Annotated in this window: 53 protein-coding genes (2 of these 53 cut by a window edge); 29 read left to right on the top strand and 24 right to left on the bottom strand. The window is 73.5% G+C overall.

Features of this window, described 5'->3' with window-relative positions:
- Positions 1-489, top strand: the 3' end of a protein-coding gene (gene uvrB, locus AB2L28_RS12425) for an excinuclease ABC subunit UvrB (RefSeq protein ID WP_370719224.1). It extends 1,659 nt beyond the left edge of the window; 489 of the gene's 2,148 nt are visible here — the last part of the coding sequence; its start codon lies beyond the left edge, outside the window; it ends in the stop codon at positions 487-489.
- Positions 490-578: 89 nt separating this feature from the next.
- Here the strand turns inward: uvrB and AB2L28_RS12430 are convergent, their stop codons facing one another.
- Positions 579-1,157, bottom strand: a complete 579-nt coding sequence (locus AB2L28_RS12430; RefSeq protein ID WP_370719226.1) for a MarR family winged helix-turn-helix transcriptional regulator — start codon at positions 1,155-1,157, stop codon at positions 579-581.
- A gap of 293 nt (positions 1,158-1,450) precedes the next feature.
- Between AB2L28_RS12430 and uvrA the strand changes: the two genes are divergently transcribed.
- Entirely contained in the window at positions 1,451-4,345 is a 2,895-nt protein-coding gene (gene uvrA, locus AB2L28_RS12435; RefSeq protein WP_370719446.1) for an excinuclease ABC subunit UvrA, read from the top strand.
- A gap of 28 nt (positions 4,346-4,373) precedes the next feature.
- Here uvrA and AB2L28_RS12440 read toward each other — a convergent pair whose 3' ends face one another.
- Positions 4,374-5,540 carry a UDP-N-acetylglucosamine 2-epimerase gene (locus AB2L28_RS12440; protein ID WP_370719228.1) on the bottom strand — a complete coding sequence of 389 codons (1,167 nt, stop codon included), beginning with the start codon at positions 5,538-5,540 and terminating at the stop codon, positions 4,374-4,376.
- Positions 5,541-5,721: 181 nt separating this feature from the next.
- Here AB2L28_RS12440 and uvrC point away from each other — a divergent pair, with 181 nt between their 5' ends.
- The 9 genes from uvrC (at position 5,722) to AB2L28_RS12485 (ending at position 14,875) form a co-directional block, all read left to right on the top strand.
- On the top strand, positions 5,722-7,740 hold the full coding sequence (gene uvrC / locus AB2L28_RS12445; protein WP_370719230.1) for an excinuclease ABC subunit UvrC: 2,019 nt from the start codon (positions 5,722-5,724) through the stop codon (positions 7,738-7,740).
- A gap of 97 nt (positions 7,741-7,837) precedes the next feature.
- Positions 7,838-8,743 carry an RNase adapter RapZ gene (gene rapZ / locus AB2L28_RS12450; protein ID WP_370719232.1) on the top strand — a complete coding sequence of 302 codons (906 nt, stop codon included), beginning with the start codon at positions 7,838-7,840 and terminating at the stop codon, positions 8,741-8,743.
- Positions 8,740-9,780, top strand: a complete 1,041-nt coding sequence (locus AB2L28_RS12455) for a gluconeogenesis factor YvcK family protein (RefSeq protein WP_370719234.1) — start codon at positions 8,740-8,742, stop codon at positions 9,778-9,780. Before rapZ ends, AB2L28_RS12455 begins: the two co-directional genes overlap by 4 nt.
- A gap of 85 nt (positions 9,781-9,865) precedes the next feature.
- Positions 9,866-10,846 carry a DNA-binding protein WhiA gene (gene whiA, locus AB2L28_RS12460; RefSeq protein ID WP_370719236.1) on the top strand — a complete coding sequence of 327 codons (981 nt, stop codon included), beginning with the start codon at positions 9,866-9,868 and terminating at the stop codon, positions 10,844-10,846.
- Positions 10,847-11,046: 200 nt separating this feature from the next.
- Positions 11,047-12,051, top strand: a complete 1,005-nt coding sequence (gap, locus tag AB2L28_RS12465) for a type I glyceraldehyde-3-phosphate dehydrogenase (RefSeq protein WP_370719238.1) — start codon at positions 11,047-11,049, stop codon at positions 12,049-12,051.
- A gap of 111 nt (positions 12,052-12,162) precedes the next feature.
- Positions 12,163-13,401 (top strand): phosphoglycerate kinase, encoded by a 1,239-nt coding sequence (locus AB2L28_RS12470; protein WP_370719240.1) that lies wholly within the window; start codon positions 12,163-12,165, stop codon positions 13,399-13,401.
- A 41-nt stretch (positions 13,402-13,442) separates the two neighbouring features.
- A complete protein-coding gene (tpiA, locus tag AB2L28_RS12475) occupies positions 13,443-14,228 on the top strand; it encodes a triose-phosphate isomerase (RefSeq protein WP_370719242.1) in 786 nt (261 codons plus the stop codon).
- 31 nt (positions 14,229-14,259) lie between these two features.
- The gene (gene secG / locus AB2L28_RS12480; protein ID WP_370719244.1) at positions 14,260-14,511 is read left to right on the top strand and encodes a preprotein translocase subunit SecG; all 252 of its coding nucleotides are present in this window, start codon (positions 14,260-14,262) and stop codon (positions 14,509-14,511) included.
- Positions 14,512-14,524: 13 nt separating this feature from the next.
- Complete coding sequence (locus AB2L28_RS12485; protein WP_366173646.1) at positions 14,525-14,875, top strand: RNA polymerase-binding protein RbpA; 351 nt, start codon at positions 14,525-14,527, stop codon at positions 14,873-14,875.
- Between the two features lie 73 nt (positions 14,876-14,948).
- Here AB2L28_RS12485 and pgl read toward each other — a convergent pair whose 3' ends face one another.
- The 5 genes from pgl to tkt form a co-directional block, all read right to left on the bottom strand.
- Entirely contained in the window at positions 14,949-15,698 is a 750-nt protein-coding gene (pgl, locus tag AB2L28_RS12490; RefSeq protein WP_370719246.1) for a 6-phosphogluconolactonase, read from the bottom strand.
- The gene (opcA, locus tag AB2L28_RS12495; RefSeq protein ID WP_370719248.1) at positions 15,695-16,972 is read right to left on the bottom strand and encodes a glucose-6-phosphate dehydrogenase assembly protein OpcA; all 1,278 of its coding nucleotides are present in this window, start codon (positions 16,970-16,972) and stop codon (positions 15,695-15,697) included. The genes pgl and opcA overlap by 4 nt, the downstream gene beginning before the upstream one ends.
- A gap of 22 nt (positions 16,973-16,994) precedes the next feature.
- On the bottom strand, positions 16,995-18,536 hold the full coding sequence (gene zwf / locus AB2L28_RS12500; RefSeq protein WP_370719250.1) for a glucose-6-phosphate dehydrogenase: 1,542 nt from the start codon (positions 18,534-18,536) through the stop codon (positions 16,995-16,997).
- Entirely contained in the window at positions 18,533-19,684 is a 1,152-nt protein-coding gene (gene tal, locus AB2L28_RS12505) for a transaldolase (RefSeq protein WP_370719252.1), read from the bottom strand. Before tal ends, zwf begins: the two co-directional genes overlap by 4 nt.
- Positions 19,685-19,782: 98 nt before the next feature.
- Positions 19,783-21,873: a transketolase gene (gene tkt / locus AB2L28_RS12510; RefSeq protein ID WP_370719254.1), complete on the bottom strand. Its 2,091-nt coding sequence runs from the start codon at positions 21,871-21,873 to the stop codon at positions 19,783-19,785.
- Between the two features lie 352 nt (positions 21,874-22,225).
- On the opposite strand from tkt, the gene AB2L28_RS12515 reads away from it, so the two are divergent.
- Complete coding sequence (locus tag AB2L28_RS12515; RefSeq protein ID WP_370719256.1) at positions 22,226-23,245, top strand: heme o synthase; 1,020 nt, start codon at positions 22,226-22,228, stop codon at positions 23,243-23,245.
- A 271-nt stretch (positions 23,246-23,516) separates the two neighbouring features.
- Here AB2L28_RS12515 and AB2L28_RS12520 read toward each other — a convergent pair whose 3' ends face one another.
- Both AB2L28_RS12520 and AB2L28_RS12525 read right to left on the bottom strand, forming a co-directional pair.
- The gene (locus AB2L28_RS12520; protein ID WP_370719258.1) at positions 23,517-24,290 is read right to left on the bottom strand and encodes an ABC transporter permease; all 774 of its coding nucleotides are present in this window, start codon (positions 24,288-24,290) and stop codon (positions 23,517-23,519) included.
- Positions 24,287-25,246, bottom strand: a complete 960-nt coding sequence (locus AB2L28_RS12525; RefSeq protein ID WP_370719447.1) for an ABC transporter ATP-binding protein — start codon at positions 25,244-25,246, stop codon at positions 24,287-24,289. Before AB2L28_RS12525 ends, AB2L28_RS12520 begins: the two co-directional genes overlap by 4 nt.
- 141 nt (positions 25,247-25,387) lie before the next feature.
- Between AB2L28_RS12525 and AB2L28_RS12530 the strand changes: the two genes are divergently transcribed.
- The 7 genes from AB2L28_RS12530 (at position 25,388) to AB2L28_RS12560 (ending at position 32,071) form a co-directional block, all read left to right on the top strand.
- Positions 25,388-26,119 (top strand): helix-turn-helix transcriptional regulator, encoded by a 732-nt coding sequence (locus AB2L28_RS12530; protein WP_370719260.1) that lies wholly within the window; start codon positions 25,388-25,390, stop codon positions 26,117-26,119.
- Positions 26,116-27,552 carry a Fe-S cluster assembly protein SufB gene (sufB, locus tag AB2L28_RS12535; protein ID WP_370719262.1) on the top strand — a complete coding sequence of 479 codons (1,437 nt, stop codon included), beginning with the start codon at positions 26,116-26,118 and terminating at the stop codon, positions 27,550-27,552. Before AB2L28_RS12530 ends, sufB begins: the two co-directional genes overlap by 4 nt.
- Positions 27,552-28,805 (top strand): Fe-S cluster assembly protein SufD, encoded by a 1,254-nt coding sequence (sufD, locus tag AB2L28_RS12540; RefSeq protein WP_370719264.1) that lies wholly within the window; start codon positions 27,552-27,554, stop codon positions 28,803-28,805. The genes sufB and sufD overlap by 1 nt, the downstream gene beginning before the upstream one ends.
- Positions 28,806-29,564, top strand: coding sequence for a Fe-S cluster assembly ATPase SufC (gene sufC / locus AB2L28_RS12545; RefSeq protein ID WP_370719266.1), 759 nt, complete (start codon positions 28,806-28,808; stop codon positions 29,562-29,564). It abuts the gene before it with no gap.
- 25 nt (positions 29,565-29,589) lie between these two features.
- Positions 29,590-29,943: a metal-sulfur cluster assembly factor gene (locus AB2L28_RS12550; protein ID WP_370719268.1), complete on the top strand. Its 354-nt coding sequence runs from the start codon at positions 29,590-29,592 to the stop codon at positions 29,941-29,943.
- A gap of 130 nt (positions 29,944-30,073) precedes the next feature.
- On the top strand, positions 30,074-31,672 hold the full coding sequence (gene abc-f, locus AB2L28_RS12555) for a ribosomal protection-like ABC-F family protein (RefSeq protein WP_370719270.1): 1,599 nt from the start codon (positions 30,074-30,076) through the stop codon (positions 31,670-31,672).
- A gap of 177 nt (positions 31,673-31,849) precedes the next feature.
- Positions 31,850-32,071: a helix-turn-helix domain-containing protein gene (locus AB2L28_RS12560; RefSeq protein WP_370719272.1), complete on the top strand. Its 222-nt coding sequence runs from the start codon at positions 31,850-31,852 to the stop codon at positions 32,069-32,071.
- A gap of 63 nt (positions 32,072-32,134) precedes the next feature.
- On the opposite strand, the gene AB2L28_RS12565 is transcribed toward AB2L28_RS12560, so the two are convergent.
- The 4 genes from AB2L28_RS12565 to AB2L28_RS12580 all read right to left on the bottom strand — a co-directional run bounded on the left by AB2L28_RS12565 (position 32,135) and on the right by AB2L28_RS12580 (position 34,795).
- Positions 32,135-32,887, bottom strand: coding sequence for an SDR family oxidoreductase (locus AB2L28_RS12565; protein ID WP_370719274.1), 753 nt, complete (start codon positions 32,885-32,887; stop codon positions 32,135-32,137).
- Positions 32,888-33,016: 129 nt separating this feature from the next.
- Positions 33,017-34,006, bottom strand: a complete 990-nt coding sequence (locus tag AB2L28_RS12570; protein WP_370719275.1) for an SURF1 family cytochrome oxidase biogenesis protein — start codon at positions 34,004-34,006, stop codon at positions 33,017-33,019.
- A complete protein-coding gene (locus tag AB2L28_RS12575; protein ID WP_370719277.1) occupies positions 34,003-34,272 on the bottom strand; it encodes a hypothetical protein in 270 nt (89 codons plus the stop codon). The genes AB2L28_RS12570 and AB2L28_RS12575 overlap by 4 nt, the downstream gene beginning before the upstream one ends.
- Before the next feature lie 85 nt (positions 34,273-34,357).
- On the bottom strand, positions 34,358-34,795 hold the full coding sequence (locus AB2L28_RS12580; protein WP_370719279.1) for a DUF3099 domain-containing protein: 438 nt from the start codon (positions 34,793-34,795) through the stop codon (positions 34,358-34,360).
- Between the two features lie 100 nt (positions 34,796-34,895).
- Here AB2L28_RS12580 and fabG point away from each other — a divergent pair, with 100 nt between their 5' ends.
- On the top strand, positions 34,896-35,618 hold the full coding sequence (gene fabG, locus AB2L28_RS12585; protein ID WP_370719448.1) for a 3-oxoacyl-ACP reductase FabG: 723 nt from the start codon (positions 34,896-34,898) through the stop codon (positions 35,616-35,618).
- A gap of 124 nt (positions 35,619-35,742) precedes the next feature.
- Here fabG and serB read toward each other — a convergent pair whose 3' ends face one another.
- The 3 genes from serB to glgC all read right to left on the bottom strand — a co-directional run bounded on the left by serB (position 35,743) and on the right by glgC (position 39,130).
- Positions 35,743-36,990, bottom strand: a complete 1,248-nt coding sequence (gene serB, locus AB2L28_RS12590; RefSeq protein WP_370719280.1) for a phosphoserine phosphatase SerB — start codon at positions 36,988-36,990, stop codon at positions 35,743-35,745.
- 50 nt (positions 36,991-37,040) lie between these two features.
- Complete coding sequence (locus AB2L28_RS12595; RefSeq protein ID WP_370719449.1) at positions 37,041-37,820, bottom strand: LLM class F420-dependent oxidoreductase; 780 nt, start codon at positions 37,818-37,820, stop codon at positions 37,041-37,043.
- A 74-nt stretch (positions 37,821-37,894) separates the two neighbouring features.
- Positions 37,895-39,130 (bottom strand): glucose-1-phosphate adenylyltransferase, encoded by a 1,236-nt coding sequence (gene glgC, locus AB2L28_RS12600; protein WP_370719282.1) that lies wholly within the window; start codon positions 39,128-39,130, stop codon positions 37,895-37,897.
- Positions 39,131-39,231: 101 nt separating this feature from the next.
- On the opposite strand from glgC, the gene glgA reads away from it, so the two are divergent.
- Entirely contained in the window at positions 39,232-40,422 is a 1,191-nt protein-coding gene (glgA, locus tag AB2L28_RS12605; protein ID WP_370719284.1) for a glycogen synthase, read from the top strand.
- Here glgA and AB2L28_RS12610 read toward each other — a convergent pair.
- A complete protein-coding gene (locus AB2L28_RS12610) occupies positions 40,419-41,387 on the bottom strand; it encodes an epimerase (protein ID WP_370719286.1) in 969 nt (322 codons plus the stop codon). The genes glgA and AB2L28_RS12610 overlap by 4 nt on opposite strands.
- A gap of 60 nt (positions 41,388-41,447) precedes the next feature.
- Between AB2L28_RS12610 and AB2L28_RS12615 the strand changes: the two genes are divergently transcribed.
- Positions 41,448-42,509, top strand: a complete 1,062-nt coding sequence (locus AB2L28_RS12615; protein WP_370719288.1) for a type III polyketide synthase — start codon at positions 41,448-41,450, stop codon at positions 42,507-42,509.
- A gap of 28 nt (positions 42,510-42,537) precedes the next feature.
- Positions 42,538-43,062: an isoprenylcysteine carboxyl methyltransferase family protein gene (locus AB2L28_RS12620; protein ID WP_370719289.1), complete on the top strand. Its 525-nt coding sequence runs from the start codon at positions 42,538-42,540 to the stop codon at positions 43,060-43,062.
- A gap of 57 nt (positions 43,063-43,119) precedes the next feature.
- On the opposite strand, the gene AB2L28_RS12625 is transcribed toward AB2L28_RS12620, so the two are convergent.
- The 3 genes from AB2L28_RS12625 to AB2L28_RS12635 are packed head-to-tail and all read right to left on the bottom strand — an operon-like array spanning position 43,120 to position 46,046.
- Entirely contained in the window at positions 43,120-43,947 is an 828-nt protein-coding gene (locus tag AB2L28_RS12625) for a formate/nitrite transporter family protein (RefSeq protein ID WP_370719291.1), read from the bottom strand.
- Complete coding sequence (locus AB2L28_RS12630) at positions 43,928-45,058, bottom strand: Brp/Blh family beta-carotene 15,15'-dioxygenase (protein WP_370719293.1); 1,131 nt, start codon at positions 45,056-45,058, stop codon at positions 43,928-43,930. The genes AB2L28_RS12625 and AB2L28_RS12630 overlap by 20 nt, the downstream gene beginning before the upstream one ends.
- 4 nt (positions 45,059-45,062) lie before the next feature.
- On the bottom strand, positions 45,063-46,046 hold the full coding sequence (locus AB2L28_RS12635) for a bacteriorhodopsin (protein ID WP_370719295.1): 984 nt from the start codon (positions 46,044-46,046) through the stop codon (positions 45,063-45,065).
- Between the two features lie 210 nt (positions 46,047-46,256).
- Between AB2L28_RS12635 and AB2L28_RS12640 the strand changes: the two genes are divergently transcribed.
- Entirely contained in the window at positions 46,257-48,014 is a 1,758-nt protein-coding gene (locus AB2L28_RS12640; RefSeq protein WP_370719297.1) for a SpoIIE family protein phosphatase, read from the top strand.
- Between the two features lie 31 nt (positions 48,015-48,045).
- Here the strand turns inward: AB2L28_RS12640 and AB2L28_RS12645 are convergent, their stop codons facing one another.
- Positions 48,046-48,873 carry an Rv1486c family protein gene (locus AB2L28_RS12645; RefSeq protein ID WP_370719298.1) on the bottom strand — a complete coding sequence of 276 codons (828 nt, stop codon included), beginning with the start codon at positions 48,871-48,873 and terminating at the stop codon, positions 48,046-48,048.
- A 34-nt stretch (positions 48,874-48,907) separates the two neighbouring features.
- On the opposite strand from AB2L28_RS12645, the gene AB2L28_RS12650 reads away from it, so the two are divergent.
- Complete coding sequence (locus AB2L28_RS12650; protein ID WP_370719300.1) at positions 48,908-49,690, top strand: ABC transporter ATP-binding protein; 783 nt, start codon at positions 48,908-48,910, stop codon at positions 49,688-49,690.
- A gap of 453 nt (positions 49,691-50,143) precedes the next feature.
- Here AB2L28_RS12650 and AB2L28_RS12655 read toward each other — a convergent pair whose 3' ends face one another.
- Positions 50,144-50,800: a hypothetical protein gene (locus AB2L28_RS12655; protein WP_370719302.1), complete on the bottom strand. Its 657-nt coding sequence runs from the start codon at positions 50,798-50,800 to the stop codon at positions 50,144-50,146.
- Between the two features lie 467 nt (positions 50,801-51,267).
- On the opposite strand from AB2L28_RS12655, the gene AB2L28_RS12660 reads away from it, so the two are divergent.
- Positions 51,268-51,669 carry a hypothetical protein gene (locus AB2L28_RS12660; RefSeq protein ID WP_370719304.1) on the top strand — a complete coding sequence of 134 codons (402 nt, stop codon included), beginning with the start codon at positions 51,268-51,270 and terminating at the stop codon, positions 51,667-51,669.
- Between the two features lie 287 nt (positions 51,670-51,956).
- Here AB2L28_RS12660 and AB2L28_RS12665 read toward each other — a convergent pair whose 3' ends face one another.
- Entirely contained in the window at positions 51,957-53,249 is a 1,293-nt protein-coding gene (locus AB2L28_RS12665; protein ID WP_370719306.1) for an IS256 family transposase, read from the bottom strand.
- 418 nt (positions 53,250-53,667) lie between these two features.
- Between AB2L28_RS12665 and AB2L28_RS12670 the strand changes: the two genes are divergently transcribed.
- The 3 genes from AB2L28_RS12670 to AB2L28_RS12680 all read left to right on the top strand — a co-directional run bounded on the left by AB2L28_RS12670 (position 53,668) and on the right by AB2L28_RS12680 (position 57,061).
- Positions 53,668-54,966 carry a serine hydrolase domain-containing protein gene (locus tag AB2L28_RS12670; protein WP_370719308.1) on the top strand — a complete coding sequence of 433 codons (1,299 nt, stop codon included), beginning with the start codon at positions 53,668-53,670 and terminating at the stop codon, positions 54,964-54,966.
- A gap of 126 nt (positions 54,967-55,092) precedes the next feature.
- Entirely contained in the window at positions 55,093-55,686 is a 594-nt protein-coding gene (locus tag AB2L28_RS12675) for a hypothetical protein (protein ID WP_370719310.1), read from the top strand.
- Between the two features lie 148 nt (positions 55,687-55,834).
- Complete coding sequence (locus AB2L28_RS12680) at positions 55,835-57,061, top strand: MFS transporter (RefSeq protein WP_370719311.1); 1,227 nt, start codon at positions 55,835-55,837, stop codon at positions 57,059-57,061.
- 95 nt (positions 57,062-57,156) lie between these two features.
- Here AB2L28_RS12680 and AB2L28_RS12685 read toward each other — a convergent pair whose 3' ends face one another.
- A protein-coding gene (locus tag AB2L28_RS12685; RefSeq protein ID WP_370719313.1) for a pyridoxine/pyridoxamine 5'-phosphate oxidase crosses the window boundary here: on the bottom strand, positions 57,157-57,671 show its 3' portion. 151 nt of this gene lie beyond the right edge of the window; 515 of the gene's 666 nt are visible here — the last part of the coding sequence; the start codon falls outside the window, past its right edge; it ends in the stop codon at positions 57,157-57,159.

Genomic DNA, 57,671 nt, shown 5'->3' on the forward strand with positions numbered 1-57,671 from the left:
TCCGGTCAGGTCCACATGTACGCGGACACGGTCACCCCGTCCATGGCCGAGGCCATCGAGGAGACGAACCGCCGCCGCGAGAAGCAGATCGCCTACAACACCGAACGCGGCGTCGACCCGATGCCGCTGCGCAAGCGGATCGCCGACATCACCGACCTCATCGCCCGCGAGGACGCCGACACCGCCGAGCTGCTCGCCGCGGCCAAGGGCGGGCCCGGGGGCAGCGGGCGGTCGCAGTCGCGCGGCAAGGCCCCCACGCCCGCCAAGGGCGCCAAGGGCGCCAAGGGGAAGAACGTCGGCCGCGAGGTGGGTCCCGAACCGCGGGCCGGGATGCCGCAGGCCGACCTCGCCGACCTCATCCAGGAGCTCACCGACCAGATGCACTCGGCGGCCGCCGAGCTGCAGTTCGAGCTGGCGGCGCGGTTGCGCGACGAGGTCGGGGACCTGAAGAAGGAGCTGCGGGGGATGCGCGCGGCGCAGGGGGCCTGATCACCGACGGCACGAACGGGGGCCGGCCGTCCCCTCCTGACCGGCCGGCACCCGACGGCGTGACGGCGTGGCCGCCATCCCCCGCCGCGTCAGGCGCGGTCGGGGGCGGGCGGGACGGAGGACACGCTCCCGGTCGCCTGCAGGTGGTCCAGCAGCACGGTGCTGATCTCCCGCAGCTGCCGCAGCTGCTCGGCGGAGAGCTGGTCGAACAGCGTGCCGCGCACCGTGTCCACGTGCCCGGGGGCGGCCGAGGCCAGCGCGGCCGAGCCCTCGTCGGTGAGCACGGCGAGGAACCCGCGACCGTCGGTGGGGCAGGCCTCGCGGCGGATCCAGCCGCGCTCCTCCATGCGGGCCACCGCGTGCGAGACGCGGCTGCGGGAGGAGGAGGAGGACTCGGCGAGCTCGCTCATGCGCAGCGAGCGGCCCGGGGCCTCCGAGAGCCGGACGAGCATCTCGTAGTACGTCAGGAGGATGCCGGAGTCCCGCTGCAGCTGACGGTCGAACCGGTCGAGCAGCAGCTGGGTGGCGGACAGGAAGGTCCGCCAGGTCACCTGCTCGTCGTCGTCCAGCCACCGGGCCGGCACCGGGTCCGCGGGGCCGGCGCCTCCCGCGGTCTCGTCGGGGGCGGCGGGGCGCGCTTCCTGCAGAGCCGATCCGGGTGGAGCCATGAACCGAGGGTAAGCAGAACGCTCAACTACCTGCGTCCTCCGAACGGTGGACGTCGACCCGTGCAGTCCTCACGCCCCGCCCGTGCGCAGGTCCCTCCGCCCGGACCGGGACCGTGGCCAGGAGCTGCCCGCGGGCTCGTGTCGGAGGTGACGCCTAGGGTTGCCCCGTGGCATCCCGGACCCCCTCGAAGACCGCGTCGGCGAAGACCGCGTCCTCCCAGCAGACCGTGCCCGCCCAGGGCAGCGGCGGCGCTCGCCGCGGCAGGACCTCCGCCGCTGCGGCGGCACACCCGGTGACCGGTGCCCGCACCCCGGGCGACCGCCTCCTCGTCCGGGGCGCCCGGGAGCACAACCTCAAGAACGTCTCGGTCGACCTCCCCCGGGACAGCCTCGTCGTGTTCACGGGCCTGTCCGGGTCGGGCAAGAGCTCCCTCGCCTTCGACACCGTCTTCGCCGAGGGCCAGCGCCGCTACGTGGAGTCGCTGTCCGCGTACGCGCGCCAGTTCCTCGGGCAGATGGACAAGCCCGACGTCGACTTCATCGAGGGGCTGTCCCCGGCGGTGTCGATCGACCAGAAGTCGACGTCGCGCAACCCGCGCTCGACGGTCGGCACGATCACCGAGGTGTACGACTACCTGCGCCTGCTCTTCGCCCGCGCCGGCACGCCGCACTGCCCCGTCTGCGGCGAGCCCGTCGGCCGCCAGACCCCGCAGCAGATCGTCGACCAGCTCCTGGAGATGCCCGACGGCACCCGCTTCCAGGTCCTGGCCCCCGTGGTGCGCGAGCGCAAGGGCGAGTACGCCGAGCTGTTCCGCGAGCTGCAGGCCAAGGGCTTCGCCCGCGCCCGCGTGGACGGCGAGGTCGTCCCCCTCGACGACCCGCCGACGCTGCAGAAGCGGCTCAAGCACACCATCGAGGTCGTCGTCGACCGCCTCGTCGTCAAGGACGGCGTCAAGCGCCGCCTCACCGACTCCGTCGAGACCGCCCTGGCCCTGTCCTCGGGTCTGCTGGTCGCCGACCTCGTCGACGCCGAGGGTCCCGAGGGGGAGCGGCGCTTCTCCGAGAAGATGGCGTGCCCGAACGAGCACCCCCTGGAGCTGGACGAGATCGAGCCGCGCTCCTTCTCCTTCAACTCCCCGTTCGGGGCGTGCCCGGAGTGCACCGGCATCGGCACCCAGCTCGAGGTGGACCCCGAACTCGTCGTCCCGGACGAGGACCTGTCCCTGGACGAGGGCGCCATCGCCCCGTGGACGGGGGGGGCGGCCGACTACTTCACCCGGCTCGTCACCGCGCTCGCCGACGACCTGTCCTTCTCCACGTCGACGCCGTGGCGGGCCCTGCCCAAGCGGGCCAAGGACGCCCTGCTGCACGGCAAGGACCACCAGGTCCACGTCCGCTACCGGAACCGCTGGGGCCGGGAGCGCTCCTACTCCACCGGGTTCGAGGGGGTCATCGAGTTCGTCAAGCGCCGGCACGCCGAGACGGAGTCGGACTCCTCCAAGGAGCGCTACGAGGGGTACATGCGCGAGACGCCGTGCCCGGTGTGCCGGGGCGCCCGGCTCAAGCCCACCTCGCTGGCCGTGAAGATCGCCGGGCACTCGATCTCCGACATCTGCGCGTTGCCGATCGACGAGTGCTCGCGCTTCCTCGACACGATGCAGCTGTCCCCGCGCGCCAAGAAGATCGCCGGTCAGGTCCTCAAGGAGATCCAGGCCCGCCTGGGGTTCCTGCTCGACGTCGGCCTGGACTACCTGTCGCTGTCGCGGCCCTCGGGCACGCTGTCCGGCGGTGAGGCGCAGCGGATCCGGCTCGCCACCCAGATCGGCTCGGGCCTGGTGGGCGTCCTCTACGTCCTGGACGAACCCTCGATCGGCCTGCACCAGCGCGACAACCGCCGCCTCATCGACACCCTGACGCGGCTGCGGGACCTGGGGAACACCCTCATCGTCGTCGAGCACGACGAGGACACCGTGCGCGTCGCCGACTGGATCGTCGACTTCGGCCCGGGGGCGGGCGAGCGCGGCGGGGAGGTCGTGCACTCCGGGGACCTGCAGGGGCTGCTGGAGAACCCGAGGTCGCTCACCGGGCAGTACCTCTCCGGCGCCCGCGCCATCGAGGTGCCCGCCCAGCGCCGCCCGCGGGACGGGCGCACGCTCGTCGTGACGGGGGCCCGGCAGAACAACCTCAAGGACGTGACCGTCGAGTTCCCGCTCGGCCAGCTCGTCGCGGTGACGGGGGTGTCGGGGTCGGGGAAGTCGACGCTGGTCAACGACATCCTCTACACGGTGCTGGCGAACCGGCTCAACGGCGCCCGCCGGGTCCCGGGCCGGCACAAGTCGGTGGAGGGGCTGGAGCACCTCGACAAGGTGGTCCACGTGGACCAGAGCCCCATCGGGCGGACCCCGCGGTCCAACCCCGCCACCTACACGGGCGTCTTCGACCACATCCGCAAGCTGTTCGCCTCCGCACCGGAGTCGAAGCTGCGCGGGTACCAGCCGGGCCGGTTCTCCTTCAACATCAAGGGCGGGCGCTGCGAGGCGTGCGCGGGCGACGGCACGCTGAAGATCGAGATGAACTTCCTGCCCGACGTGTACGTCCCCTGCGAGGTGTGCCACGGGGCCCGGTACAACCGGGAGACCCTGGAGGTGCGCTTCAAGGGCAAGACGATCGCCGAGGTGCTGGACATGCCGATCGAGGAGGCCGCGGACTTCTTCGCCGCGGTGCCGGCGATCTCGCGGTACATGGCGACGCTGACCGAGGTCGGTCTGGGGTACGTCCGCCTCGGGCAGCCGGCCACGACCCTGTCCGGCGGTGAGGCCCAGCGCGTGAAGCTGGCCTCGGAGCTGCAGCGCCGGTCCAACGGGCGCACCGTCTACGTCCTCGACGAACCCACGACCGGCCTGCACTTCGAGGACATCCGCAAGCTGCTCGGGGTGGTCCAGGGCCTGGTGGACAAGGGCAACAGCGTCCTGGTCATCGAGCACAACCTCGACGTCATCAAGTCGGCGGACTGGATCGTCGACATGGGCCCCGAGGGCGGCAACGGCGGCGGGACCGTCGTCTGCACCGGTACCCCCGAGGACGTCGCGGCGGCCCCGGCCAGCTACACCGGCCAGTTCCTCGCCGAGATCCTGCGGACCACGACCGCCACCGCCGGCACCCGCCGGCGCCGGGCCAAGGCGAGCTGAGGCGAGCTGACGCCGGGCCCGGCGCCGGTCAGGCCGAGACGACGAGCTTGACCACCTGCTCGACCACGACGCGGCTGGCCGAGCCGTCCCCGCAGGGGGTCGGCACGGCCCGCCACCGGCCAGGGTCCGCGGCCAGGACGCCGAGGGCGGCGCTCGCGAGGCGCAGCCCGCCCGGGACGAGGGTGGCGAAGGTGCCGAGCACCTCCGGCCGCTCGCTCGAGCGGCGCACGAGCAGCAGGGGCCGCTTGAGGACGGAGGCCTCCTCGGCCACGCCGTCGGCGTCGGAGACGAGGACGGCGGCCCGGTGCTGCACGACGGCCGCCTGCACGGGGTCCAGCGGGCCCAGGACCGTGCACCGGTCCAGGAGCGGCGCGAACCCCGCCTCGCGCCACCGGTCCCCGGTCGAGGCGGTCACCGGGACCACGACGGGGGTCCCGGCGTCCAGGAGCGTGCTCACCTCGGTCAGCAGCTGCGCCAGCAGGGCGGGCCGGTCGGTGTGCTCGGGCCGGTCCACCGTCAGCAGCACGTACCCGCTCGGCAGGCCCAGAGCGGCGGCCACCGCCTCTTGCGTCCCGTCGTCGGGCAGCAGCCGGTGGACCGCCTCCACGACGGGGTCACCGGTGAGGAGGATGCGCTCGTCGGCGACCCCCTCGGCGCGCAGGGCCGCCACGGCCGCGGCGGTCGGCGCGCAGCACAGGTCGGCGAGCCCGTCGACCACCCGGCGGTGGTGCTCCTCGGGGGTGCGCCGGTCGTGGCTGCGCAGCCCGGCGCCGAGGTGCACCAGGTGCAGCCCGGCCGCGTTCGCGGCCAGCGCGCCCGCCAGGGCCGCGCTCCCGCCGCCGTGCACCACCACGGCCGAGGGCCGGTGCTCGGCGAAGGCGGTGGTGAGGGCGGTGACGAGCTCGCCCAGCACCCGGCCCCGCGGGCCCTCCGGCGCCGCCACGTCCACGCACGCGCCGGCGGGGGTGCCCGCGGCGGACCCGGCGGCCGCACCGGCGCGCACGAGCAGCCCGGCCGCCCCGAGCCGGTGCACGACCTCCGCCGTCCGCACCACGTCGAGGCGATCGCCCACCACGACCGCGACCGGTCCGGGAGCGCCCTCGCCGACGGGGAAGCCCAGCGGCCGGCGCGGCACCGGCGGGCGAGCGCCCGCCGCCGGGAGCGGGACCGAGGGGCTGAGCGTCGGGGTGGGCACGCGCGGACGCTAGGGCACGACCGCGCGCGCCACCGAGCGCTCCGGGCCGTCCGGGACGGAGTTCACCCGTGCCCCGCACGGCCGGTCCCGGACAGTGACCTCACCGTCACGCGAGGTCGGCCCTCGCCGCGGCCCCGGGGGTGCCGGGCCCCTGTCGGAGGAGCGACCTACCCTCGGAGCCGTGCCCGACCCCGCCACCTACCGCCCCAAGCCGGGGGAGATCCCGCTCGAACCCGGGGTGTACCGCTTCCGCGACCCGCACGGCCGGGTCATCTACGTCGGCAAGGCCAAGAGCCTGCGGGCGCGCCTGGCGAACTACTTCCAGGACCTGTCGGCGCTGCACCCGCGCACCACGGCCATGGTCACCACCGCCGCCAGCGTGGAGTGGACCGTCGTGTCCACCGAGGTCGAGGCCCTGCAGCTGGAGTACTCCTGGATCAAGGAGTTCGACCCGCGGTTCAACGTCAAGTACCGCGACGACAAGTCCTACCCCTACCTCGCCGTCACCATGGGCGAGGAGGTGCCGCGCGTGCAGGTCCTGCGCGGGGCCAAGCGCAAGGGCACCCGCTACTTCGGCCCCTACACCCACGCCTGGGCCATCCGCGAGACCGTCGACCTCCTGCTGCGCGTCTTCCCCGTCCGCACCTGCTCCACCGGCGTCTACAAGCGCGCCGGCCAGGTCGGCCGGCCCTGCCTGCTCGGCTACATCGACAAGTGCTCCGCGCCCTGCGTCGGCAAGATCTCCCCCCAGGACCACAAGGACCTCGCGCAGGACTTCTGCGACTTCATGGCCGGCAACACCGCCAAGTTCGTCCGCCGCGCCGAGCGGGAGATGAAGGCCGCCGCCGCCGAGATGGACTACGAGCGCGCCGCCCGCCTGCGCGACGACGTCGGCGCCCTCACCAAGGCCCTGGAGAAGTCCGCCGTCGTCCTGCCCGACGCCACCGACGCCGACGTCTTCGCCATCGCCGACGACGAGCTCGAGGCCGCCGTGCAGGTCTTCCACGTCCGCGGCGGCCGCGTCCGCGGCCAGCGCGGCTGGGTCTCCGAGAAGGTCGAGGACGTCGACACCCCCGAGCTCGTCGAGCAGCTGCTGCTGCAGGTCTACGGCGGCGAGTCCGGCGAGGGCGTCCCGCGCGAGGTGCTCGTCCCCGAGCTGCCCGCCACCGTCGAGGCCGACGTGGAGGACTGGCTCAGCGAGCTGCGCGGGTCCCGCGTCGACCTGCGCGTCCCCCAGCGCGGGGACAAGCGCGCCCTCATGGAGACGGTGCACCGCAACGCCACCCAGGCCCTGGCCCTGCACAAGACCCGCCGCGGCGGGGACCTCACGACCCGCAGCCTGGCCCTGCAGGAGCTGCAGGAGGCGCTCGGGCTGGAGGAGGCGCCGCTGCGCATCGAGTGCTACGACGTCTCGCACACCCAGGAGACCAACGTCGTCGCGTCCATGGTCGTCTTCGAGGACGGCCTGCCCAAGAAGGCCGACTACCGCCGCTTCGCGGTGCGCGGCGAGGAGGGCGGCCTCGACGACACCCGCGCCATGCGCGAGGTCCTGTCCCGCCGGTTCCGCCGGGTGCGCTCGGAGCAGGACGGCGCGCCGGGACAGCCCGCGCCGATCACCGAGACCGCCGACGGCGTGGAGGTCGAGACCTCCGGGGCGGTCGGCGGTGAGGTCCTCGCCGGCCTCGACCCCGAGACCGGCCGGCCCCGCCGCTTCGCCTACACCCCCAACCTCGTCGTCGTCGACGGCGGCCGGCCCCAGGTCGAGGCCGCCGCCCGCGCCCTGGCCGACGTCGGCGTCGTCGACGTGGCCCTGTGCGGGCTCGCCAAGCGCCTGGAGGAGGTGTGGCTGCCGGGGGAGGAGCACCCCGTCGTGCTGCCCCGCACCAGCCAGGGCCTGTTCCTCCTGCAACGCGTGCGCGACGAGGCCCACCGCTTCGCCATCACCTACCACCGCTCCAAGCGGTCCAAGGCGATGACGACCTCCGCCCTCGACGGGGTGCCCGGGCTCGGCCAGGCCCGCAGGACGGCCCTGCTGAAGCACTTCGGCTCCGTCAAGAAGCTGCGCGCCGCCAGCGAGGAAGAGGTGGCCGCCGTGCCCGGCATGGGGACCAAGACCGCCCGGGCCGTCGTCGAGGCGCTCGCGAGCGCCCCGGCGCCCGAACCGGCGGTGAACACCGCCACCGGCGAACTGCTCGACTGAGCCCGCCGGACCAGACCCACCACGGCTGGTGACCGCGTGACCGCGGCGAGTCCTGACCCCGTCGTCGCCGACACGCCCGGGATGACAGGATGAGCGCGTGCAGGAGACGGTGGAGGCCACGGGGGCGGGGCCAGCACGGCCGCGACGGCCCGAGCTGCTCATCATCACCGGGATGTCGGGGGCGGGGCGCTCCACGACGGGCAAGGCCCTGGAGGACCTGGGCTGGTACGTCGTCGACAACCTGCCCCCGCAGATGCTCGAACCCCTGGCCCAGCTCGCGGCCCGGGCGGGGCAGGCCATCCCGCGCCTGGCCGTCGTCGTCGACGTCCGCGGCCGCAGCTTCTTCGCCGAGCTCACCGGCGCCCTCGCCTCGCTCGACACCCGGCACGTCTCCCCGCGCGTGCTGTTCCTCGACGCCACCGACGAGGTCCTCGTCCGCCGCTTCGAGTCGGTCCGGCGCCCCCACCCCCTGCAGGGCGAGGACCGCATCGTGGACGGCATCGCCCGCGAACGCGTCCTCACCGGCGAGCTGCGCGCCCGCGCCGACGTCGTCGTCGACTCCAGCTCCTTCAACGTCCACCAGCTCGGGTCCCTCGTCGCCTCCCTCTTCGAGGCCGACCGCGCCGAGGACCTGCGCGTCACCGTCATGAGCTTCGGCTTCAAGTACGGCACCCCGGCCGACGCCGAGCACGTCGCCGACGTCCGCTTCATCCCCAACCCGCACTGGGAACCGGACCTGCGCCCCCTCACCGGCCAGGACGAACCGGTGTCCCGCTTCGTCCTGGCCGCCCAGGGCGCCACCCCGTTCCTGGACGGCTACGAGTCCGCGCTGTCCCCCGTCTTCGACGGCTACCGGCGCGAGAACAAGCGGTACGCGACGATCGCCATCGGCTGCACCGGCGGCAAGCACCGCTCGGTGGCCATGGCCGAGGAGCTCGGCGCCCGGCTGCGCCGCGACGGCGTGCCCGTCCGCGTCCTCCACCGCGACCTGGGGCGTGAGTGAGCACGCCACCGGAGTCGCACCACCCCTCCTCGACGAGCTTCCCCACCGGTCTCGTCCCCACGGTCGGGCCCGCCACCGCGCCGGTCCCCCCGACGAGCCCGGCCGTCGTCGCCCTCGGCGGCGGCCACGGCCTGTCCGCGTCCCTGTCCGCGCTGCGCCACCTCACCGACCGGCTCACCGCCGTCGTCACCGTCGCCGACGACGGCGGCTCCTCGGGCCGGTTGCGCCGCGAGCTCGGCGGTCTGCCCCCCGGGGACCTGCGGATGGCCCTGTCCGCCCTGTGCGACGACTCCGAGTGGGGCCGGACGTGGCGCGACGTGCTGCAGCACCGCTTCACCAGCGAGGGGTCCCTGCACCAGCACGCCACCGGCAACCTGCTCATCGCCACGCTGTGGGAGCTGCTCGGCGACGAGGTCGCCGGCCTGGACTGGGTCGGCCGCCTCCTCGGCGCCCGCGGCCGGGTCCTGCCCATGGCCGCCGTCCCCCTCGACATCGTGGCCGACGTCCTCGGCCTCGTCCCGGGGGCTCCCGAGGAGACCACCGAGGTGCGCGGCCAGGTCGCCGTCGCCTCCACCACCGGACGCGTCGGCGCCGTCCGGCTCCTCCCCCCGGACCCGCCCGTGCGGCCCGAGGTGGTCGAGGCGGTCACGACCGCCGACTGGGTCGTGCTCGGCCCCGGGTCCTGGTTCACCAGCGTCCTGCCGCACCTCATGGTCCCCGGGCTCGCCCAGGCCCTGACGCGGACCTCCGCGCGGACCTGCGTCACCCTCAACCTCGCCGTCCAACCGGGGGAGACCGACGGCTTCAGCGCCGAGGCCCACCTGGAGGTGCTCGCCGCTCACGCGCCCGGCCTGCGGGTGGACGCCGTCCTCGCCGACCCGGTCGCCGTCACCGACGTCGGTGCCCTGCGCGCGGTGGCCGACTCCCTGGGCGCGCAGCTGCTGCTGCGCACCATGTCCGTCGGCGACGGCACCCCCCGGCACGACGCGCTGCGGCTCGCGGCGGCCTACCGTGACGTCTTCGCGGCCGGACCGTGAGGACGCGCGGCGAGGAGCCGGCACGCGGACGAGCCGACGGACCAGCACACGCACAGCCGACGAGGAACCCCCGGGAGGACGCGCCATGGCGATGACGGCGGCGGTCAAGGACGAGCTGAGCCGGTTGCCGGTGACGACGACGGCGGCCCGCAAGGCCGAGGTGTCGGTGATGCTGCGCTTCGCCGGCGGCCTGCACATCGTGTCCGGGCGCATCGTCATCGAGGCCGAGCTCGACTCCGCCTCCATCGCCCGGCGGCTGCGGCGCGACATCGCCGACGTGTTCGGCCACCCCAGCGACCTGCTCGTTGTGCAGGCCGGCGGACTGCGCCGCGCGACCCGGTACGTCCTGCGGGTGGCCCGCGACGGGGAGTCCCTGGCCCGCCAGACCGGCCTGCTCGACGGCCGCGGCCGTCCCGTGCGCGGGCTGCCCTCGCACATCGTCTCCAGCTCCACCCAGATCGCCGAGGCCGCCTGGCGCGGTGCGTTCCTGGCCCGCGGCTCCCTCACCGAACCCGGCCGCTCCGCCGCCCTGGAGGTCACCTGCCCGGGCCCGGAGGCGGCGCTCGCGCTCGTCGGGGCGGCGCGGCGCCTGGACCTGTCGGCCAAGGCCCGCGAGGTGCGCGGGGTCGACCGGGTCGTCCTGCGCGACGGGGACGCCATCTCGGCGCTGCTGACGCGCCTGGGCGCGCACGACGCGATGATGACGTGGGAGGAACGGCGGATGCGCCGGGAGGTGCGGGCCACGGCCAACCGCCTCGCCAACTTCGACGACGCCAACCTGCGCCGCTCGGCCCGGGCCGCGGTCGCCGCGGGCGCCCGCGTCGAGCGCGCCCTGGAACTGCTCGGCGACGACATCCCCGACCACCTGCTGCAGGCCGGCCGGCTCCGGCTGGAGCACAAGCAGGCCAGCCTGGAGGAGCTCGGCCAGCTCGCCGACCCGCCCATGACGAAGGACGCCATCGCCGGCCGCATCCGGCGGCTGCTCGGGATGGCCGACAAGAAGGCGATCGAGCTGGGCCTGCCCGGCACCGAGTCCGGTCTCACGGCGGACATGCTGGACGCCTGAACCCGGCCCCCGCGCGGGCACGGACCCCCCGGGTCCGCGCGGACGTGACGCAGGCCATAAGGTCGGGGCGACGCCGCGGGGCCCGCGGCAGGTGTTCCCCGGCCCTCGGCGGGGGACGGCACCAGCACTCATCACGTACGGGACGCACGAGACGCACCCGGCCCGCCCGGTCACGGGGTGCGTCAAGGGATGGAGAGCGCATGACCACTCGGGTCGGGATCAACGGATTCGGCCGCATCGGCCGCAACTTCTTCCGCGCCGCACTCGCGCAGGGGGCGGACGTCGAGATCGTGGCGGTCAACGACCTCACCGACGCCAAGGCGCTGGCGCACCTGCTCAAGCACGACTCGATCCTCGGCAAGCTGTCCGAGGACGTCCGCGTCGAGGGCGACTCGATCGTCGTCGGTTCCACCAGCGTCAAGGTCCTCGCCGACCGCGACCCCGCCAACCTCGGCTGGGGCGACCTGGGCGTCGACGTCGTCGTGGAGTCCACCGGCTTCTTCACCGACGGCGAGAAGGCGAAGGCCCACCTGGCCGCCGGCGCCAAGAAGGTCGTCATCTCCGCGCCCGCCACCAACAACGACGTCACCGTCGTCATGGGCGTCAACGACTCCGACTACGACGCCTCGAAGCACTCGCTCATCTCGAACGCGTCCTGCACCACCAACTGCCTGGCCCCGCTGGCCAAGGTCCTCGACGACGCCTTCGGCATCGAGCGCGGCCTCATGACCACGGTCCACGCCTACACCGCGGACCAGAACCTGCAGGACGGCCCGCACAAGGACCTGCGCCGCGCCCGCGCCGCCGCCCTCAACATCGTCCCGACCTCGACGGGGGCCGCCAAGGCCATCGGCCTGGTCCTGCCGACGCTCAAGGGCAAGCTCGACGGCTACGCGCTGCGCGTGCCGGTCCCGACCGGCTCGGCGACCGACCTCACGGTCACCCTGGGCCGCGAGGTCACCGCCGAGGAGGTCGACGCCGCCTACAAGGCCGCGGCCGACGGTCCGCTCAAGGGCTACCTCGTGTACTCGGACGAGCCGTTGGTCTCCTCCGACATCGTGACCGACCCGGCGTCCTGCATCTACGACTCCGGCCTGACGAAGGTCAACGGCAACCAGGTCAAGGTCGTCGGCTGGTACGACAACGAGTGGGGTTACTCCAACCGCCTCGTCGACCTCGTCACGCTCGTGGGCTCCTCGCTCTGAGCCTCTGACACGTTCCGGCCCGGGCACTCGCGCACGCGCAGTGCCCGGGCCGTCGTCCGTCCGGACCCCGGGCCGCACCAGCAGGCCGGGCAGCAGCAGAAGGGAACGTCCATGAAGACCATCGACGACCTCGAGGCCCAGCTCGGCGGCCTCGCCGGCCAGCGGGTCCTCGTCCGCAGCGACCTCAACGTGCCGCTGGACCACTCCGGCGAGCAGCCCGTCATCACCGACGACGGCCGCATCCGCGCCTCCGTGCCCACCCTGCGGCGCCTGCTGGACGCCGGGGCCCGCGTCGTCGTGACGGCCCACCTCGGCCGCCCGAAGGGGGCGCCGGAGGCGAAGTACTCCCTGGCCCCCGTGCACGCCCGCCTCGCCGAGCTGCTGGAGGGCGTCGACGTCGCCTTCTGCCCGGTGACCGTCGGCGAGGAGGCCACCGCCGCCGTGGCCGCCCTGCGCGAGGGCCAGCTCCTGCTGCTGGAGAACATCCGGTTCAACGCCGGTGAGACGAGCAAGGACGCCGACGAGCGCGGCGCGTTCGCCGACGAGCTCGCCGCCCTGGCCGACGCGTACGTCTCGGACGGGTTCGGCGCCGTGCACCGCAAGCACGCCAGCGTCTACGACGTCGCGCTGCGGCTGCCGCACGCCGCCGGTGGTCTCGTGGCGACCGAGGTCGAGGTGCTGCAGCGCCTGACCACCGACCCGGAGCGGCCCTACGCCGTCGTCCTGGGCGGCTCGAAGGTCTCCGACAAGCTCGGGGTCATCGACAACCTCCTCGGCTCGCTGCTGACGTCGGGGGACCGCCTGCTCGTCGGTGGCGGGATGGTCTTCACCTTCCTCGCCGCGACGGGCCGCGAGGTCGGCAGGAGCCTGCTGGAGGCCGACCAGCTCGACCGGGTCCGCGGCTACCTGGACACCGCGCGCGACAAGGGCGTCCAGCTCGTCCTGCCCACCGACGTCGTGGCCGCGACGGCGTTCGCCGCCGACGCCGACCCGCAGGTCGTCCCCGCCGACGCCATCCCGGCCGACCGGCTCGGTCTCGACATCGGCCCCGAGTCCGCGCGGGCCTTCGCCGCGGCCCTGGCCGACGCCCGCACGGTGTTCTGGAACGGCCCCATGGGCGTGTTCGAGATGGAGCCCTACGCCGGCGGCACCCGCGCCGTGGCGCAGGCCCTCGTCGAGGCGAAGGACTCCTCCGGCGCGTTCAGCGTCGTCGGCGGCGGCGACTCGGCGGCGGCCGTGCGCACCCTCGGCTTCGCCGACGAGCAGTTTGGGCACATCTCCACCGGTGGTGGGGCGAGCCTGGAGTACCTCGAGGGCAGGCAGCTGCCCGGCCTCGACGTCCTCGACTGACCCCGCGACCCCGCCCACACACCCCGCTGGAAGGCGTACCGATGCCCCGCACCCCGCTCATCGCCGGCAACTGGAAGATGGTCCTGGACCACCAGCAGGGCACCCTGCTGGTGCAGAAGCTGGACTGGACCCTGAAGGACGCCAAGCACGACTACTCCGCCGTCGAGGTGGCCGTCCTGCCCTCGCACACGAGCCTGCGCACCGTGCAGACGCTCATCGACGGCGACAAGCTGTCGATCCGCCTCGGCGCGCAGGACGTCTCCGAGCACGACGCGGGTGCCCACACCGGTGAGGTGTCCGCGGCCCAGCTCAGCAAGCTCGGCGTCACCTACGTGGCCGTCGGGCACTCCGAGCGCCGCCAGCACCACGGCGAGGACGACGCGGTGGTGCGGGCGAAGACGGCGAAGGCCCTGGCCGGCGGGCTCGTCCCCGTCGTCTGCGTGGGGGAGCCGCTGGAGGTCCGCAAGGCGGAGCAGCACGTCGAGCACACCGTCGGGCAGGTCGTGCAGGCCCTCACCGGCCTGACGGCCGAGCAGGTCGCCGGGCTCGTGCTCGCCTACGAGCCGGTGTGGGCCATCGGGACCGGCGAGGTCGCCACGCCCGAGGACGCCCAGGAGGTGTGCGCCGCGCTGCGTTCGGCCGTGGCCGAGCAGTTCGACCAGACGACGGCCGACGCGGTGCGGATCCTCTACGGCGGCAGCGTGAAGCCCGCCAACATCGCCTCGATCATGAAGCAGCCGGACGTCGACGGGGCCCTCGTCGGGGGCGCCAGCACGGACGCGGGCGACTTCGCCGCGATCGTGCGCTTCCGCGATCACCCGGCCTGAGGACGGCCCGTGATGGCCTAGGCTGAGCGGCGTGAGCGTCCTCCGCATCGTGCTGCAGGTGATCCTCGCGATCTCCAGCCTCTTCCTGACCCTGCTCATCCTGCTGCACAAGGGCAAGGGGGGTGGCCTGTCGGACATGTTCGGCGGTGGCGTCACGACGAGCCTGTCCGGGTCGAGCATGGCCGAGCGGAACCTCAACCGGTTCACGATCACGGTCGGTTGCGTCTGGTTCGCGACCGTCGTGCTGCTCGGCCTGGTCGAGCGCTTCACCAACGAGTTCTGAGGAGACGACCGACGTGGCAGGTGGCAACGCCATCCGGGGCAGCAGGGTCGGCGCCGGCCCCATGGGCGAGGCGGAGCGCGGCGACACCGCGCCGAGGATCCGCATCTCCTACTGGTGCGCGAACGGGCACGAGACGAAGCCCAGCTTCGCCGAGGAGTCCGGGGTCGAGCCGCCGGAGACGTGGGACTGCCCGCGCTGCGGGTTCCCCGCCGGCACGGACCGGAGCAACCCGCCGGCCCCGCCGAAGAACGAGCCCTACAAGACGCACCTCGCGTACGTGAAGGAGCGCCGCTCCGACGCCGACGGCGAGGCCATCCTCAACGAGGCCCTGGACTCGCTGCGAGCGCGCGGCCTCATCCGCTGATCCCGCCCGCTCCACGGACGACGAAGGCCCCCCGCACACCGTGCGGGGGGCCTTCGTCCGTGCCGGACCGGGCTCAGAGGTCGGCGGCAGCAGCCTCGTCGACGAGCCACAGCGTCCGCTCGGTGCCGAACACGCCGGCGGCCGGGGTCTCGGAGACCTCGCCGGCGGCGACGCCGCGGGCGACGGCGGCGGCCTTCTCGGCGCCGGCGGCGACGAGCCACACCTGCCGGGCCCGTGCGATGGCCCCGAAGGTGAACGAGACCCGCAGCGGCGGCGGCTTGGGGGACTCCCGGATCCCGACGACGCTGGACTCGTCACGCGCCAGCCCGGGGTGGCCCGGGAAGAGGGAGGCGACGTGCCCGTCGGGCCCCATCCCCAGCAGCAGGACGTCGAACGCAGGGACCTCCGCCCCGTCGCCGAACTGCAGCAGCTCGGCGGCGTAGCGGGCGGCGGCCGCGTCGAGGTCGTCCCCGTCGGGGCCGTCCGTGGCCGGGGGGTAGTGCACGGTGGACACGTCGAGGTCCAGCGCGTCCAGCAGGGCGTCCTGGGCCTGCGTGGCGTTGCGCTCCGGGTCGCCCGTCGGCAGGAACCGCTCGTCGGACCACCAGAAGTGCACCCGGCGCCAGTCCACGGCGTCCCGACCGGCCGCGCCGGCGACCGCCGCCAGCGTCTTGCCGCCGATCGTGCCGCCCGTCAGGGACAGGTGCGCCACCCCCCGCGCCGCCTGTGCGTCGGCCAGCGCGGTGAGGAGCCGGTCGGCGGTGGCCGCGGCCAGCAGCTCGGCAGAGCCGTACCGGACGACGGAGACGGCCTGACGGCTCACCGGTCCACCGCCGCGCGCCTCGTCGTCGTCCGTGCCGTCTTCTTCGCGGTCTTGGCGGCCGTCGTCTTCTTCGCGGTGGTCTTCTTCGCAGTGGTCTTCTGCCCGGTCGTCTTCTGGGCGGCCGTCTTCGTCGCGGCGGCCGCCCGCTTCTGGGTGGACCGGACCTGCGGGGTCTGCGACTCCGGGGCCTCACCCGCGACGGGGGAGGTGCCGTCGGAACGTTCCTGCTCCGGCGGGGCCCCCTTCATCTGCTCCGAGACCACCGCCGAGGCGGCCTCGGCGGCGGCCTGGCGCGCCGCCGCCCCCCGGCTGCCGGACAGCTTCCCGGCGTGCTCGGCGTCGCGGGCGGACATGACCTTCCTGCTCACCTGCGGCAGGCCGTCGCGCAGCACCTCGCCGTAGACCTCGTCGGGGTCCAGGCGCCGCAGCTCCTCGGTCAGGCAGTCCTTCACCTGCCGGCGGGCCAGGGAGAGCCGTCGGTCCGGCTGACCCGGCTGGGTCAGCGTGGCGACCGTCGCGTCGGGGCGGATCAGCTCCACCGCGCCGGACCGGCGTTCGAGCCGGACGCTCTGGACGCCGGTGCCGCGACGGGTCCGGGCCCGCACGACGGGCGCCTTGAGCTTGGCGGCGAGCCAGGCGGCGAGCAGCTCGGTGCTCGGGCTGTCCGGAGCGCCGGCGACCGTGATGGACGTGACCGGCTCGTAGGGCGGCTGGTCCAGCGCGGCCGCGAGCAGCGCGCGCCAGTTCGTCAGGCGGGTCCACGCGAGGTCGGTGTCACCCTCGCGGTAGGTGGCCCGCCGCGCCGCCAGGGCCTTCGCCGGGTCGCGCGACTCCGCGGAGTCGGTGATCCGGCGCTGCGCGATGCGGCCGATGGGGTCGGTGCGCAGGTCCTCGGGGGCCGCGCCGGGCCAGTAGGCCACGATCGGCGCGTCCGGCAGCAGCAGGGAGACGATGGTCGTCTCACCGTGCTCGACGAGCGGGCCGTACGCGCGCAGCACGATGACCTCGCTGGCCCCGGCGTCCCCGCCGACCCGGATCTGCGCGTCCAGGCGGGCCGCCCCGCGCTTGGTGCCGCGGGCGAGGACGAGCACCCGGCACGGGTGCTCGCGGCTGGCCTCGTTGGCCGCGGAGATGGCGTCCTCGGCGTGGGCGTCGTCGGTGACGACGACGAGCGTCAGGACCCGGCCGAGGGCCACGGCCCCGCCGGAGTCGCGCAGGTCGATGAGCGCCTTGTTGATGGCGCTCGTCGACGTGCTGGGCAGGTCGATGATCATCGTGAGACCTCCTCGGTGCGCGTCACGGTCGCCGCCACTGCCGGCCGGTCCGCTCGAGCATGGCGTCCGCCGACGGCGGCCCCCACGTGCCCGACGGGTACGGCTCGGGCCGGCTGTTCTTGGCCCAGAACGAGGTGATCGGGTCCAGGATCTTCCAGGACAGCTCGACCTCCTCGTGCCGCGGGAACAGCGGGGGGTCCCCGAGCAGGACGTCGAGGATGAGCCGCTCGTACGCCTCGGGGCTGGACTCGGTGAAGGCGTGCCCGTAGCCGAAGTCCATCGTCACGTCCCGCACCTCCATCGCGGTGCCCGGGACCTTCGACCCGAACCGCATGGTGATGCCCTCGTCCGGCTGGACCCGCACGACCAGCGCGTTCTGGCCCAGCTCCTCGGTCGCGGTCCGCTCGAACGGCAGGTGCGGCGCCCGCTTGAAGACGACGGCGATCTCGGTCACGCGCCGGCCCAGGCGCTTGCCCGCCCGCAGGTAGAACGGCACACCCGCCCAGCGGCGGGTGTCGATCTCCAGCTCGACGGCGGCGAACGTCTCGGTCCTCGAGGCCGGGTCGATGCCGTCCTCGTCGAGGTAGCCCTTGACGAACTCCGAGCCCTGCCAGCCCGAGGCGTACTGCCCGCGGGCCGTCGAGCGGGCCAGGTCCTTCAACGGCCGCACGGCCGAGAGCACCTTGGCCTTCTCGGCGCGCAGGTCGGCCGCCTCGAAGGAGACCGGTTCCTCCATGGCCGTCAGGGCCAGCAGCTGCAGGAGGTGGTTCTGGATGACGTCGCGCGCCGCGCCGATGCCGTCGTAGTACCCCGCACGGCCGCCGATGCCGATGTCCTCGGCCATGGTGATCTGCACGTGGTCGACGTGGTTGGCGTTCCACAGCGGCTCGAACATCTGGTTCGCGAAGCGCAGCGCCAGGATGTTCTGGACCGTCTCCTTGCCCAGGTAGTGGTCGATGCGGAACACCGAGTCCGGGGGGAAGACGTCCTCGACCACGGCGTTCAGCTCGCGCGCCGAGGCCAGGTCGTGCCCGAACGGCTTCTCGATGACGACGCGGCGCCACTGGTCGCCGTGCTGGGCGCTCAACCCGCTGCGCGCCAGCTGCTTGGCCACGACGGGGAAGAACCGCGGCGGGATCGACATGTAGAACGCGTGGTTCCCGCCGGTGCCGCGCACCCGGTCCAGGTCGGCGACCGTCGCGGCGAGCTGGTCGAACGCCTCGTCGTCGTCGAACTCCCCGGGCACGAAGCGGAACCCCTCGGCCAGCTGGGCCCACACGGACTCGCGGAACGGGGTCCGGGCGTGCTGGCGGACCGAGTCGTAGACGATCTTGCCGAAGTCCTGGTCGACCCAGTCGCGCCGGGCGAACCCGGTGAGGGCGAACCCCGGGGGCAGCAGCCCCCGGTTCGACAGGTCGTAGATCGCCGGCATGAGCTTCTTGCGCGCCAGGTCACCGGTCACGCCGAACATCACCATGCCGCAGGGACCGGCGATCCGGGGGAGCCTGCGGTCCCGCGGATCGCGCAGCGGGTTCACCGCGTGCGTCACCCGCGTGGGGCTCACCGGGCGTCTGCCTGCGTCTTCACGCGCTCCAGCTCGTCGGTGACGGTCTGCAGCAGCTCGGTCCAGCTCTTCTCGAACTTGTCCACGCCCTCGGTCTCGAGCAGGTCGACGACCTCGGTGTAGGAGATGCCCAGGCGCTCGAGGTCGTCGAGGACCTTCTGGGCCTCGCCGTAGGAGCCGCGGACGGTGTCACCGCTCACCTCGGCGTGGTCGACGGTCGCGTCGAGCGTCTTGCCGGGCATGGTGTTCACGGTGTTCGGCGCCACGAGCTCGGTGACGTAGAGGGTGTCGGGCAGGTTCGGGTCCTTGACCCCGGTGGAGGCCCACAGCGGACGCTGTGGACGGGCGCCGGCCTCCTTGAGGACCTGCCAGCGCGGGGTCGAGAAGACCTCCTCGTAGGCCTGGTAGGCCAGGCGCGCGTTGGCCAGGCCCGCCTGGGAGCGCAGGCCCTTCGCCTCCTCCGTGCCGATCTCGTCGAGCCGCTTGTCGATCTCGGTGTCGACGCGGGAGACGAAGAACGACGCCACGGACTCGATCGTGGAGAGGTCGTGGCCGTTGACCTTGGCCTGCTCGAGGCCGGTGAGGAAGGCCTGCATCACCGCGCGGTAGCGGTCCAGGGAGAAGATCAGCGTGACGTTGACGCTGATGCCTTCCGACAGCGCGGTGGTGATGGCGGCCAGGCCCTCGACCGTGGCGGGGATCTTGATGTAGAGGTTCTCCCGGCCCACGGCCTTCCACAGCGTGCGGGCGGACCCCTCGGTGGCGGCGGTGTCGCGCGCCATGCGGGGGTCGACCTCGAGGGAGACGCGGCCGTCGAGGCCGTCGGTGCGGTCGAAGACCGGCTTGAGGACGTCGCAGGCGCGGCGGACGTCCTCGGTGGTGATCTCGAAGACGGCCTTCTCGGTGTCGGCGCCGGCGGCGACGAGCTCGGAGACCTGCTCGGTGTAGCGGTCGCCCTTGGACAGCGCCGTCGCGAAGATCGTCGGGTTGGACGTGACGCCCAGGACGCCGAGGTCGACGAGGCGCTGCAGCTCCCCGCCGTCGGTCAGCTCGCGGGAGAGGTCGTCGAGCCAGACCGAGACGCCGTGCTGGTGCAGGGCCTCGAGGGTGGGGCTGGTGCTGGTGGGGGTGCTGGTGGTGTCGCTCACGGGATTGCTCCGTTCCTTCGTCCACGGGGTGGTGGGCGCCGGGACGGCGCCCGCACGAGGTCCCGGGGGCCCGCCGGTGCGGGCCCCCGGGGTGGTGCTCACTGCAGACCGGCGAGGGATTCCTTCGCAGCGGTCACGACCGCGGTGTCGGTCAGGCCGAACTCGCGGTACAGGTCCTGGTAGTCGGCCGACGCGCCGTAGTGCTCGATCGAGACCGAGCGGCCGGCGTCACCGACGATGCCCTCCCAGCCGAAGGCCAGGGCGGCCTCGACCGAGACGCGGGCCTTGACCTGCGGCAGCAGGACGGTGTCGCGGTAGGCCTGGTCCTGCTGGGAGAACCACTCCCGGCACGGCATCGAGACCACGCGGGTGGGGACGCCCTCGGCCTCGAGCTTCTCGCGGGCCGCGACGGCGACCTGGACCTCGGAGCCGGTGCCGATGAGGATGACCTGCGGGGTGGCGGCCGAGCTCTCCACCAGGGTGTACGCGCCCTTGGCCACGCCGGAGGCGTCGCCCCAGCCGTCCTGCGAGCGGTCGAACGTCGGCAGGTTCTGGCGCGAGAGCGCCAGACCGGCCGGGCGGTCGGTGTGCCCGAGGATCGTGCGCCACGCCCACGCCGTCTCGTTGGCGTCACCGGGCCGGACGACGTCCAGGCCCGGGATGGCGCGCAGCGCGGCGAGGTGCTCGATGGGCTGGTGCGTCGGGCCGTCCTCGCCCAGACCGATGGAGTCGTGCGTCCACACGTACGTCACCGGCAGCTGCATGATCGCCGCGAGGCGGACCGCCGGGCGCATGTAGTCGCTGAAGACGAGGAACGTGCCGCCGTAGGGGCGGGTGCCGCCGTGCAGCGCGATCCCGTTGAGGATGGCGCCCATGGCGTGCTCGCGGATCCCGAAGTGCAGGGTGCGGCCGTAGAGGTTGCCCTCCCACGTCTTCGTCGTGCGGCTCTCCGGCAGGAAGCTCGGCTCGCCCTTCATCGACGTCAGGTTCGACTCGGCCAGGTCGGCCGAGCCGCCCCACAGCTCCGGCAGGGTCGAGGCGAGGGCGTTGAGGACCTCACCGGACGCCTTGCGGGAGGCGATGGAGGTGCCGGCCTCGAAGACCGGCAGTGCCTGCTCCCAGCCGGCGGGCAGGGTGCGGGTGCGCATCCGGTCGAACAGCTCGGCGCGCTCACCGGCGCCGGCGCGCCAGGCGTCGAACTCCTGCTGCCACGCGGCGTGCTCGTCCTTGGCGCGATCGCGCAGGGCGCGGGTGTGGGCGAGGACGTCGTCGGCCACGGCGAACTCGGCCTCGGGGTCGAACCCGAGCAGCTCCTTGGTGGCCTTGACCTCGTCCTCGCCGAGGGCCGAGCCGTGCGACTTGCCGGTGTTCTGGGCGTTCGGCGCCGGGTAGGCGATGATCGTGCGCAGCACGATGATCGACGGCTTGGACGTCTCGGCCTTGGCGGCCTCGAGCGCGGCGTGCAGCCCGGCGACGTCCTCGGTGTACTCGCCCTCGCCGCCGTTGGTCCAGTCGATCGTCTGGACGTGCCAGCCGTAGGACTCGTAGCGCTTGGCCGTGTCCTCCCCGAGGGCGATCGCGGTGTCGTCCTCGATGGAGATGTGGTTCTGGTCGTAGATGACGACGAGGTTGCCCAGCTCCTGGACGCCGGCGATGGCCGAGGCCTCGGAGGTGACGCCCTCCTCGATGTCGCCGTCGGAGGCCAGCACGTAGACGTGGTGGTCGAACGGGCTCGTGCCGGGGGCGGCCTCGGGGTCGAACAGGCCGCGCTCGCGGCGGGCGGCCATGGCCATCCCGACGGCCGAGGACAGGCCCTGGCCCAGGGGACCGGTGGTCATCTCCACGCCGGCGGTGTGCCCGTGCTCGGGGTGGCCCGGGGTCTTCGAGCCCCACTTGCGCAGGGCCTTCAGGTCGTCCAGCTCCAGGCCGTAGCCGGCCAGGTACAACTGGACGTAGAGCGTGAGGCTGGAGTGCCCGCAGGAGAGCACGAACCGGTCGCGGCCGACCCAGTCCGGGTCGGCCGGGTCCTGCCGCAGCATCTTCTGGAACAGCAGGTAGGCCACCGGGGCCAGGCTCATCGCGGTACCCGGGTGCCCGTTGCCGGCGCGCTGCACGGCGTCCATGGCCAGGACGCGGACGGTGTCGACCGCCTTCGTGTCGAGTTCGCTCCACTCGAGGGGCTGGCTCACGTGTCTCCTCCCGTGCGAACCAGCTGACCGCCCAGCGCCCGGATGGCGGTGGGGACCGGCCGTTGGTCCGCTCTGTCGTCTTCCGTCGCGGCCGGGACCGTGGTGTTCCGGTCCGGCGTCCGAGGCGTTCTGTGTGGTGACGCTCCGTGGCCGTCGCTCGCGGCGGTGTGGGGCGCGTCGCCTGCGAGGAGCCTACTCGCACGCGGGTGGGCCGCAGCTGGGCAGGGGTGCACCCCCGCGGGGGTGAGGCCGCGGTGGCGCCGACGCGCCCGCGACGCCCTCCCGGGTACGACAGCGCGTAGCAGAGGCGTAAGCTCGAGGCTGCCCGTTGCCGCCTCGCCCTGAGGACACTGTGACCGTCGCCGACCCGCGTCTCTCCGACGCCCCCGCGCACTCCCGGACCAGCCTGCTGGGCCGGCGCCGCGGTGGGCGCCCCCCGCGCTTCCCCCGGGCCGCGGCGTACCTCGCCCTGACCAAGCCGCGCATCGTCGAGCTCCTGCTCATCACGACGATCCCGGTGATGCTCTTCGCGGCGGGCGGTCTGCCGTCGGGCCGGCTGGTGCTGACGACCTTCGTCGGCGGGGCGCTGGCCGCCGGCTGCGCCAACACGCTGAACTGCTACTTCGACCGCGACATCGACGCGCTGATGAAGCGCACCGAGAACCGGCCGCTGGTCACCGGTGCGGTGAGCCCGCGCCAGGCCCTCGCGTTCGCCGCCGTGCTGGGCCTGACCTCGACCGCGCTGTTCGTGGCCTTCGTCAACGTGCTGTCGGCGGCCCTGGCCGTCGCGGCGATCCTGCTCTACGTCGTCGGCTACACGCTGCTGCTCAAGCGCCGCACCTCCCAGAACATCGTCTGGGGCGGCGTCGCCGGCTGCATGCAGGTGCTCATCGGCTGGACGGCCGTGACGGGCTCGCTGAGCTGGGCGCCCTTCGTCCTGTTCGGGGTCATCTTCCTGTGGACCCCGCCGCACTACTGGCCGCTGTCGGTGCGCTACCGCGAGGACTACGCCAACGCGGGTGTGCCCATGCTCCCGGTGGTGGCCACGCCGACGACCGTCTCCCGCCAGGTCGTCGCCTACACGGTGGCGATGGTCCTGTGCTCCCTGCTCCTCGTGCCGCTCGGCGGCGCGGGGGTCCTCTACGGCGTCGCCGCCCTCGCCCTCGGCCTGGCCTTCCTGGGGCAGACGATCGGCCTGCACCGGCGCGCCTCGCGCTTCGAGCGGGAGACCGGTGGCCGGGACGCGGGCACGCTGGAGCAGCTGCGCCGCATCTCGCCCATGGGCGTCTTCCACGGGTCGATCACGTACCTGACGCTGCTGTCGGTGGCGGTGGCCCTCGACCCGTTCGTGCGGATCCCCTGGCCGTTCTGACCTGGTCGGCCCCAGCCGCGACGCTGGCCCCGCCCGTCGTGACGGTGGGGCACCCGGACGCGCACCGGCGCGCCGCCCGGAGACGCGGCGCACCGCGCACGTGGTGCGCCGCACCCCGTCCACCGCGACGCAGCGGGCCGGGACGTGCCGCTCCGGCGGCGCTCCTGCACCGCCGCTCGTGGTGGGGGTGCGCCGACGTCCGGTCAGCGCGGCGTCGACCGCGACGAACGCGCTCGGGGCCGGCACGACACCCGCCCGAGCGCCGGTGAGCTCACTCCCAGCGGAACCACCGCGCGCAGGCGAGGCTGCCGGCGATCGCCCAGACGGCCAGCACCACGAGCGGGCCGGCGGCGAGCGTCCCGGCCCCCAGGGCCTCGCGGACCGCGGTGCCGAGCGCGCCGGACGGCAGCAGGTCGGTGACGGGGGACAGGGGCGAGGGCAGGACGAGCCCGCCCCCGGCGAGCAGCAGCACCCACGCGAAGTTGGCGACGGCCAGCGTCCCCTCGGCCCGCACGGTCCCGGCCAGCAGCAGGCCCAGCGCGGTGAAGGCCGCGACGCCGAGCAGCACGGCGGGCACCGCCAGGACCAGCCGGCCCGACGGCGACCAGCCCAGCGCCGCGGCCAGGGCGCCGAGCACGACGACCTGCACGACGACGAGGGCCAGGACGGCCAGGACCTTGCCGGCCAGCAACCCGCCGCGCCCCAGCGGCGAGGTCGCCAGCAACCGCAGGACCCCGTTGCGGCGGTCGAAACCGGTACCGATGGCCTGGCCCGTGAAGGCCGTCGAGACGACCGCGAGGGCGAGGACCCCGCCCAGGGCCAGCGCCGGGCGGTCCCCGGACCCGAGGTCCAGGGAGGTCACGCGGGTCACGCCGACGAGGACGAGGGCCGGCAGCAGCAGCGTCAGCAGCAGCTGCTCACCGTTGCGCAGCGCGATGGTGGCCTCGAAGCGGGCCTGGCGCAGCACGCGCCGGGCGAAGGGGGCCGAGGCCCCGCCGGGGGTGAAGTCGAGCCCGTCCGCGGGCCTGGTCAGGGACGTGCTCACCGCAGGGTCCTCCCGGTCAGGTCGAGGAACACGTCCTCGAGGGTCTTGCGGACCGGGCCGATGCCTTCGGCCAGGACGTCGTGCGAGGCGCACCAGCTCGTGACGGTCGCCACCACGCGCGGGTCGACCTCGACGCCGGTGACGGCGTAGCGGCCCGTCTCGACCTCGTCGACGTCGGCGCCGACGGGCAGGGCGCGCGCCAGGTCCCGCGTGGGCAGGCCCGGCCGGGAGCGGAAGGTCAGCGCGGCCGGCCCCGAGGTCAGCTCCGCGGGGGTGCCGGTCGCCACGACGCGGCCGTGGTCGACGACGACGACGTCGTCGGCGAGGCGTTCGGCCTCCTCCATGAGGTGGGTGGTCAGCACGACCGCGACCCCGGCCGCCCGCACCTGGCGCACCACGTCCCAGACCGCGAGGCGCGCCTGCGGGTCCAGGCCCGCGCTGGGCTCGTCGAGGAAGACCAGCTCGGGGCGGCCCACCAGCGCGCAGGCCATCGCCAGCCGTTGCCGCTGCCCGCCGGACAGGCGGCGCACCCGGGTGCGGGCGAAGGACGTCAGGCCCAGCCGCTCGGACAGGGCCCGCAGGTCGAGGGGGTCGGTGTGCAGGGCGGCCACGTGCGCGAGGGCCTCGTGGGCCGAGACCCCGGTGGGCAGCCCCCCGTCCTGCAGCATGACGCCCACGCGGGGCCGCAGGGCGGCGGCGTCGTGGACGGGGTCCAGGCCCAGCACCCGGACCGTGCCGGAGTCGGCGCGCTGCAACCCCTCGCAGATCGCGACGGTGGTCGTCTTGCCGGCCCCGTTGGGGCCCAGCACCGCGGTGACCCGGCCGTGCGCGGCGGTGAAGGACAGCCCGGCCAGGACGGCGGGCCCGGCGCCGAAGGTCTTGCGCAGGTCGCGGACCTCGACGGCCGCGGCTGCGTCGCCGTCCGTCGTCGCCGCGGGGGAGGGGGAGCCGAGCACCACGAGGACGCAGTCTACGAGGGAGGTAGTAGCGCGCCCGACCGCTCGCCGGGGGGTGGTGCCGGACGAGCGGGTCAATTAGGTAACATGGATGTTGTGGAAATGGTGAGGACAGCCTCACCGGGACGGACGGCCGCCCCGGTGGGCGAGAGCCTGCCCGGGGTCGAGGAGGCCCGCACCCGCACCCGCGTCCGCACCAGCGTCGCCGAGCTGGGCCCCGTCAGCGCGGCCCGCGTCGCCGAGGTCCTCGGTCTCACCGGTGCCGCGGTCCGCCGCCACCTCGACGCGATGGTCGCCGACGGCGTGCTCGAGGTCCGCGACCCCCGGCCCGGGGCCCGTCGGGGCCGCGGGCGCCCGGCGAAGGAGTACGTCATCGGCTCGGCCGGTCACGACGACCTGCCCGCCGGGTACGACGAGCTGGCGCTCACGGCCCTGCAGTACCTGGCCGACACGCTCGGTCCCGAGGCCGTCACCGACTTCGCCCGCCGCCGGTTCGCCGGCCTGGAGGAGGCCCTGGCCGGTCTCGACGGTCCGCTGCCCGAGCGGGTCGACGCCCTCGTGCGGGCGCTGGCCGACCAGGGGTTCTCGGCGAGCTCGCGGCCGGTGGCCCGGGGAACAGCGGCCGAGGGCGTCCAGTTGTGCCAGGGGCACTGCCCCGTCCAGAAGGTCGCCGAGGCCTTCCCGCAGCTGTGCGAGGCCGAGCGGCGGACGTTCGAGACCGTCCTCGGCACCCGGGTCCAGCGCCTGGCGACCCTCGCCCACGGCGACCACGTCTGCACGACGTTCGTGCCCCTCGAAGCGCTCCACCAGCACGAACCCCCGCAAGCCCCCCCGCACCACGACCAGCACGCCACGGAAGGACGACGACTGTGACCGACACCGTCTCCGAGACCCCGACCACCGCGGGCCCGCCCGAGCTCGAGGGTCTGGGCAAGTACCAGTACGGCTGGGCGGACTCCGACTCCGCCGGCGCGTCGGCCCGTCGCGGGCTGTCCGAGGACGTCGTGCGCGACATCTCGGCGAAGAAGGGCGAGCCGGAGTGGATGCTCGCGCTGCGCCTGAAGGCGCTGCGGATGTTCGGCCGCAAGCCGATGCCCGACTGGGGTTCGGACCTCACCGGGATCGACTTCGAGAACATCAAGTACTTCGTGCGCTCGACCGAGAAGCAGGCGACCAGCTGGGACGAGCTGCCCGAGGACATCAAGAACACCTACGACCGCCTCGGCATCCCCGAGGCCGAGAAGCAGCGGCTCATCGCCGGTGTCGCGGCCCAGTACGAGTCCGAGGTCGTCTACCACCAGATCCGCGAGGACCTGGAGGAGAAGGGCGTCGTCTTCGTCGACACCGACACCGGGCTGCGCGAGCACGAGGAGCTCTTCAAGGAGTACTTCGGTTCGGTCATCCCCGTCGGGGACAACAAGTTCGCCTCGCTCAACACGGCCGTGTGGTCGGGCGGGTCGTTCATCTACGTCCCCAAGGGCGTCCACGTCGACATCCCGCTGCAGGCCTACTTCCGGATCAACACCGAGAACATGGGCCAGTTCGAGCGCACGCTGATCATCGCCGACGAGGGTTCCTACGTGCACTACGTCGAGGGCTGCACGGCGCCGATCTACCAGTCCGACTCGCTGCACTCCGCGGTCGTCGAGATCGTGGTGAAGAAGAACGCCCGCGTGCGGTACACGACGATCCAGAACTGGTCGAACAACGTCTACAACCTGGTGACCAAGCGCGCCACGGCCGCCGAGGGCGCGACCATGGAGTGGATCGACGGGAACATCGGCTCCAAGGTGACGATGAAGTACCCGGCCGTCTACCTCATGGGCGAGCACGCCAAGGGCGAGACCCTCTCGATCGCCATGGCCGGTGAGGGCCAGCACCAGGACGCCGGCGCCAAGATGGTCCACGCCGCCCCGCACACCGCCAGCTCGATCGTCTCCAAGTCGATCGCCCGCGGCGGTGGCCGCACGTCCTACCGCGGCCTCATCCAGGTCCTGGAGGGTGCTCACCACGCGGCCTCGACGGTCCGCTGCGACGCCCTCCTGGTCGACACCATCTCCCGGTCGGACACCTACCCCTACAACGACATCCGCGAGGACGACGTCGTCATGGGGCACGAGGCCACGGTCTCGAAGGTCTCCGACGACCAGCTCTTCTACCTCATGAGCCGCGGCATGGCCGAGGACGAGGCCATGGCGATGATCGTGCGCGGGTTCATCGAGCCCGTCGCGCGCGAGCTGCCCATGGAGTACGCGCTGGAACTGAACCGCCTCATCGAGCTGCAGATGGAAGGGGCCGTCGGCTGATGACCCTGGTCAACGAAGAGACCACCGCCTCCGCGCCGGGCACCCGCGCCGGCACGGTGGACACCTCCGGGGCGCACACCCACGGCGGGCCCGCCGCCCCGGAGGCCTCGCGCGCCGCCCGGGCGACCTCCTTCGACGTGGTCGACTTCCCGGTGCCCACGGGCCGGGAGGAGGAGTGGAAGTTCTCCCCGCTGCGCCAGCTCGCGCCGCTGTTCGAGGTCGCCGAGCGCGCCGCCGGGAACTCCGCCGCCGTCGAGGTCAGCGCCCCCGCCGGCGTCGAGCACACCACCGGCACCCCGGCCGAGGTCGGGGCCGGGACCGCGTTCGTGCCCGGTGACCGCGCCGCCGCCGCGTCGTGGAACGCCACCGACGTCGCGCACGTCGTGCGCGTGCCCGCCGAGGTCGAGCTGACCGAGCCGGTCCTGGTGACCGTCCGCGGGCAGGCCGGGCGCACGAGCGAGGGCCACCTCGTCGTCGAGACCGGTCACCACGCCAAGGCCCTCGTCGTGCTCTCGCACGTCGGGTCCGGCGCCCACCGCGGCAACGTCGAGGTCCGCGCCGGCGACGGTTCGGAGCTGACGGTCGTGAGCCTGCAGGAGTGGGACGACGACGCGCTGCACGTCGGCCAGCACGACGTCCGCGTCGGCCGCGACGCGCAGGTGCGCCACATCGTCGTCACCCTCGGCGGCAAGGCCGTCCGCGTCTCGGCGAACATCGGCTACGCCGCCCCCGGCGGGTCGGCGACCGCGCTCGGGGTGTACTTCGCCGGGTCCGGCCAGCACTCCGAGCACCGCCAGTTCGTCGACCACACGGCCGTGAACTGCCGCAGCTACGTCGAGTACAAGGGTGCCCTGCAGGGGGCCGACGCCCACGCGGTGTGGATCGGCGACGTGCTCATCCGCGCCTCCGCCGAGGGCACCGAGACGTACGAGCTGAACCGCAACCTCGTCCTGACCGACGGTGCGCGCGCGGACTCGGTGCCGAACCTGGAGATCGAGACCGGCGAGATCGTCGGCGCCGGCCACGCCAGCGCCACGGGCCGCTTCGACGACGAGCAGCTGTTCTACCTGCAGTCGCGGGGGATCAGCGAGGAGGAGGCCCGCCGTCTCGTCGTGCGCGGCTTCTTCGCCAGCATCGTCGAGCGGATCGGCATCCCCGAGGTCTCGCAGCGACTCATGACCACGATCGAGGGCCGGCTGGCGCAGGACCCCACCGCGCCCGCCCCCGCCGCCCAGCCCGTTGAGGAGAACTGAATGTCCACCCTGGAGATCCGCGACCTGCACGTGACGGTCGACGAGGCGGACGGTTCCGTCAAGGAGATCCTGCGCGGGGTCGACCTGACCATCGCCTCCGGTGAGGTCCACGCCGTCATGGGCCCCAACGGGTCCGGCAAGTCCACGCTCGCCTACTCCATCGCCGGTCACCCCAAGTACACCGTCACCGGCGGCACCGTCACGCTCGACGGCGAGGACGTCCTGGCGATGAGCGTCGACGAGCGCGCCCGCGCCGGTATGTTCCTGGCCATGCAGTACCCGGTCGAGGTCCCCGGCGTCACCGTGTCGAACTTCCTGCGCACGGCCAAGACCGCGATCGACGGCGAGGCCCCCAAGCTGCGCACGTGGGTCAAGGACGTCAAGCAGGCGATGGACGACCTGCGCATGGACGCCTCCTTCGCCGAGCGCAACGTCAACGAGCACTTCTCCGGCGGGGAGAAGAAGCGGCACGAGATCCTGCAGATGGAGCTGCTCAAGCCGAAGTTCGCGATCCTCGACGAGACCGACTCCGGCCTGGACGTCGACGCGCTGAAGATCGTCTCCGAGGGCGTCAACCGGTCGCTGGCCGCGGTGTCGCCCGGGGTGCTGCTCATCACGCACTACACGCGCATCCTGCGGTACATCAAGCCCGACTTCGTCCACGTGTTCGTGAACGGCAAGGTCGCCGAGCAGGGCGGCCCGGAGCTGGCCGAGTCCCTCGAGGAGACCGGGTACGACCGGTTCCTCGCCCCCGCCTGACCGGCCTCGACGACAGGGAGACACCGTGAGCGAGACCACCACAGCGACGGGTGCGGCGAACGGGCCGACCCCGGCGGCGCTGACCGACGTCGAGGAGGCCCTCAAGGACGTCGTCGACCCCGAGCTGGGGATCAACGTCGTCGACCTCGGCCTCATCTACGGGTTGACGGTGTCCGACGACAACGTCGCGACGATCGACATGACGCTGACCAGCGCGGCCTGCCCGCTGACCGACGTCATCGAGGACCAGACCGCCCAGGCCCTCACCGACGTCGTCGCCGACCACCGCATCAACTGGGTGTGGATGCCGCCGTGGGGTCCGGAGAAGATCACCGACGACGGGCGCGAGCAGTTGCGCGCCCTGGGGTTCAACGTCTGACGCACCCCGGCCCGACGGGCCAAGGCCCCCGGACGTCCCCGTCCGGGGGCCTTGGCGTGCCCGGACCCACCGGCCGGCTCGTAGACTGGCCCCACCCCCTGCCCGACCCGAGCCCCTGTGAGCTGCCCCCGTGATCGTCGCCACCGACATCGAACTGCGAGCAGGCGCGCGCCTGTTGATGGAGGGGGTGAACTTCCGGGTCGCCGCCGGTGACCGCATCGGACTGGTGGGCCGCAACGGGGCGGGCAAGACGACGCTGACCAAGGTGCTCGCCGGTGAGGGGCAGCCGGCGTCGGGGACGGTGACCCGGTCGGGGGAGATCGGCTACCTGCCCCAGGACCCGCGCGCCGGGGACCCCGAGATGCTGGCCCGCGACCGGATCCTGGCCGCCCGCGGGCTGGACGCCGTCGTGGCCAAGCTGCGCCGGGCCGAGGCGGACATGGCCAGTGAGGACCCCAAGGTCCGCGACCGGGCGATGGACCGCTACAGCAAGCTCGACGCCCGGTTCGTGGCCCTCGGCGGGTACACCGCCGAGAGCGAGGCGGCGCGCATCTGCGCGAACCTCAACCTGCCCGACCGCATCCTGGACCAGCAGCTCAAGACGCTGTCGGGGGGTCAGCGCCGCCGCGTGGAGCTGGCCCGCATCCTGTTCTCGGCCAGTGAGACCCTGTTGCTGGACGAGCCCACCAACCACCTCGACGCCGACTCCATCACCTGGCTGCGCGAGCACCTGCGCAACTACTCCGGCGGTCTCATCGTCATCAGCCACGACGTGGAGCTGCTCGACGTCGTGGTCAACCGCGTCTTCCACCTCGACGCCAACCGGGCCACGATCGACCTGTACAACGTGGGCTGGAAGAACTACCTCAAGCAGCGCGAGACCGACGAGAAGCGCCGCCAGCGCGAACGGGCCAACGCCGAGAAGAAGGCCGGGACGCTGCTGGCCCAGGCCGCCAAGATGGGCGCCAAGGCCACCAAGGCCGTCGCGGCGCAGAACATGGCCAAGCGGGCCGAGCGGCTCCTGGACGGGCTGGAGGAGGTCCGCGTCCAGGACAAGGTCGCCAAGCTGCGCTTCCCCCGGCCCGCCCCCTGCGGCAAGACGCCCCTCATGGCCGAGGGGCTGAGCAAGTCCTACGGCTCGCTGGAGATCTTCACCTCCGTCGACCTGGCCATCGACCGCGGCAGCCGCGTCGTCATCCTCGGCCTCAACGGGGCCGGCAAGACGACGCTGCTGCGCATGCTCGGCGGGGTGGAGGACCCCGACACCGGGCAGATCGTGGCCGGGCACGGCCTGAAGGTGGGCTACTACGCCCAGGAGCACGAGACGCTGGACCACGACCGCACGGTGCTGGAGAACATGCGCTCGGCGTCCCCGGACCTGGACGACACCCGCGTCCGCACGGTGCTGGGCTCGTTCCTGTTCTCCGGCGACGACGTCGACAAGCCCGCCGGGGTCCTCTCGGGCGGGGAGAAGACGCGGCTGGCCCTGGCCACCCTCGTCGTCTCCAGCGCCAACGTGCTGCTCCTGGACGAGCCGACGAACAACCTCGACCCGGCCTCGCGCGCGGAGATCCTCGACGCGCTGAAGCACTACGAGGGCGCCGTCGTGCTCGTCACGCACGACGAGGGGGCCGTGGAGGCCCTGGGCCCCGAGCGCGTCGTGCTGCTGCCCGACGGCGTCGAGGACCTGTGGAACGCCGGGTACGCCGAGCTCGTCTCCCTCGCCTGAGACCGGTTCGGGTGCAGCGCTGAAACGTTTTCGCAGGTGAGAGGCCCGCGGTGGGCGGTCCGACGCGGCTTCGACTGGCCAGGACGGGTCCCAGTGGTGACCATGGGGAGGGTCTGAGGTCGGCGAGGACGCGCAAGCACGGGGACACGTGGACAGGTGGACATGGAGGAGGTCGAGGTGACCGAGACGATCAAGCGCGGTACCCGGTTGAGCGGGTCCGAACGCGAGCAGCTCGCCGGTGAGCTGTCCAGGGGGTACGCGGAGGGCAAGAGCATCCGGGCGCTGGCGGAGGAGACGGGGCGGTCCTACGGGTTCGTCCACCGGCTCCTGAGCGAGAACGACGTCACGCTGCGAAGCCGGGGTGGTGCCACGCGCGGCAAGGCGCGTCAGGGGGGCTGAGGCGCCCCGAGCGTCGTCCGCCCCGCCGGGCCGCCCGCGGCGGCCCGGCGCGGGCGGACCCGTTCACAGGGAGCGGTCGGTCCCGCCGTCGACGAGCAACGAGGCTCCGGTGATGTAGCTGGCGGCGGGGGACAGCAGGAAGACCGCCGCGCGGGCGAACTCGTCCGGCAGCCCGGCGCGACGCAGCGGGATGGTGTCCAGCAGGTCCGTGGCCAGGTCGGCGGGGTCCTCGAACTCCAGCGGTGAGCTGGCGTCGACGTGACCGGCGAGCAGGTTGTTGATCCGCACCCCGCGCGGGCCGAGCTCGTCGGCCAGCGCCTTGGCGGCCATGGCCAGGCCCGGGCGCAGCCCGTTGGCGACGCCGGCGTCCATGACGGGACTGCGCGCGGTGCTCGACAGGAGCAGCACCATCGAGGCGCCCTCGCCGGTGGCGGCCTTGCCGACCGAGCGGGCCAGCCGCAGCGGTCCGAGCAGGCTGGACTCGAACGCCTCTCGCCAAGCGCCGTCGGCGGCCTCCAGGACGGTCGAGGTCGGTGGGGCTCCGCAGGAGATGACCGCGCCGTCGAGGCGGCCGAAGCGGGCGTTGGCGGCGGCCACGAGGCGGGTCTCGGTACCGGGGTCGGAGATGTCGCCGGGCACGAGCAGCATGCGCCCCGGGTCGCCGATGCTGGGGGCCACCGCGGCCAGCTCCTCCTCGTCGGCCGCGTGCAGCACGAGCAGTCCGCCCTCGTCGGCGAGCACCCTCGCACAGGCCAGGCCCAGACCGGTGGACGCACCGGAGACGATGTACACGCGGTCAGTGAGGCCCAAGTCCATGAGCCTATTGTTGCGCAGAGTGCCCGATGAGACACACATCATGATCCCATGCACCCGAACGGGCGAATTTGCGCGGGGTGACCGGGCTTCCTGCCGGTGGTGGTTCCCCTCGTTGGACGGTCCGTCCGGTCAGCGGTGCTCGACGCGGGCGTCGAGCTCGGCGTCCTCAGCCGCCTCGTCGACCCCCTCGCGCCGGCGCCGGCGGCGGGGTGCGGGCGGCGCAGCGGACGTCGTGCCGGCTCCTCGTGGTGCCCGGTCCTGCGCGGTGCCCGGGGTGGTGCCCGGGGTGGGGTCCTGGGGGGTCTGGTCCTCTTCGGCGCGGGCCTGCAGCTCCCGCCGCCCGGCGACGACCCACACGACGAGCGCGGTGAGCGCGAACCCGAACCACTGCACCGTGTAGGCCAGGTGCGGTCCCTCGTCGACGGCCGGTCGTTCGGCCGGGGCCGGGGCCGGGACGGCGGCCGGGCTGGTCCCGGAGGCGGGTGCCTCCGAGGCCAGGAGCGCGTACCCGCCCAGCAGGCGGGGCGGGTCGTCGAGGGCCCCCTCGACGGCGGCGGTGACGCTGTCGCCGGCGATGGACGTCACCTGCCCGGCCGGGACGCGGCCGCGCTTGTCGTCCTCCCACTGCCGCAGCCGGGCCACGACCGTCACCCGCCCCGCCGGTGGGGCGGGGACGGCGTCGGGGCGCTCGGTGGAGTCGTCCCCGGCGGGCAGCCAGCCGCGGTCGACGAGCAGCGCCGTCCCGTCGTCCTGGACGAGGGGGACCAGCACTTCGTAGCCGAACCGTTCGTCGCGGGGGCGGTTGCGGACCAGGACGGTCGCGTCGGTGTCGTAGGTGCCCGTCAGGCGCACGGGCGTCCAGACGTCACCGGGGGCCAGCACCTGCCCGTCGCCGAGCACGGAGTCCACGGGCACGGGCGCGGCGTCGTAGTTCTGCACCAGGGGGGCGTTGGCGGCCAGGCGTTCCTCGCGCCGGTGCCACTGCCACCGGCCCAGGGCGCAGCACACGAGGGCGACGAGGACGGCCAGGGCCAGCCCGCGCAGCCAGCGCGGTTCGCGCAGCAGCCGCAGGACGTTCCGGCTCGCCGGCCGGGCGTCCCGCACGCCTGCTCCCCTCACGTCCTCAACTGTGCCACCTCGACGACCTCGCGCAGGAAACCCCTCGTGCCCAGGAACCGGCTGAGGTGCTCGCGGTGCTCCTGGCACGCCAGCCACGTCTTGCGGCGCTCAGGGGTGTGCAGGGTGGGGTTGTTCCACAGCAGACCGAAGTCGGCGTGGTGGGTGCAGCCGCGGGCGCTGCAGACGAGGTCGGAGGGTGGTTCGTGCGGCGAGGCCGCCGCCCAGGAGTGGTGGGTCGTTCCCCGGGGTTCCACGCGAGGTTCCACGCGGTCAGTCTGGCACCGCCGGGGCGGCTGTCCAACCCGTGAACGTCCCCGTGCCGGCAGGTGTCCTCGCGGTGTCGGGCCGGTCTCACGTGCCGGGCCGCGGCCCGGGTCCGGAGGGGCCGGGGTCGTTCGGAGACCACACGTGGGTGATCTGCGCCTCCAGCGCGGGCAGCTCCTGCGGTTCGCGCGGGGCCTGGGGGGTCACGTCGAAGGAGTCCGGTGCCGGGCCGCGCGACTCGCGGCCGGCGTTGGCCAGCACGACGGCCACGTAGGGCAGGAAGACCGCACCGGCGATGAACAGCCAGCGCGACCAGTGGTCGATGAAGGCGAAGCACAGGAAGCAGGCGGTGCGGATGAGCATCGAGACGACGTACTTGCGGTACCGCACGCCGAGGTCGTCGGTGTGCGAGGTCGGTGCCGCGGTGATCCGGAAGGTCTCCTCCTGGGCGCGGTGGCCGTGCTGGGGCTGCTGGCCGGGCCGGGAGGGCGGGGTGCGTGCGTCGGAACTGCGCTGGTCGTGCACCGTTCAACGGTAAGCCCGCCCCCGCGGGCCGCACACCGGGACGGACGTGTGATGCGTTACGTTCCCCGCCGTGACCTCCACGACCGACCCCTCCGCCCCGATGCCCGACCCCACCCCCGCCCGCACCCCGCGCAGCGTCCTGGTGACCGGTGGCAACCGCGGCATCGGCCTGGCCGTGGCGCAGGCGTTCGCCGCCGCCGGTGACCGGGTGGCGGTGACGTACCGCTCGGGGGAAGCGCCGGCCGGTTTCCTCGGTGTGCGCGCCGACGTGACCGACCCGGCGTCGCTGGACGCGGCGTTCGCGACCGTCGAGGCCGAGCAGGGGGCGGTGGAGGTGCTGGTGGCCAACGCGGGCACCAACCGCGACCAGCTGCTGATGCGGATGAGCGACGAGGAGTTCGACACCGTCCTGGACGCCAACCTCGCCGGGGCCTGGCGGGTGGCCCGCCGGGCGGTGCGGGGCATGGTGCGCGCCAAGCGGGGGCGGATCATCTTCATGTCCAGCGTGGTGGGGATGTACGGCTCGCCGGGGCAGACGAACTACGCCGCCAGCAAGTCCGGGATGGTCGGGCTGGCGCGCTCCATCGCCCGGGAGCTGGGCGGCCGCGGCATCACGGCCAACGTCATCGCGCCGGGGTTCATCGACACCGACATGACGCGGGAGCTGCCGGAGGCCACGCAGGCCCAGTACCGGGCTCAGATCCCGGCGGGCCGGTTCGGGGACGCCTCCGACGTCGCGCGGGCCGCGGTGTTCCTGGCCGAGGCCGGTTACGTCAACGGCGCGGTGCTGCCGGTCGACGGCGGCCTCGGGATGGGGCACTGAGTGTCCGGTCCCTCCCCCTCGGGGGGCCGCAAGCTGGCCGTGCTGGGCGCCGTGATGATCGCCTTCATCGCGGGGCTGGCGCTGCTGTCGACGTGGGCCCTGGGGCACGGCTGAGCGCTGCGGGTCAGTCCCGGCCCAGGGCCTCGTCGGCCAGGTCGGCGTCCTCGACGTCCTCGCGGGTGATGCCCAGCAGCGGCAGGACCGCGTCCAGGTAGGGGACGTTGAGCGCGGCGTCGGCCTGTTCGCGCACGACGGGTTTGGCGTTGAAGGCGATCCCCAGACCGGCGGCGCCGATCATGTCCAGGTCGTTGGCGCCGTCGCCGATGGCCACGGTGCGGTGCAGGGGCAGGCCCTCGGCGGCGGCGAACTCCCGCAGGGCGGCGGCCTTGGCGGCCCGGTCCACCACGGGTCCCAGGACGCGCCCGGTGAAGCGGCCGTGGACGACCTGCAGGCGGTTGGCGCGCACGTGCGCGATGCCGAGCTCGGCCGCCAGGGGCCCGACGACCTCCAGGAACCCGCCGGAGACCAGGGCGAGGGTGAACCCCAGCCGGTGCAGGGTGCGGCACAGCGTCCGCGCGCCGGGGGTCAGCGCGACGGCGGCGCGCACGTCCTGCACGACGGACACGTCGAGCCCTTCGAGGCAGGCGACGCGTTCGCGCAGGGAGGCGGCGAAGTCGAGCTCCCCGCGCATGGCCCGTTCGGTGACGGCCGCGACCTCGGCCCCGCGCCCGGCATGGGCGGCGAGCAGTTCGATGACTTCCTGCTGGATGAGGGTGGAGTCGACGTCCATGACCACCAGCCGGCGGCCCATCCGGGCCAGCCCGGCGGGGGAGACGGCGGCGTCCAGGCCGTGCCGGCCGGCCTCCACGGCCAGGGTGCGGCGCAGGGCCAGGACGTCGTCGGGGCCGCCGCGGGTGGACACGTCGAGTTCGACGCTGGTGACCGGTTCGGCCGACATCCGCCGCACGCGGTCGACGTTCGCCCCGGCCTGGGCCAGCACCGTCGTGACGCGAGCGACCGCCGCCGGCAGCAGGGGGGCGCCGAGCAGGGTGACGTGCAGCCGGCGGGGCCGGTCGGTGACGTCCGTGCGCGGTGCGGTGCAGCGGATCTCCAGACCCTCCAGACCCTCCGGCCGCGTGCCGGCGACGGTGGCGCGCACCGCGTCGGCGCGGGTGAGCAGGACGGACAGGGTCAAGACCCCGCCGACGACGACCTGCTCCACGTCGAGCACGTGGGTTCCGGTGGGTTCCAGGGCCGCGAACAACGCCGAGGTCACCCCGGGGCGGTCCGGTCCGGTGACCGTCACGAGAACGCTGTCGGGCGCAGTGCCGGAGGGGGTGCCGGAGGGGGTGTCCGGGGTGGGGGTGGGCACGCCCGGAACCCTACCGGGAGGGTTCCGGGCGTGGCCGGGTGCGGAGGCCCTCAGCCGTTCTTGCCGTCGCGCCAGGCGAGGAGGTCGGCCAGGACGGCGGTGTCGTGGTCGGGGCCGCCGACCCCGATGGTGAACAGCCGCGCGCCGGCGGCGTACATCGTCTCGGCGTCCTCGACGGTCTCCACCCCCACGGAGCGTTCGATCTCCCCCGGGTCGCGACCGATCTCGGCGCAGCGCTCGTCCAGGACGGCGGACTTGCGGGTGAACGTCTCCACGTCGCCGAAGGTGTGCCAGATGTCGGCGTGCCGGGCCACCAGGCGCAGGGTCTTCTTCTCCCCGCCGCCGCCGATGAGGACGGGGATGTGGCGGGTGGGTGCGGGGTTGAGCTTGCCCAGGCGGGACTCGATGCGGGGCAGGTCGTCGCGCAGCTTGTCCAGGCGGCCGCCGGCGGTGCCGAACTCGTAGCCGTACTCGTCGTAGTCCTTCTCGAACCAGCCCGAGCCGATGCCCAGGACCAGCCGGCCGGTGCCGGGGTCCTGCGCGCTGCCGTGGGCGGAGATGTGGTCGACGGTGCGGGCCATGTCGGCGAGCAGTTCGGGGTTGCGGTAGGAGTTGCAGGAGACCAGCGCGCCGATCTCGATGCGGCTGGTGGCCTCGGCCCACGCGGCGAGCATCGTCCAGCACTCGAAGTGCAGGCCCTCGGGTTCGCCGTACAGGGGGTAGAAGTGGTCCCAGTTGAAGGCGATGTCGGCGCCCATCTCCTCCACCCGCGCCGCGGCGGCGCGGATCGCGGGGTAGGGGGCGTGCTGGGGCTGGATCTGGATGCCGATGCGCGCGGGCCTGTCCCCGGCGGTCCCGGGAGTTCCCGCGGGGTTCTCGGTGGTGTTCTCGGTGGGGGTGGTGCTCACGAGATGGTCTGTCCCTTCCCGACGACGGTGATGCCCGAGGGGGTGACGTGGAAACCCCGGGCGCGGTCCTCCTCGGCGTCGACCCCGATGCGGGCGTCGTCGGGGATGGTGACGAACTTGTCGACGATGGCGCGCTGGACCACGGCGTGCCGTCCGACCTGGACGCCGTCCATGAGGACGGACTCGGACACGTGCGCCCAGGAGTCCAGGCGCGCGTTGGGGGAGACGATCGACTTCTCCACCAGCGCACCGGAGACGACGGTGCCCTGGGAGATGATGGAGTTCACCGCGTGCCCGTAGGTGCCCTGCCAGCCGTGGACGAACTTCGCCGGCGGGTAGAAGTCCTGCGCGGCGACGATGGGCCACTCGTAGTTGTAGAGGTTGAACACCGGCAGGACGGAGATGAGGTCCATCTGCGCCTCGAAGTAGGCGTCCAGCGTCCCCACGTCGCGCCAGTAGGCGCGGTCGCGGTCGGTGGCGCCGGGGACCTCGTTGTCCTTGAAGTCGTACACCGAGGCCAGCCCCCGGCCGACGAAGTCGGGGACGATGTCCCCACCCATGTCGTGCTTGGAGTCCTCCCGCTCGGCGTCGCGGGTGACGGCGTCGACGAGGGCGTCGGCGTCGAAGACGTAGTTGCCCATCGAGGCCAGCACCTCGTGGGGGGAGTCGTCCAGGCCCTGGGGGTCCTTGGGCTTCTCCAGGAACTGCGCGATCCGGGAGGAGCCGTGCTCGGTCTGGATGACGCCGAACTGGTCGGCCAGGGAGATGGGCTGGCGGATGGCGGCCACGGTGCACGGCGAACCGGAGGCGACGTGGGCCTCGACCATCTGGGAGAAGTCCATGCGGTACACGTGGTCGGCGCCGACGACGACGACGATGTCGGGGCGCTCGTCGGAGATGAGGTTCAGCGACTGGTAGATCGCGTCCGCGGAGCCGAGGTACCAGCGCTGCCCGACGCGCTGCTGGGCCGGGACCGAGGCGATGTAGGAGCCGAACAGGTTCGACATCCGCCAGTTCTGGGAGATGTGCCGGTCCAGGGAGTGCGACTTGTACTGGGTCAGCACGACGATCTTGCGGTACGCGGCGTTGACCAGGTTGGACAGGGCGAAGTCGATGAGGCGGTAGGTGCCGCCGAACGGGACGGCGGGTTTGGCCCGGTCGGCGGTGAGTGGCATGAGCCGTTTGCCCTCCCCGCCGGCGAGGACGATCGCGAGGACGTTCGGTGTGGCCACGAGGGGCAGACTAGGGCCCAGTACGCTGGCTTGCCCATCAGGTGGCTCAACACGGGCGCCGGTGCGCCGCCGCGGCGCCGGTTCCCAGGGAAGGACGTGCCGTGCGTGTCGACCTGCTCACCAAGGAGTACCCCCCGGAGATCTACGGCGGGGCGGGCGTGCACGTCCAGGAACTGGTCGCGGCGCTGCGCGCGGTGCCCGGCGGCCCGCAGGTGCAGGTGCGCTGCTTCGGCGCCGCACGCACCGAGCCGGACGCCACCGCCTACCCCGAGCCGGCCACCCTGACCGGGGCCAACGCCGCCGTGCGCACCCTCGGGGTGGACCTGGCCATGGCGCAGGACGCCGCAGGCGCGGACCTGGTGCACTCCCACACCTGGTACGCCAACCTGGCCGGGCACCTGGCCTCCCTGCTGCACGGCGTCCCGCACGTGGTGACCGCCCACAGCCTGGAACCGCTGCGGCCGTGGAAGGCCGAGCAGCTCGGCGGCGGCTACCGGGTCTCCTCCTGGGCCGAGCGGACCGCCTTCGAGGCCGCCGCCGCCGTCGTGGCCGTCAGCGCCGGGATGCGCGCGGACATCCTGCGCTCCTACCCGGCGCTGGACCCCGCCCGCGTCCACGTCGTCCACAACGGCATCGACGCCGCGCAGTGGGAACGCGTCGAGGGCCGGGACCTGGTGCGCGCCAACGGGGTCGACCCCGACCGCCCCAGCGTCGTCTTCGTGGGGCGCATCACCCGGCAGAAGGGCCTGCCGCACCTGCTGCGCGCCGCGGCGCAACTGCCGCCGCAGGTCCAGCTCGTCCTGTGCGCCGGGGCGCCGGACACCCCCGAGATCGCCGCCGAGGTCGCCGGGCTCGTGCAGGAGCTGCAGCGCACCCGCGACGGCGTCGTGTGGCTGCAGCGGCACCTCAGCCGCGCCGAGCTGCTCGAGCACCTCTCGCAGGCCACCGTGTTCGTCTGCCCGTCGGTGTACGAACCCCTCGGCATCGTCAACCTGGAGGCCATGGCCTGCGGCGCCGCGGTCGTGGGCACCGCGACCGGCGGGATCCCCGAGGTCGTCCAGGACGGCACCACCGGGTGGCTCGTGCCCATCGAGCAGGTCACCGACGGCACCGGCGCCCCGGTCGAGCCCGACCGGTTCGTCGCCGACCTCGCCGCCACGCTCACCGAAGCCGTCTCCGACCCCGACCGGGCCCGGGCGTTCGGGGCCGCGGGCCGCACCCGCGCGGTCGAGCGGTTCTCCTGGGACGCCATCGCCGAGCGGACCCTGCAGGTCTACCGCTCGGTGCTCTAGGCGCGGGGACCGCGGGGCAGGGCGCGGCGGCGGGCGACCAGGTCGGCCGCCGCGTCCGGCCACGTGGGGTGGGTGAAGGTGAACCCGGCGCGCAGCAGCCGGCCGGGCACCACCCGCCGGCTCTTCAGCAGCAGCTCGGCGTCGGTGCGCAGGGCCAGCGCCCCGGCCCGGGCCATCCAGCGCGTCGCCGGCAACCCGACCGGCCGTCCCCACGTGCGGCGCAGCACCCGCATCGTCTCGGCCTGCGTCAGCGGGTGCGGGGCGGCGAGGTTGACCGGCCCGGACAGCTGCGGGTGGGTCCGCAGGAAGTCCAGGGCGCGCACGAGGTCGTCGCCGTGGACCCACGACACGTACTGCCCGCCGCCGGCGACCGGACCGCCCAGCCCCAGGCGCGCCATCGTCGACAGCACGTCGAAGACGCCGCCGCGGTCGGGGGTCATGACCATCGCCGCCCGCAGCGCCACCTTCCGCGTCGCCGGGACGTCCGCCTCCTGCAGGGCCTGCTCCCAGCGGCGGGCGATGCGCACGCTGTACTCCCAGTACAGCGGGACGTGCGGTTCGGCCCCGCCGATCTCACCGTCCTCGTCGTGGGCCGGGCCGCGCGTGTCGGCGTAGACCGTCGCGGTGCTCATCTGCAGCCACGTCGCCGGCGGCCGGGCCGCGGCCGCGATCGCCTGGCCCACGACGCGGGTGGACTGCACCCGCGAGTCCATCATCTGGCGCAGGTTGGCGTCGGTGTACCGGCAGTTCACCGTCCGCCCGGCGAGGTTCACCACGACGTCGGCACCGTCGAGCTCACCGGCCCACGCACCCAGCGTCCGGCCGTCCCACACCGCGTGCCGCACCCCCGGCTCCAGCCGCTCGGGCCGGCGCGAGAGCACCACCACCTCGTCCCCGCGCGCGACGTGCACCCGGCGCAGCAGCGCCCCGACCTGACCCGTGCCCCCCGGCAGGACGATCTTCACACCGCTGACGGTAGCCGCCCCGGACGACGGCCGCGCCGGGCCGGGTGCGAGGCTGCGCCCGTGGATCCGCGCGCGAGGCCCCGGGTGCTGGCCGTCGAACCGGTCCTGCCCACCCACCGCCACGACCAGGACGAGATCGCCGCCGAGCTGGCGCCCCTGCTCACCGAGCCCGGTCCGCGCCGGGAGCTGCTGCACCGGCTGCACGCCAACGCCGGGGTCCGCACCCGCCACCTGGCCCTGCCGCTGAGCCGGTACGCCCACCTCACCACCCGCCCCGACGCCTTCGAGGCCGCGAACGCCGTCTTCGCCCAGGTCGGCCTGGACCTGGCCGAGCAGGCCGTCAAGGGGGCGCTCGCCAGCGCCGGGCTGGCCCCCGCCGACGTCGACGTCCTGCTGTTCACCACCGTCACCGGGGTCGCCGCCCCGTCCCTGGACGCCCTGCTGGTGGAGCGGGTGGGGCTGCGCCGGGACGTGGTGCGCTGGCCGGGGTTCGGCCTGGGGTGCGTGGCCGGGGCCGCGGGGATCTCCCGGCTGCAGGACCACCTCACCGGGCACCCCGGCCAGGTCGGGCTGCTCGTCAGCGTCGAGCTGTGCTCCCTGACGCTGCAGCCGGGCGACACCTCCGCGGCCAACCTCGTCGCCAGCGGCCTGTTCGGCGACGGCGCCACGGCCCTCGTCGTGGCCGGACCCGAGCGCGCCGGCACCCGCCCCGGGTGGGCGGTGCTGGAGCACGCCTCCCGGCTGCTGCCGGACTCCACCGACGCCCTCGGCTTCCAGGCCGGCTCGCGGGGGCTGCGCATCGTGCTCTCGGCGGGCCTGCCCGACGTGCTGCACCGGCACGTCGGCGCCGACGTGCGCGCCTTCCTGGCCGCCCGCGGCGTGGACCACTGGGTCGTGCACCCCGGCGGGCCGAAGGTGCTGGACGCCGTCGCCGACGCCCTCGACCTGCCCGCGGCGGCGCTCGCGACCTGCCGGCGGGTGCTGGCCGAGGAGGGGAACCTGTCCAGCTCGGCCGTCCTGCACGTCCTGGCCCGCACCACCGCGGCGCCGGGGGAGCGCGCCCTGGTGCTGGGGGTCGGGCCCGGGGTCAGCACCGAGACCGTCCTGCTGGAACGCGTGTGAACCGCAGCCTGGACCGGAGGGGGACCGCGTGAGCGTCCTGTTCGTCGTCCTCGTCCTGGCCACCGCCCTCGAACGGCTGGCCGAGCTCGTCGTGTCCACCCGCAACGCGCGCTGGTCCTTCGCCCGCGGCGGGGTGGAGACCGGCCGCGGGCACTTCGGGCCCATGGTGGCCCTGCACACGGGGCTGCTGGTGGCGTGCCTGGTGGAGGCCGGGGTCGCCGACCGGCCCGTGCTGCCCGCCCTGGCCGCACCGATGCTGGTCCTGGTGCTGGCCTCGCAGGGACTGCGGTGGTGGTGCATCGCCACCCTGGGACCGCGGTGGAACACCCGCGTCATCGTCGTGCCCGGCCTGGCGCTGGTGGCGCGCGGGCCCTACCGCTGGTTCACCCACCCCAACTACGTCGCCGTCGTGGTCGAGGGCTTCGCCCTGCCCCTGGTCGGGTCCTGCTGGTGGACCGCGGCCGCGTTCACCGTCCTGAACGCGGTGCTGCTGCTGGGCTTCCGGCTGCCGGCCGAGAACCGGGCCCTGGCCGCCCTGCCCCCGGCGGGCTGAGGAACCCCCGCCGCGCCTGCGGGCACCGGGGCGGCGGGGGCGACGGGCGGGGAGGGCTCAGGCTCGGTCCTGCTCGGCGGCGCGGCGCTCCTCGGCCACCCGGTGCGGCGCGCGCAGCACCCGGATCGCGGTCACCAGCAGCAGACCCCCGACCAGGTTGCCCAGCACGGCCCACCCGACCAGCTGCAGCCACGTCCCGTACCCGAACGGGGCCCCGACGTGCAGTGCCGCGAACATCAGCAGGGAGTCCAGGACGCTGTGGAACAGCTGCGCTCCGGCCAGCAGCGCCCCGAACAGGATCGCCGGCACGATCTTGACGCCCACGCTGTCGGTGGCGTGCTGCATCCGGGTCATGAGGGTGATGACCGCCCCGGCCAGCACGGCCAGCGCGAAGGACTGCCGGCTCACGCCGAGCTCGACGAAGTGCTCGGCCGAGGCCACGGCCGTGGGACCGATCTCCGGCAGCGCCGTGACGATCAGCCAGCTCACCACCCAGCCCGCGGCGAGGTTCATCACCAGCGTCAGCACCCACAGCCGCAGGAGTTGCAGCACGGTCCCGCGGCGGGAGATGACCGCGGTGACGGGGACCAGGAAGTTCTCGGTGAACAGTTCGCTGCGGGCCATCAACAGGGCCACGAACCCGACCGAGAAGGCCAGCCCGGCCAGCAGGTCGCTGCCGGTCTCGTGCTTGACGACCAGGTAGGCCAGCAGGCCGCTGCCGATGTCGATGCCCCCCAGCAGCCCGACGCTGATCAAGGGCAGCAGCGGGCGGCGCACCCGGTCCTCGCCCTCGGAGACGAGGCGGTCGAAGGCGTCCTCCACCTCCGGTTCGGGCTCGTCGGGGCGGTCGGCGGCACCGGGCAGGTCAGAGCTCGTCTGGTCCACGTGCCGACTTTGCGGGGCGCACGGCCCCGGCGCCAGCGGTGATCCACCGGGAGCGGACCCACCGGGACCCGCTCACCGGCCCGTGCACCGCGGCGGGCGGCTCGGTCCAGCGCAGGCCGCGGTCCGTGCGGGCCACCACGACGCTGTGCGGGACGGTCAGGCACAGGACCAGGGCCAGCCCCACCACGAGGACGGAGCGGCCGCCGGCCGGCACCGCGACCGCGCCGGCCACGACGGTCAGGGCGGTGGGCAGGGCCGCGGACCGGCAGAACCGCCGCAGGGCCACCGGCGGGCCCACCGCCTCGCGCAGGGCGTCGGTGGCGACCATGCGGGTGACCTGCCGCCAGGAGTGCCACAGCCCGAAGTAGACGGCGAAGGCCAGCAGGGGGGTGACCAGCGTGAACAGGGCGGTCAGGGCGGCCGTCTCGCCCGCCGTGGCCCACCGGGCCCGGACCAGGGCCAGGACGCAGGTGGCCGCGGCAGCGGTCAGCGCCACGACGGTCCCGGCGCGGGCGAAGGCCTCCACGACGGGGGCGTGCCCACCGGACAGGCCGTCCAGGACCCCCTCGACGGCCTGCCCGTGCAGGCCCAGGGGGACGGCGACGGGCACGGTGCCGGCGGCGAGCGCCTGCAGCACCCGCAGCGTCGGGGGCAGCGGGCCGGTGCCCCGGGCCCGCCAGCGGGCGGTGACGTCGTCGGCGGCGCCGAAGTGGACCGCGGCCAGCGCGAGCAGGGCCAGCAGGGCGGGCAGGGGTGCGAGCAGCCAGCAGCCGAGGGCCGTGAGGGCGCAGCCCAGGTAGGCCGCGGTGGCCAGGCGGCGGGAGCGGGGGGTGGCCCCGGGGTCCAGCACCTCCGGGCGCAGCAGGTCCACGGCCCCGTGCGGCAGCCCCACGAGCAGGCTGGCGAGCAGGAGGGCCGCACCGGCCGGGCCGGCGGAGGCGCCGGGCCCGGTCAGCACGTCCACCGCGGTGCCCGGCGCCGACCGGCCGGCGGTGACGAGCACGGCCGCGGCCACCGTCGCGACCGCGACGGCGACGGGGGTGTCCAGGACACCGCGCCAGGCCCGGGTGGGGACCGGCAGCCGTTGCGCCGGGCCCTGGTGGGCGCTCACGTCCTCAGCGCCGCCGACCGTCGAAGGTCGGTTCCTCGTGGCTCGGGACGGGGGAGGGGGAGGGGCTGACCGTGACGGCGGCGGGGACGGACAACAGGGTGCCGGAGACCCAGACCTCACCGGGCAGGCTGTCGGGCAGGGTCACCGTCCGGTGGGCTTCGGTGTCGCCGCCGGCGGCCACGGTGTCCTCGGCGGTGCGCAGCTTGGCGACCTTGTGGATGACCAGGCCGAACCCGGCCTTGGCGGCGATGTCGGCGAAGGTGAACACGAGCTGTTCGGTGGTGGCCCAGCCGGCGTCGGAGGCCCCGGCCCAGGCGGGCACGAGGTAGGCCAGCGGGTAGGCGCCGAAGACGCTGAGCAGCAGGACGAGGGCGTTGCGGTAGCTGGTGCGGGTCTCGGCGGAGACCTCGTCCCGGGTGGACCGGTAGGCGCGCCAGGCCACGACGTACAGGACGACGAAGAAGACGGTGCTGACGGCCCCCCAGACCCACAGGGCGGCGCCGGTGCCCTGGCGCGCGTCGGCGCCGTAGACGACCCCGAGGTAGCCGGTGGCGATCATGAGGAAGGCCGAGGGGACCGCGACGGTGCGCAGCCGGAACGCCTGCGAGCGGGTCAGGACCGCGACCGCGAGCAGCTCGACGGTCAGCAGCGGGACGGTCACCGACCAGTCCATGTAGCGCAGCTCGGTGACGACGGTGCCGGGCCGGGGGGTGAAGGTGGAGCCGTCGGGGGAGGCCTGGAAGCCGAGCACCCACTCCAGGACGAGCGCGACGTAGGCCAGCGTGGCGATCCAGCAGACGAGGGTGCTGGCCAGGACCGCCGGCCGGTAGGCCTTGGAGACCTCCGAGGTCGTCTTGGCCCCGTAGACCCCGGTGGCGAACAGGGCGAAGGCGGCGACGACGAAGGAGTACAGGACGAGGGAGTACTGGGCGGAGCTGTAGGTGGAGGTGGCGGTGAACTCCGCCCCCGCCAGGGTCGTGGGGAACATGGGGCTCCAATCTGTCGAGCGCACCGCAACGCTTGCGTCGCGCAACACCTACGAAAGTAGGCCCGGGCAACGACAGGTGCGCGCCGAGGACCGGTCCCGGCTCCTGGGGATCTGCCGCCGATCTCCTGGACGGTCCCTGGCCCTCCCCGCCCGGGCCCCCACCGCCGACCTCGGCCCGCACCGCCGGAACCGGCACGGCAGGATGGACCGGTGGACGAGGACCTGCGCCGTGGACTGCTCAAGCTGTCCTCCGACGTGCTGCAGGGCACGATGCGGGCCGCGGAGGCGATCGAACCGACGGTCACCCCGGCCCAGCTGCGGGTCCTGGCCGTCCTGGCCGACGGCGGCCCCCTGACGGTGAGCGCCCTGGCCGCGCACCTGGGCGTGGCCGTGTCCACCGCCAGCCGGCTGGGGGACCGCCTCAGCGGCGCCGGTCTGCTGATCCGGCAGAACGGCACCGACAACCGCCGCGAGGTCGAGCTGGCCCTGACCCGCCGCGGGCGGCTGGTCGCCGGGCGCTGGGCCGACGCGCGGGTGGAGGTCCTGTCCGACCTGCTGGCCCAGCTCGAGCACCCCGCCCGCCGGGCCGTCGAGGACGGGGTGCGCGTCCCGCCACCGCAGACCGCGAGCCCGCCGGGGACCCCGTCGGCCCCCGCCCGACCCGAAGGGGCCGCCGGGCCGGTGCCGGAGCCGGTCCGCACCCCCGCCTGGGCGCGGGCGGACGCCACGTCCCCGGCGTGCCACCGCCTCTCCGGCGCGCTGCGGGCCGCCGACCCGCACACGGCCCCCGACGTCCTGGTCACCGAGCTCGCCGAGGTCCTGGACTCCGCCGCGGTCGTCCTGCGGGTGCGCTCCCCCGACGGGCGGGTCCTGCGCCCGGTGTCCTGGCGGGGCCCGGCGGACGCGCCGGCGCCGCGGGAGGAACCGGTGGACCGCAGCCCGGCCGGCCAGGCCCTGCGACTGGACGACCTCGTCGTGGAGGTCGAGGGCGAGGTCGTGGTCGCGCACGCGCCCCTGACCCGCGCCGCGCAGCGCCTGGGCGTGGTCAGCGTCCACTGGCAGGCCCCCGCAGGGCAGGACGACCCCGGCGCGAGCGCCGCGCAGACGCAGGTGCGGGCGGGCCCACCGGAACGGTGGTCGGACCTGCTGCTGGCCCTGGTCGCGACCGCCGGGGCGCAGCTGGAGGCCGCCAGCACCGGCAGCCGGCGGATGCACCTGGCCTCCCGCACGCAGGAGTGGACCGTCGCCGCCGAGATCCAGGCCCGCCAGTCCGGCCCCGGCGCCGTCGCCGTCCTCGGGGCGCGCGCGGCCGCCCACACCGAGCCCTCGGCCAGCGGGGGCGCCGAGGCGCACGACCTGGAAGTGGTCACGGCCCCGGCGCACCGCGACGGGCGACCGGGCACCGTGTCCCCGGTGCACCTGGACCTGGCCCTGGTGGACTGCCGCTCCCGGGGCCGGCAGGCCGCCGCGGCGACCGGGCTGGCCCTGGGCGCGCTGCGCCACGCCCGCAGCCTCGGGCTGGACCTGCCCGAGCAGGCCCGGCTCGTCGACCAGGCGGTCTTCGGCGAGCACCGCGGCGAGCACGTCGTGGACGTGCTGCTGCTGCGCGTGGACTTCGACCCGTGGCGGGTGCACGTCCTGGCCAGTCCCGACACCACGGTCCACCTCCAGCGCGACACGTTCCTGCAGGAGCTGGACCTTCCGCGCCACGACCCCCTGGGCCTGACCGGGGAGGCCGACTACCGGGCCGTGTCCCTGGACCTCACCCGGGGCCAGCGCCTCCTGGTCACCGGGGACGGCTTCGGGCCGGTGCCCCAGCACGGCCGCCGCCGCGTGGAGACGGTCGCCAACCGGCTGCGCGACCTCAGCGCCGACGAGGTCGTGCGCCAGGTCATCACCGACCTGCTCGAGACCGCCGGCCCCGACGGCCCCGACGAGGACGCCACGGTCGTCTGCCTGGACCTGTGAGCCGACCCCTCACCAGTCAGACCCCTCACCCTCAGGGCCGGGCGGGTTCGGCGTGCGCGTTGACGGCCGCCACCAGCGCCCGCCGCGCCACCGCACCGACCTCCCGCAGCGCACCCGCGCGCGAGGTCGCCTCCACGCTCGTGATGGCCGCGCCGTCGTCCTCGGCGGCCAGGTCCACGATCGCCAGGACCCGCGCAGCGGTCTGCAGGACCCGCATCGCCCGCGGCGACGTCACCGGCGGCACCGCGTCCCCGACGAGACCACCGTCGCGGACGGCGGCGATCCGGTCGGCGGCCTCCTCGCGCCAGCGCGCCACGTCCAGGCTCGCCAGCGCCTGCGTCGCCGTACCCAGCGCCACCCGCAGCTCCCGCTCGGACTCGGCCACGCTGGAGCTGTCCGGCACCCGGCGCGCAGCGGCGGTGCGCACCGCCCACGTCACGAACGCCCCCGGCTCCAGGACCGAACCGAACTCGCTCACCTCCGGCACCAGCGCCCACCGTCCCTCGTGACCGTCGACCTCGGCCACGACGCACTCCCCGGCCTCCAACGCGGCCACGTTGACCTCGGCCGGGCCCGGCAACCCGCGCGGATCACCCGGCACCGGCAGCGCCAGCAGCAACCGCCCCCCGCACCCACCCCGCCCGCCGGGCCCCGCAGCGCACTCGGCGAACCCGGCCAGCAACGTCGTCACGTCGTCCGGGACCGACCGCACCCCCGGCAGCGCCGCACCCTCCCACCGCACCACGTGCGGTTCGTCCTGACGGGTCACGGCGGCCACGGCGGCATCCAGGGAGACGTCGGCGCTCAGCACACCGGTGCCCCAGGCGGCCAACCGCGCGGAGCGGGGCAGGTCCAGCACAGCGGCGAGGATACGACTCGTTAGGGTCCCCACCATGAGCGACGTGCTGGACCTGTCCACGGTGACCGTCCGCCGGGGGAGCAGCGTGCTGCTCGACGCCGTCGACCTGGCCGTGGACAGCGGGCAACGATGGGTCGTCCTGGGCCCCAACGGCGCCGGGAAGTCCACGCTGCTGTCCATCGCCGCCGGCCGCCTGTTCCCCACCTCCGGCACCGTCGGCATCCTCGGGGAGGTCCTGGGTCGCGTCGACGTCTTCGAGCTGCGCCCCCGCATCGGCCTGGCCAGCACCGCCCTGGCCGGGGCCGTGCCGAACCGGGAGAAGGTCCGCGACGTCGTCGTCACCGCCGCCTACGGCGTCACCGGCCGCTGGAACGAGGCCTACGACCCCGACGACGAGGCCCGCGCCGACGACCTGCTCGCCCTCCTCGGCGTCGCCCACCTCGCCCGACGCGCCTTCGGCACCCTCTCGGACGGGGAACGCAAGCGCACCCAGATCGCCCGCGCCCTCATGACCGACCCCGAACTGCTGCTGCTGGACGAACCCGCCGGCGGCCTCGACCTCGGTGGCCGCGAAGACCTGCTGCGGCGGCTGACGGCGCTCGCGGCCGACCCCGACGCCCCGACCCCGGTCATGGTCACCCACCACGTCGAGGAGATCCCCGTGGGCACCAGCCACGCCCTGCTGCTGCGGGCCGGGCAGGTCGTGGCGGCCGGGCCGGTCGAGCAGACCCTGACCTCGGCGGCGCTGTCGGACACCTTCGGCCTCGCGCTGGAGGTCAGCGCCCGCGACGGCCGGTACGCCGCCCGCGCCGTCTGAGGTTGCACGGGCTCTGCCGGGGGAGCGGTCGCCCGGCGGGGGCGTGGGGCGATTCGGTCCGCCGCTCCCGGGTGACGCCGGTGGCCGCGCTCGCGCTCACGCCGACGAGCGCGACCGCGCGCATATGACGAAAGTCGTGTGGGCGCGGCTCATGTCGATGCCGGTCGGATACTGGCTGCATGACGCCACCCGAGGCCGACCCCACGGGTCCACGTCGCCGTCCCGTCAGTCGAGTGTTGGTGGCGCTCCTGGCTGCCACGCTGGCCGGGAACACAACGGCAGCGTTCCTCAGCCTCGCTAGCTGGACAGCGTGGCAGCGCGGCGTGCTGGGCGGCGTGGTCACCGTCGTCATCGTGGGTCTGCTTTGGAGATGGGCCTTCCAGCCCCCCAAATAGCTCGAACCGCTCGATCGTCCCGCGTTGTGCGCGGCAGGTCATGCCCGGTGAGCAGGAGTCAGGTGAGTGGCTGACCGGTCTCCTGGGCCGGAAGGACGCGCAGGTGCCCCGCCGGCAGCCCCTGCAGCCAGACGCTCGCCTCCTCCAGCGCTGCCCGCAGCACCTGCACGGGACTGCTCCCCTCCCACTCACTGGCCGGGTACTCCGTCCCCGGCACCGGGATCGCCACCATCCAGCTCCACGACCCCGACTCCCCGGCCGGGGCGTACCCGACGCTCACGTCCATGCCCGCGTCCTCGTCGGGCAGGTGGCAGCACAACCGGGCCACGTCCGCCAGCAGCTGCGACCATCCTCGCCACGACCATGCCAACTCCTGGACGAGGTCGTCCACCTCACTCGGGACCGGGACCTCACCTGTAGTGGAGAGGGTCTTGGTGAGCTCGTCGATCACCGCGGCGGGATGACCGGCCAGCTCGTAGGCGTCCTCGCCGGAGTGCGGAAGCCCGAAGTTGACCTCCCAGGACAGGTCGACTCCCTCGTCCTCGCCCAGCTGGCTGTAGGGCACGTAGGCCAGGGTGAAGCCGCAGCTCGCAGGATCTAGGGCGATCATCGAGGCCAGCACCGTCGTGATGGCCTGCTCCACCTCTGACCAGGGACGAGGGTCGCTCCACCCCTTCGCGTTCGGCGGGACGGCGAGGTCTTCTCGGTAGGCCACAGATCGAGCATCGCCAGACAGCTGGTCCCACGCCACCGACTTCACGGTCATCCCGTGGTGCGCGCGGGCGCGCGGTCATCCCGCTATGTGCGTCATGACTGCCCGATGATCTTGCTCTCATGTCGATGAGCGAAGTCAAGCTGATCGCGACGATCACCTGCATATCGTCGCGGTGCGCGCGAAGCGCGCGGTCATCCCGCTTATGTGGGTGATCGGCGTCTGAGTGTGGTCACCCCCAGCCACGGCGCCCCTACACTCGCTGAGCAGCGAAATCACCGAACGCGGTCCGGAGCACACAAGCAGCCATGCCTCAACGGGTCCCACCCCGGCGCCGGCGCATCCGCGACACGGTGTGGTCACGTCGAGGACGACGCGCCGTCGGCACCTTGTACGTGCTGTGCTTCTGGATCGCCTTCATCTGGATCTGCCCCGAAGTCCCCATCGACCAGCTCCACTACCCCGCCGCGGTGCTCGCCCTCACCGCCTTGGTCGCCTACCGGCTGCTCGTCGCACCCCACCTGCGACTGCAAGAACACTCATTGGTCGTCACTGACCTCCTGCGGACCTGGCGGATCCCCTACGGCCAGATCGAGAAGGTGGACGCCAGCAGCGGGCTGTCCCTCCTCCTTCAAGGAGGTGAAGAGGTCACCGTGGCGGCGATGTCCTCATCGCTACTGACGGCTCTGGATCGGGAGCGACGCCTGAAAGCTCTGGCAGTTGAGCTTGAAGCTCGGATCGCTGCCGCAGATGCAGGCTTCGAGCAGATACCTGAGGCGTCCTGGTCGCCTCTGATGAAGAGGAGCTTGACTCTTCTCGGCTTCGTCGCCCTGACCTACGCAGTCGCGCTGGTCTGCAAGCTCATCTTCTGACCACGACGTCTTCGTCAAAGCCGCAGGAAGCACAAGACCTCCCCGTGGTCGCATAGGCGCCCAAGGAGGCCTGGTCGCGACGTCGACCTCGCGGGCATCCCGCTGACCAGGACGTCCGGACGCACGCACATGACGATCTGCGAGCGGTCAGCTCCGGGCCTCTCAGCTGACAAGGGGTGCCTCTCGGGTGCACCGCAGCAGACATGATCGACGCATGAAGACCTGGCGCGGCTGGGTCAAGTCCTCAGAGGTGGTGTACGACGGTTTCCTCGTGATGCTTCGTACGGTCAGGTCGTCAAGGCCTGCATCGTGAGGTCGGAGTTCACCTCCACCGGGCTCTGCGCGGCGTCGGCCGGGCTGGTGGGGTCGTCCGGGTCGGTGCCGCCGGGCATCGACGTGAGCCGGCAACGACCCAGCAGATCCAGCCCGAGGTAACGCCGGCCCTCGGTCCACTCATCGTCCTGCTCAGCCAGCACCGCCCCCACCAGCCGGATGAGGGAGGCGCGGTCAGGGAAGATCCCCACGACGTCGGTGCGGCGGCGGATCTCCCGGTTCAACCGCTCCTGCGGGTTGTTGGACCAGACCTGACGCCACACCTCCTTCGGGAAGGCGGTGAACGCCAGGACGTCGGCGCGGGCGGCGTCCAAGTGCTCAGCGACCTGCGGCAGCTTGACCTGGACCGCATCCAGCAGCCGGTCGAACTGGGCGTGCACCGACCCCGCATCGGGCTGGTCGTAGACGCTGTGCAGCAACGTCTTCACCCAAGGCCAACTCGTCTTCGGCGTCACCGCCATCAAGTTCGCCGCGTAGTGCGTCCGACACCTCTGCCAGGACACTCCAGTCAGGGTGGCCCCGATCGCGGCGACCAGGCCGGCGTGCGCGTCGGAGGTCACCAGCCGGACACCGGACAGGCCGCGGGCGGTGAGATCGCGGAAGAACCCGAGCCAGCCGGCTCCGTCCTCGGCCGAGGAGACCTGCAGACCCAGGATCTCCCGGTGCCCGTCGGCGTTGACCCCCACCGCCAGCAGAGCGTGCACGTTTGCGACCCGGCCGTCCTCGCGGACCTTCATCACCAGCGCGTCAGCGGCGAGGAACGTGTAGGGCCCGGCGTCCAGGCGGCGGGTCCGGAACGCTTCGACCTGCGCGTCCAGGTCCTTGGCCATCTCGCTGACCTGCGACTTCGACAACCTGGTGATGCCCAACGTCTCGACCAGCTTCTCCATCCGGCGGGTGGAGACCCCCAGCGGGTAGGCGGTGGCGACGACGGTGGTCAGGGCTCGTTCGGCGCGGCGGCGCCGCTCCAGCAGCCAGTCGGGGAAGTAGGAGCCTGAGCGCAGCTTGGGGATGGCCACGTCGATGGTGCCCATCCGGGTATCGAAGTCGCGGTGACGGTAGCCGTTGCGGACGTTGACCCGCTCCGGGCTCGACGCGCCGTACTGCGCGCCGCAGACGGCGTCGGCCTCAGCGGACATGAGGGTGTCGATGAACGAGCGCAGCATCGAGCGCATCAGGTCCGGGCTGGCCTGGGACAGCTGCTCGTCCAGCAGGTGGGCAGGGTCCATCATGGGGTTGGCGGTCATCGTGTTGGTCTCCTTCAAAGGCACTGTGAGAGGTCCTTCGAAGCATCACGCGGTGGCCGCCTTCTCCGTGTCAGCCACGCCCGTCAGCGGGGTGGTCGCGCACCACTCTGGTGGACTCCACTCGCGGCTACTTCCTCATTGACCGTCGTCGCCGCAGAACCGATACGACAGGTTAGTCCAGCTCGGTACCCGCTCACGTCTCCTGCGGCCAGCATCGCGGTCATCCCGCGGCGGGTGTGGTCACCGCCTGCTCTGCGAAGCAGCCCCAGGGGTCGCGATACCTTGATCATCACGTGTCACCGGAACAGTCGGTACCCGGTGCTCCACCAGCCAGATCGGGACCCCTGTGCGCACTCCGCTGCTTCACATCGCCTTTCATCGACACGCCGCAGCCATGGCCAGGTGCGCCTTGGTCCTGATGCTCGCGAGTTGGCTTGCGCCGGGAGTCCCCGCTCGGGCCGACGCGACGAGCATCGCCCAGGCGGTCAGCGCACCGGCAGCCGCTCACGAGCTCACCACCGGTGACGTCGACACCTGGCTGGACGGCTTCGTACCCACCGCTTTGGCACGGGAAGGCATCGCCGGCGGCGTGGTCTCGGTCGTCCACGACGGGCAGGTCGTGACCCGTCGTGGCTTCGGCCTGGCCGACACCGGGGTCGACGAGTACGACCAGGACGGTCCCGTCGGCCGGGCCACCACGCCGGTCGACCCTGATCAGACCCTGTTTCGGATCGGGTCCATCTCCAAACTCATCACCGCCACCGCGGTGCTGCAACTGGTCCAGGACGGAGTCCTGGACCTGGACACGCCCGTGCAGAACTACCTGGACTTCACCCTGCCCACCCGTTTCGCCCAGCCCGTCACCCTGCGGCACCTGCTGTCGCACACCGCCGGTTTCGAGGACCAGATCGCCGGGGTCATCCTGGCCCCGCAGGCCGTCCCGCCGACGCTGCTGTCGGTGGTCGCCACCGACCCGCCCGAGCAGATCTTCGCCCCCGGCACCGTCCCGGCCTACTCCAACTACTCCAACGCGCTGGCCGCCTACGTCGTGCAACGCGTCACCGGCCGCGACTACGTCGACTGGGCCACCGAACACGTCCTGGTCCCTGCCGGCATGGGCACCGCCACCTTCGCCCAGCCGTTGCCGCAGGACCTGGCCGACCGGATGTCGCACGGTTACGACTCCACGACCTCACCGCAGGTGCCCTTCGAGATCGTCGGTCCCGCCCCCGCCGATGCCATCTCAGCGACCGCAGCGGACATGAGCGCCTTCCTGCTGTCCCAGCTGGGACACGACACCAGCGCTGAGGGCAGCGCCGTTGCGGGCTCTTCGTCCGACTCGGGGCCCGGCCGCGTGCTGCCGCCAGCGGCCCTGGAACTCATGCACCGGCCCGCCCTCGGCTTCGACCAGCTGGGTGGCCTGGCCGCCGGTCCGCGCATGGCGCTGGGCTACTTCGACCAGTCCCGCAACGGTCACACCATCCTGGGGCACGCCGGCGACCTGACCGCCTTCCACGCCCAGCTGCAGATCTACCCCGACGACGACACCGGCATCTTCCTCGCCCTGAACAGCACCGGAGTGCGTCCCGACTCCAGCCTGGCCGTGCGCGAACAACTGCTCACCGGGTTCAGCGACCGCTACTTCCCTGACCAACGGCCCGCACCGGCACCCTTGCCGACGTCAGCGCAGCACAGCGCTCAGGCCGAGGGCAGCTAGCTCATCTCCCGGCGCAGCCAGAGCACTTTCGCGCGACTGTTCTTCCTGCTGTCGGCCATCGACGTGCGCGCCGCCGGGGACGGGACCTTGACCGTCTCGCAGATCACTGATCCCTCCGGTGCCCTCGTGCCGTTCGTCGAGGTCGAACCGTGGGTGTGGCAGGAGGTCGACGGTCAACGTCGCCTCGCCGCCGACCACGACGGCACCGCAGTGACCGCGATCGGCCTCGATCCCGCCTTCACCGTGCAACCGATGCCCGCCCACCAAGCCGTCCTCCCGACGGTCCTGGCGGCCTCGCTGAGCATCATCCTGGCCTGGCTGCTGATCTGCCTCGTGACGGCCACCCACGCCTGGCGTCACCGGATCCGCCGGCACCGCACGCGAGGCGCTCGGTGGCTGCGTGCCGCCGACGTCTCGTCCGTGGTGGCCTTGGCCGCGGCTGCCGTCAGCTGGGGTGTGGTGGCCACTGCGCTGCTGAACGACGCCCCGCCCCCGGCCGCCTGGGTCATCAGGGCCGCCCAAGTGCTGACCGCGCTGGCGGTGCTGGGTGTCGTGCCCGCCGCGTGGTCCACCGTCCACAGCGCCCGGCGGGTCGTTCGGACTCGAGATCGCCGGGGATGGTTGGACGTCGCCCTGCGCATGGTGCTGGTCGCAGGTTTCGCGGGCCTCGGTCACGGCGTCCTCGTCGGGGGCTTGCTGGCGCCCAGCATCACTTGCTGAGTCCGGATCCGCCGCGGACGCACCACCGACGTCACACCCCCCCGGAGGTCCCCGCGCAATCCAGGTGACGCCACCGGCCGGGCTCTGCGAACCTCCAGCCGGTGATCACCGACGGTCCGTCCCGCACCTGGGGCCGGCAGGAGCAGACGTGGACGAGGGCACGACCCGGCACCGGCGGCGTCCGGTGCTGCTGACCCGCCCCTTCACCACCCTGGCCGGCTCGGTGGTCCTGCTGGGTCTGGCCGATTCCGTCGTGGGCAGCTACTACGTCCTCTTCCTCCACGACCACGCCGACCTGTCCGCCACCCGGATCGGTCTGCTCTTCTCCCTGCCCGCCCTCGGCGGCATCGCCTTCACCCTGTGGAGCGGGCGCCGCTTCGACCGCCGCCCCACCCGCACCTGGGCGTTGCTGGCCACCGCCTCCAGCGCGGCCGGTTACGCCTTGCTGACCACGACCACGTCCTTCGCGTGGCTGCTACTCATCTCCGTGACCCTGCTCGCGGTCTACCAGGCCATCTACCCCCAGCTGTTCGCCATGGCCCCCACCGTCCTGGGCTCTGGGGCCTCGGGTCGGCGCGCCGTGCCGCTGCTGCGCTCGGGCTGGTCCCTGGCCTGGGCCCTCGGCCCGCTCGTGGCCGGCCTGCTCCTGGTCCCGCGGATCGGCTACCTCGGCATGCTGTGGGTCACCGTCGGGCTGCTGGTGCTGACCGTGCTGTCCACCGCCGCGGTTCCCTCACCAGGGGCTGGGCCCGCACCGATCCCCGACCTCGACCCGGGCACCGCCTCCGCAGCCCGGCCGAGAACCGTCCCGCGCGCCGGCCTGGTCCTGCTGACCGCCAGCGTGGTCCTGTTCTTCCTGGCGATGTTCGCCGGCGGTCTGGCCCTGCCGCTGTACGTCACGCAGGGTCTGGGCCTGCCCGAGGAGGTCGTGGGGACGCTGTTCGCGCTGTGCGCGGTCGTGGAGATCGTCGCCGCGGTGGCTCTGGTGGCCCTGCCACCCCGGCTGAGCCGGCGCGGACTCCTGGTGGGCGGGATCCTCGCCCTGGCGGTGCACTTCGCGCTGACCGCAGCCGCCGACGGTGTCGTCCTGCTGCTCGTCGCGCAGGTGCCGCGCGGGGTGGCGGTCACGGTCCTGGCCGCGGCGGGGATGCGCTTCTTCCACGAGGTCCTGGCCCCGGCGACCGGGTTCGCGACGACGCTGTTCTCCGCGGCCGCCGACGGCGGGTTCCTGCTCTCCGGTGTCCTGGGCGGGGTCGCCGTGGACGCCCTGGGCTACCGGTCCACGCTCATCTGCGGCGCCGTCGTGGCCGTCCTCGCGGCAGGTGTCCTCCTGGCTTCGCCGGTCACAGCGCCGCGCGCTGCTGCCCGACCGTGAGGGTGCCCCTCGTCCAGGCTCACCCCGCGGTGCGCGCAGCGCCCGGCCGGGCCGGGGGGCCGGGGGGCGGGGGGCCGGCGACCGCACCGCCCCGTTCACGGCCGCAGCAGCTCGGTGTCCCAGCCACCCCCCTCGTCGCGGGAGTAGCGCAACCGCACGTGGTGGCCCTCCGGATCGGCCTGGAAGAACTCCATCCGCCCCGCGTCCACCCCCCACAACCGCCACGACGGGGCCGAGGCGGCGCCCGGTTCCTCCAGCTCCAGCAGCTCGGAGGGGTCGCCCAGGGCGTTGGACAACCACCCCTCGTCGTGCAGGGGGCGGCTCTGGCGGTCCACCAGCGCCTCGGTGCGCGCGTGCGCGGACAACCGCTCGAACGCCGCCGCCGTGCGGGCCTCGTCGCCGGCCCGGACCGCTCCCCGCACCCGCACCTGCCGGCCCTGCCGGGCCCAGTGGAACACCAGCGCCGCCACCGGCACCCGGCCCAGCTGCTTGCCCTTGGGGCTGGACTCGCTGGCCGCGACCCAGAACGCGTGGTCGTCGACGTCCTCCAGCACCGTCACCCGCGCGTCCGGGCGCCCGGCCACGTCCACGGTGGCCAGCGTCAGGACGT

Origin of the sequence: Kineococcus mangrovi (assembly GCF_041320705.1) — a bacterium.
In the GTDB taxonomy this organism is placed as follows: Bacteria; Actinomycetota; Actinomycetes; order Actinomycetales; family Kineococcaceae; genus Kineococcus; species Kineococcus mangrovi.

Coding starts and splice junctions, on each gene's coding strand:
- AB2L28_RS12430 (WP_370719226.1), bottom strand. CDS start 1,157: ATGGCTCCACCCGGATCGGCTCTGCAGGAAGCGCGCCCCGCCGCCCCC.
- whiA (WP_370719236.1), top strand. CDS start 9,866: ATGGCGATGACGGCGGCGGTCAAGGACGAGCTGAGCCGGTTGCCGGTG.
- gap (WP_370719238.1), top strand. CDS start 11,047: ATGACCACTCGGGTCGGGATCAACGGATTCGGCCGCATCGGCCGCAAC.
- AB2L28_RS12470 (WP_370719240.1), top strand. CDS start 12,163: ATGAAGACCATCGACGACCTCGAGGCCCAGCTCGGCGGCCTCGCCGGC.
- tpiA (WP_370719242.1), top strand. CDS start 13,443: ATGCCCCGCACCCCGCTCATCGCCGGCAACTGGAAGATGGTCCTGGAC.
- opcA (WP_370719248.1), bottom strand. CDS start 16,972: ATGATCATCGACCTGCCCAGCACGTCGACGAGCGCCATCAACAAGGCG.
- sufD (WP_370719264.1), top strand. CDS start 27,552: ATGACCCTGGTCAACGAAGAGACCACCGCCTCCGCGCCGGGCACCCGC.
- sufC (WP_370719266.1), top strand. CDS start 28,806: ATGTCCACCCTGGAGATCCGCGACCTGCACGTGACGGTCGACGAGGCG.
- AB2L28_RS12565 (WP_370719274.1), bottom strand. CDS start 32,887: ATGGACTTGGGCCTCACTGACCGCGTGTACATCGTCTCCGGTGCGTCC.
- fabG (WP_370719448.1), top strand. CDS start 34,896: ATGCCCGACCCCACCCCCGCCCGCACCCCGCGCAGCGTCCTGGTGACC.
- AB2L28_RS12635 (WP_370719295.1), bottom strand. CDS start 46,046: ATGTTCCCCACGACCCTGGCGGGGGCGGAGTTCACCGCCACCTCCACC.
- AB2L28_RS12650 (WP_370719300.1), top strand. CDS start 48,908: ATGAGCGACGTGCTGGACCTGTCCACGGTGACCGTCCGCCGGGGGAGC.
- AB2L28_RS12665 (WP_370719306.1), bottom strand. CDS start 53,249: ATGACCGCCAACCCCATGATGGACCCTGCCCACCTGCTGGACGAGCAG.
- AB2L28_RS12670 (WP_370719308.1), top strand. CDS start 53,668: ATGCTCGCGAGTTGGCTTGCGCCGGGAGTCCCCGCTCGGGCCGACGCG.